General features: G+C 71.9%; 48 protein-coding genes (1 of these 48 running past the window's edge). 33 read left to right on the top strand and 15 right to left on the bottom strand.

What is annotated here, in order from left to right; translation table 11 throughout:
- Together ABZ877_RS06515 and ABZ877_RS06510 are read left to right on the top strand one after the other, a co-directional pair.
- Positions 1-2,849 carry the 3' portion of an AAA family ATPase gene (locus ABZ877_RS06515; RefSeq protein ID WP_361065322.1) on the top strand. Its footprint begins 271 nt before the window's first position, so 2,849 of the gene's 3,120 nt are visible here — the last part of the coding sequence; its start codon lies off the left edge, out of view; the stop codon is at positions 2,847-2,849.
- Between the two features lie 85 nt (positions 2,850-2,934).
- On the top strand, positions 2,935-3,129 hold the full coding sequence (locus ABZ877_RS06510; RefSeq protein WP_361065555.1) for a DUF6191 domain-containing protein: 195 nt from the start codon (positions 2,935-2,937) through the stop codon (positions 3,127-3,129).
- Here ABZ877_RS06510 and ABZ877_RS06505 read toward each other — a convergent pair.
- Entirely contained in the window at positions 3,122-4,279 is a 1,158-nt protein-coding gene (locus ABZ877_RS06505) for a PQQ-dependent sugar dehydrogenase (protein ID WP_361065319.1), read from the bottom strand. The two genes, ABZ877_RS06510 and ABZ877_RS06505, sit on opposite strands and share 8 nt — an antisense overlap.
- Positions 4,280-4,471: 192 nt before the next feature.
- On the bottom strand, positions 4,472-5,491 hold the full coding sequence (locus tag ABZ877_RS06500) for an aldo/keto reductase (protein ID WP_361065316.1): 1,020 nt from the start codon (positions 5,489-5,491) through the stop codon (positions 4,472-4,474).
- 75 nt (positions 5,492-5,566) lie between these two features.
- Between ABZ877_RS06500 and ABZ877_RS06495 the strand changes: the two genes are divergently transcribed.
- From ABZ877_RS06495 to serA, 6 genes are all read left to right on the top strand, one after another.
- A complete protein-coding gene (locus ABZ877_RS06495; protein ID WP_361065312.1) occupies positions 5,567-6,505 on the top strand; it encodes a 2-hydroxyacid dehydrogenase in 939 nt (312 codons plus the stop codon).
- A gap of 449 nt (positions 6,506-6,954) precedes the next feature.
- Positions 6,955-9,825, top strand: coding sequence for an EAL domain-containing protein (locus ABZ877_RS06490; RefSeq protein ID WP_361065309.1), 2,871 nt, complete (start codon positions 6,955-6,957; stop codon positions 9,823-9,825).
- Positions 9,826-10,069: 244 nt separating this feature from the next.
- Positions 10,070-11,917, top strand: a complete 1,848-nt coding sequence (locus ABZ877_RS06485) for an acetolactate synthase large subunit (RefSeq protein WP_361065306.1) — start codon at positions 10,070-10,072, stop codon at positions 11,915-11,917.
- Between the two features lie 27 nt (positions 11,918-11,944).
- Positions 11,945-12,472: an acetolactate synthase small subunit gene (gene ilvN, locus ABZ877_RS06480; protein WP_361065303.1), complete on the top strand. Its 528-nt coding sequence runs from the start codon at positions 11,945-11,947 to the stop codon at positions 12,470-12,472.
- 98 nt (positions 12,473-12,570) lie between these two features.
- Complete coding sequence (gene ilvC / locus ABZ877_RS06475) at positions 12,571-13,569, top strand: ketol-acid reductoisomerase (RefSeq protein ID WP_361065300.1); 999 nt, start codon at positions 12,571-12,573, stop codon at positions 13,567-13,569.
- A 249-nt stretch (positions 13,570-13,818) separates the two neighbouring features.
- Positions 13,819-15,414, top strand: a complete 1,596-nt coding sequence (gene serA / locus ABZ877_RS06470; protein WP_361065297.1) for a phosphoglycerate dehydrogenase — start codon at positions 13,819-13,821, stop codon at positions 15,412-15,414.
- Positions 15,415-15,495: 81 nt separating this feature from the next.
- Here serA and ABZ877_RS06465 read toward each other — a convergent pair whose 3' ends face one another.
- Both ABZ877_RS06465 and ABZ877_RS06460 read right to left on the bottom strand, forming a co-directional pair.
- Positions 15,496-18,462, bottom strand: coding sequence for an AAA family ATPase (locus ABZ877_RS06465; protein ID WP_361065295.1), 2,967 nt, complete (start codon positions 18,460-18,462; stop codon positions 15,496-15,498).
- 61 nt (positions 18,463-18,523) lie between these two features.
- A complete protein-coding gene (locus ABZ877_RS06460) occupies positions 18,524-19,696 on the bottom strand; it encodes a helix-turn-helix domain-containing protein (RefSeq protein ID WP_361065292.1) in 1,173 nt (390 codons plus the stop codon).
- 185 nt (positions 19,697-19,881) lie between these two features.
- Between ABZ877_RS06460 and ABZ877_RS06455 the strand changes: the two genes are divergently transcribed.
- A complete protein-coding gene (locus tag ABZ877_RS06455) occupies positions 19,882-20,808 on the top strand; it encodes a proline dehydrogenase family protein (RefSeq protein ID WP_361065289.1) in 927 nt (308 codons plus the stop codon).
- A gap of 69 nt (positions 20,809-20,877) precedes the next feature.
- On the top strand, positions 20,878-22,509 hold the full coding sequence (gene pruA, locus ABZ877_RS06450; RefSeq protein ID WP_361065552.1) for an L-glutamate gamma-semialdehyde dehydrogenase: 1,632 nt from the start codon (positions 20,878-20,880) through the stop codon (positions 22,507-22,509).
- Between the two features lie 57 nt (positions 22,510-22,566).
- Here the strand turns inward: pruA and ABZ877_RS06445 are convergent, their stop codons facing one another.
- Positions 22,567-23,502 (bottom strand): NADP-dependent oxidoreductase, encoded by a 936-nt coding sequence (locus ABZ877_RS06445; protein WP_361065286.1) that lies wholly within the window; start codon positions 23,500-23,502, stop codon positions 22,567-22,569.
- Between the two features lie 77 nt (positions 23,503-23,579).
- Here ABZ877_RS06445 and ABZ877_RS06440 point away from each other — a divergent pair, with 77 nt between their 5' ends.
- Both ABZ877_RS06440 and ABZ877_RS06435 read left to right on the top strand, forming a co-directional pair.
- A complete protein-coding gene (locus ABZ877_RS06440; RefSeq protein ID WP_361065283.1) occupies positions 23,580-24,158 on the top strand; it encodes a GNAT family N-acetyltransferase in 579 nt (192 codons plus the stop codon).
- Between the two features lie 217 nt (positions 24,159-24,375).
- On the top strand, positions 24,376-24,519 hold the full coding sequence (locus ABZ877_RS06435) for a hypothetical protein (RefSeq protein ID WP_361065280.1): 144 nt from the start codon (positions 24,376-24,378) through the stop codon (positions 24,517-24,519).
- 4 nt (positions 24,520-24,523) lie between these two features.
- Here the strand turns inward: ABZ877_RS06435 and ABZ877_RS06430 are convergent, their stop codons facing one another.
- Positions 24,524-26,083, bottom strand: a complete 1,560-nt coding sequence (locus ABZ877_RS06430) for a metallophosphoesterase family protein (protein ID WP_361065277.1) — start codon at positions 26,081-26,083, stop codon at positions 24,524-24,526.
- A 142-nt stretch (positions 26,084-26,225) separates the two neighbouring features.
- On the opposite strand from ABZ877_RS06430, the gene ABZ877_RS06425 reads away from it, so the two are divergent.
- The 6 genes from ABZ877_RS06425 to ABZ877_RS06400 all read left to right on the top strand — a co-directional run bounded on the left by ABZ877_RS06425 (position 26,226) and on the right by ABZ877_RS06400 (position 32,797).
- The gene (locus ABZ877_RS06425; RefSeq protein WP_361065274.1) at positions 26,226-27,266 is read left to right on the top strand and encodes a 3-isopropylmalate dehydrogenase; all 1,041 of its coding nucleotides are present in this window, start codon (positions 26,226-26,228) and stop codon (positions 27,264-27,266) included.
- Between the two features lie 259 nt (positions 27,267-27,525).
- On the top strand, positions 27,526-28,614 hold the full coding sequence (locus ABZ877_RS06420) for a branched-chain amino acid aminotransferase (protein ID WP_361065271.1): 1,089 nt from the start codon (positions 27,526-27,528) through the stop codon (positions 28,612-28,614).
- 136 nt (positions 28,615-28,750) lie between these two features.
- Complete coding sequence (gene ureA / locus ABZ877_RS06415; protein ID WP_361065268.1) at positions 28,751-29,446, top strand: urease subunit gamma; 696 nt, start codon at positions 28,751-28,753, stop codon at positions 29,444-29,446.
- Entirely contained in the window at positions 29,443-31,155 is a 1,713-nt protein-coding gene (locus ABZ877_RS06410) for an urease subunit alpha (protein WP_361065265.1), read from the top strand. The genes ureA and ABZ877_RS06410 overlap by 4 nt, the downstream gene beginning before the upstream one ends.
- Before the next feature lie 9 nt (positions 31,156-31,164).
- Positions 31,165-32,190 carry an agmatine deiminase family protein gene (locus tag ABZ877_RS06405; protein ID WP_361065262.1) on the top strand — a complete coding sequence of 342 codons (1,026 nt, stop codon included), beginning with the start codon at positions 31,165-31,167 and terminating at the stop codon, positions 32,188-32,190.
- A 61-nt stretch (positions 32,191-32,251) separates the two neighbouring features.
- The gene (locus tag ABZ877_RS06400) at positions 32,252-32,797 is read left to right on the top strand and encodes a TetR/AcrR family transcriptional regulator (RefSeq protein WP_361065549.1); all 546 of its coding nucleotides are present in this window, start codon (positions 32,252-32,254) and stop codon (positions 32,795-32,797) included.
- Positions 32,798-32,805: 8 nt separating this feature from the next.
- On the opposite strand, the gene ABZ877_RS06395 is transcribed toward ABZ877_RS06400, so the two are convergent.
- The 3 genes from ABZ877_RS06395 to ABZ877_RS06385 are packed head-to-tail and all read right to left on the bottom strand — an operon-like array spanning position 32,806 to position 35,140.
- Positions 32,806-33,669: a biotin-dependent carboxyltransferase family protein gene (locus ABZ877_RS06395; RefSeq protein ID WP_361065259.1), complete on the bottom strand. Its 864-nt coding sequence runs from the start codon at positions 33,667-33,669 to the stop codon at positions 32,806-32,808.
- A complete protein-coding gene (locus tag ABZ877_RS06390) occupies positions 33,666-34,388 on the bottom strand; it encodes an allophanate hydrolase subunit 1 (RefSeq protein WP_361065256.1) in 723 nt (240 codons plus the stop codon). Before ABZ877_RS06390 ends, ABZ877_RS06395 begins: the two co-directional genes overlap by 4 nt.
- Positions 34,385-35,140 (bottom strand): 5-oxoprolinase subunit PxpA, encoded by a 756-nt coding sequence (locus tag ABZ877_RS06385; RefSeq protein WP_361065547.1) that lies wholly within the window; start codon positions 35,138-35,140, stop codon positions 34,385-34,387. Before ABZ877_RS06385 ends, ABZ877_RS06390 begins: the two co-directional genes overlap by 4 nt.
- A 213-nt stretch (positions 35,141-35,353) precedes the next feature.
- Here ABZ877_RS06385 and ABZ877_RS06380 point away from each other — a divergent pair, with 213 nt between their 5' ends.
- From ABZ877_RS06380 to cimA, 6 genes are all read left to right on the top strand, one after another.
- Positions 35,354-36,097, top strand: a complete 744-nt coding sequence (locus ABZ877_RS06380) for a DUF969 domain-containing protein (protein ID WP_361065253.1) — start codon at positions 35,354-35,356, stop codon at positions 36,095-36,097.
- Entirely contained in the window at positions 36,094-37,059 is a 966-nt protein-coding gene (locus ABZ877_RS06375; protein WP_361065250.1) for a DUF979 domain-containing protein, read from the top strand. Before ABZ877_RS06380 ends, ABZ877_RS06375 begins: the two co-directional genes overlap by 4 nt.
- Positions 37,060-37,072: 13 nt before the next feature.
- Positions 37,073-37,717, top strand: coding sequence for a pyroglutamyl-peptidase I (gene pcp / locus ABZ877_RS06370; RefSeq protein WP_361065247.1), 645 nt, complete (start codon positions 37,073-37,075; stop codon positions 37,715-37,717).
- A 237-nt stretch (positions 37,718-37,954) separates the two neighbouring features.
- Positions 37,955-38,929 (top strand): DUF2891 domain-containing protein, encoded by a 975-nt coding sequence (locus ABZ877_RS06365; RefSeq protein ID WP_361065244.1) that lies wholly within the window; start codon positions 37,955-37,957, stop codon positions 38,927-38,929.
- Between the two features lie 81 nt (positions 38,930-39,010).
- A complete protein-coding gene (locus ABZ877_RS06360) occupies positions 39,011-40,324 on the top strand; it encodes an MFS transporter (protein WP_361065241.1) in 1,314 nt (437 codons plus the stop codon).
- Between the two features lie 317 nt (positions 40,325-40,641).
- Entirely contained in the window at positions 40,642-42,237 is a 1,596-nt protein-coding gene (gene cimA / locus ABZ877_RS06355; protein ID WP_361065238.1) for a citramalate synthase, read from the top strand.
- An 82-nt stretch (positions 42,238-42,319) separates the two neighbouring features.
- On the opposite strand, the gene ABZ877_RS06350 is transcribed toward cimA, so the two are convergent.
- On the bottom strand, positions 42,320-44,203 hold the full coding sequence (locus ABZ877_RS06350) for a ricin-type beta-trefoil lectin domain protein (protein ID WP_361065235.1): 1,884 nt from the start codon (positions 44,201-44,203) through the stop codon (positions 42,320-42,322).
- A 176-nt stretch (positions 44,204-44,379) separates the two neighbouring features.
- Here ABZ877_RS06350 and ABZ877_RS06345 point away from each other — a divergent pair, with 176 nt between their 5' ends.
- From ABZ877_RS06345 to ABZ877_RS06335, 3 genes are all read left to right on the top strand, one after another.
- On the top strand, positions 44,380-45,738 hold the full coding sequence (locus tag ABZ877_RS06345; RefSeq protein ID WP_361065232.1) for a hypothetical protein: 1,359 nt from the start codon (positions 44,380-44,382) through the stop codon (positions 45,736-45,738).
- Between the two features lie 259 nt (positions 45,739-45,997).
- Positions 45,998-47,557, top strand: a complete 1,560-nt coding sequence (locus ABZ877_RS06340) for a GAF domain-containing SpoIIE family protein phosphatase (protein ID WP_361065229.1) — start codon at positions 45,998-46,000, stop codon at positions 47,555-47,557.
- A gap of 28 nt (positions 47,558-47,585) precedes the next feature.
- Positions 47,586-48,650, top strand: coding sequence for a cobalamin B12-binding domain-containing protein (locus ABZ877_RS06335; RefSeq protein WP_361065226.1), 1,065 nt, complete (start codon positions 47,586-47,588; stop codon positions 48,648-48,650).
- A gap of 21 nt (positions 48,651-48,671) precedes the next feature.
- Here the strand turns inward: ABZ877_RS06335 and ABZ877_RS06330 are convergent, their stop codons facing one another.
- From ABZ877_RS06330 to ABZ877_RS06315, 4 genes are read right to left on the bottom strand one after another with little or no spacing between them, the layout of a single operon-like run.
- Positions 48,672-50,045, bottom strand: coding sequence for an oxidoreductase (locus ABZ877_RS06330; RefSeq protein ID WP_361065223.1), 1,374 nt, complete (start codon positions 50,043-50,045; stop codon positions 48,672-48,674).
- Positions 50,029-50,262 (bottom strand): DUF397 domain-containing protein, encoded by a 234-nt coding sequence (locus ABZ877_RS06325; protein WP_361065220.1) that lies wholly within the window; start codon positions 50,260-50,262, stop codon positions 50,029-50,031. Before ABZ877_RS06325 ends, ABZ877_RS06330 begins: the two co-directional genes overlap by 17 nt.
- A gap of 19 nt (positions 50,263-50,281) precedes the next feature.
- Complete coding sequence (locus ABZ877_RS06320) at positions 50,282-50,563, bottom strand: DUF397 domain-containing protein (RefSeq protein ID WP_361065217.1); 282 nt, start codon at positions 50,561-50,563, stop codon at positions 50,282-50,284.
- Complete coding sequence (locus tag ABZ877_RS06315) at positions 50,560-51,366, bottom strand: helix-turn-helix transcriptional regulator (RefSeq protein WP_361065214.1); 807 nt, start codon at positions 51,364-51,366, stop codon at positions 50,560-50,562. The genes ABZ877_RS06320 and ABZ877_RS06315 overlap by 4 nt, the downstream gene beginning before the upstream one ends.
- Positions 51,367-51,477: 111 nt before the next feature.
- Here ABZ877_RS06315 and ABZ877_RS06310 point away from each other — a divergent pair, with 111 nt between their 5' ends.
- A complete protein-coding gene (locus ABZ877_RS06310) occupies positions 51,478-51,882 on the top strand; it encodes an ATP-binding protein (protein WP_361065211.1) in 405 nt (134 codons plus the stop codon).
- Here ABZ877_RS06310 and ABZ877_RS06305 read toward each other — a convergent pair.
- Positions 51,876-53,450, bottom strand: coding sequence for a cytochrome bc complex cytochrome b subunit (locus tag ABZ877_RS06305; RefSeq protein ID WP_361065208.1), 1,575 nt, complete (start codon positions 53,448-53,450; stop codon positions 51,876-51,878). The two genes, ABZ877_RS06310 and ABZ877_RS06305, sit on opposite strands and share 7 nt — an antisense overlap.
- Positions 53,451-53,704: 254 nt before the next feature.
- Between ABZ877_RS06305 and ABZ877_RS06300 the strand changes: the two genes are divergently transcribed.
- From ABZ877_RS06300 to ABZ877_RS06280, 5 genes are all read left to right on the top strand, one after another.
- A complete protein-coding gene (locus ABZ877_RS06300; protein ID WP_361065204.1) occupies positions 53,705-53,845 on the top strand; it encodes a keywimysin-related RiPP in 141 nt (46 codons plus the stop codon).
- A gap of 39 nt (positions 53,846-53,884) precedes the next feature.
- The gene (locus ABZ877_RS06295) at positions 53,885-55,771 is read left to right on the top strand and encodes an asparagine synthase-related protein (RefSeq protein ID WP_361065201.1); all 1,887 of its coding nucleotides are present in this window, start codon (positions 53,885-53,887) and stop codon (positions 55,769-55,771) included.
- Positions 55,768-56,019 (top strand): lasso peptide biosynthesis PqqD family chaperone, encoded by a 252-nt coding sequence (locus tag ABZ877_RS06290; RefSeq protein WP_361065198.1) that lies wholly within the window; start codon positions 55,768-55,770, stop codon positions 56,017-56,019. The genes ABZ877_RS06295 and ABZ877_RS06290 overlap by 4 nt, the downstream gene beginning before the upstream one ends.
- Complete coding sequence (locus ABZ877_RS06285) at positions 56,016-56,450, top strand: lasso peptide biosynthesis B2 protein (protein ID WP_361065195.1); 435 nt, start codon at positions 56,016-56,018, stop codon at positions 56,448-56,450. The genes ABZ877_RS06290 and ABZ877_RS06285 overlap by 4 nt, the downstream gene beginning before the upstream one ends.
- On the top strand, positions 56,440-57,671 hold a 1,232-nt coding region (locus ABZ877_RS06280), incomplete at its 3' end, for an ABC transporter ATP-binding protein (protein ID WP_361065192.1). The genes ABZ877_RS06285 and ABZ877_RS06280, both read left to right, overlap by 11 nt.

Here is a 57,671-nt window from a genome sequence, read left to right as displayed (position 1 = left end):
CACTGCGCCGCAAACTGCCCGAGGAGTTCGCCGCCGCCGCCGCCGGACGCGAGGACGAACTGGCGCGGCTGCTGCCGGAGTTGAGCGACCCCGGCACCCGCGGCCTGGACGGCCGGGGCGACGAGAGCGCCACCGCCCGCCTCTTCGAACTCACCGCGCGCCTCCTGGAGCGCGTCGCCGCCGAGCACACCGTCGTGGTCGTCCTCGAAGACCTGCACTGGGCCGACGCCTCCACCCGCCACCTCCTGTCGTACCTCTTCCGCACCCTGCGCAGCGGCCGCCTCGCCGTCGTCGCCACCTACCGCGCCGACGACGTCCACCGCCGCCACCCGCTGCGCCCCCTGCTCGCCGAACTCGACCGCCTGCGCACCGTCACCCGCATCGAGCTGGGCCGCCTCGCCCGCGGCGAAGTGGCCCGCCAGATCGCCGGGATCATGGCGGCGGAGCCCGAACCGGCCCTGGTCGACGACATCTTCCGCCGCTCCGACGGCAACGCCTTCTTCGTCGAGGAACTCGCCGTCTCCGCCGCCCAGGGCTGTGCCACCGGGCTCACCGACTCCCTGCGCGACGTCCTCCTCGTCCGCGTGGAATCGCTGCCCGAGTCCGCCCAGCGCGTCTGCCGGATCTGCGCCGAGGGCGGTTCGACCGTCGAGTATCCGCTGCTCGCCGCCGTCGCCCGGCTCGGCGAGGACGAACTCATCGAGGCGCTGCGCGCCGCCGTCGGCGCCAACATCCTGCTCGCCACCGAGGACGGCGACGGCTACCGCTTCCGCCACTCCCTGGTCCGCGAGGCCGTCAGCGACGACCTGCTTCCCGGCGAACGCTCCCGCCTCAACCGCCGCTACGCCGAGGCTTTGGAGGCCGACCCCGCGCTCGTCCCCGCCGACGCCCGCGCCATGCGCCTCGCCACGTACTGGTACCACGCCCACGACCCGGCCAAGGCGCTGCCCGCCGTCCTCGCCGCCAGTGCCGAGGCGCGCCGCCGCCACGCCTACTCCGAACAACTCCGCCTCCTGGAACGGGCGATGGAGCTGTGGGACGGCGCCCCGGAGTCCATCCGCGCCGAGCTCCGCATGGGCGACTACTCCGAGACCTACCCCGCCTGCGACTGCGATCCCGCCACCACCCCGCTCAGCTACCTCGACCTCATGGGTGAAGCCGCCGTCGCCGGCCGCCTGTGCGGCGAACGCGAACGCGCCCTGAAGATCAGCAAGCGCGCCATCCGCCTCCTCGACGAGGCCGCCATGCAGGGCGAGGGCGACCCGCTGCGCGCCGCCTGGTTCTGGATCCAGCGCTCCCGCATCAGCTCCCACACCGGGCGCGGCGACGGCTGGGACGAGATAGCCACCGCCCAGGAGCTGGTCCGCGGCCTGCCACCGTCCGCCGTCCACGCCCAGGTCCTCGCGCACGCCGCCTCCTGGGGGATGCTGCACAGCCCCGGCGCCGAGACCCTCGCCGCCGCCGAACGCGCCGTCGAGTATGCCCACATGGTCGGCGACGAGGAGACCGAACTCCACGCCCGGCTCATCCTCGGCGGCCTCCTCGTGGACGCCGGCGCCATCGAGCAGGGCTTCGCCGAGATGTACACCGTCCGCGCCCGCTCCGGCGACCTCGGTCTCATCGCCCGCATCAACAACGTCAACATCAACCTGCCCTCCTGCCTCGAAGGCGCGGGCCGCTCCGAGGAATCCGTCCGCATCTGCGACGAGGGCATCGACCTGTGCCGCCGCTACGGCCTCACCGACACCAAGGGCTGGGTCCGCGCCAACAAGGCCGAGTCCCTCCTCTCCCTCGGCCGCTGGGACGACGCCGTCAAGGCCGCCGACTGGACCCGCCGCTCCTCCCTCAGCGCCAAGCCCCGCGGCACCTCCTGCGTCCACCTCGCCTTCATCGCGCTCCACCGCGGCGCCTTCCAGGAGGCCGCCGGGCACCTCAAGGCCGCCCACGAGCACTACGGCACCCACGACCCCATGCCGCAGTACGCCCTGCCCCTCGCCCATCTCGCCCTCGCTCTCGCCGCCGCCCAGGGCCGCGTCCTCGACGCCCGCGCCGAACTCGCCCGCGTCACCTCCGCGGGCCTGCCACCCTCCATGCACCGCTACATCTGGCCCCTCCTGCGCACCGCCGCCGCCGCTGAGGCCGACGCCCGCGGGCTGCCCGCCGCCGACCCCGGCCGCGCCGAAGCCCTCGCCCGCATCCGCGACGCCGCCAAACTCCAGGCCACCCCGGTTCCCGTCTGGCACGCCCACGAGCTGTGGGTGCGGGCCGAACTCGCCCGCGCCGAGGGCCGCGACACCCCCGACGACTGGTCCGCCGTCGTCACCGCCCTCGAACCCCTCGGCCGCCCCTACGACCTGGCCCGCGCCCGCCTCCGCCTCGCCGAGTCCCTCCTCCTGTCCACCACCCCTTCCGACCCCGGCGCCGATTCCGACCGTGGTTCCGACCGAGAATCCGACCGTGACCGCGCCACCGAGCTGCTCCGGCTCGTCGGCGCCGTCGCCGACCATCTGGGCGCCCGGCCCCTCGCCGAGTCCGTCGCCCTGCTCGCCCAGCGCGCCCGGCTCAGCCTCACCTCCGCCGCGCCCCGCCGTGACGCCCCGGCCCCCTCACGCGAGGACTTCGGCCTCACCAGCCGCGAACGCGACGTCCTGCGCCTCGTCACCGCCGGCCGCACCAACCGGCAGATCGCCGAGGAACTCTTCATCTCCCCGAAGACCGCCAGCGTCCACGTCTCCAACATCCTCGCCAAGCTGGGCGTCGCGGGCCGGGGAGAGGCGGCCGCCCTCGCCCACCGCCTGCACCTGTTCCCCGAGCAACCTGTCCTGGTGCCGCCCGGCACCGCGACCTGACCGCCTCCGCCACGCCCCGCCGTACGCTGGACGGAGGGCCGGCCGCCGCGCCGTCCGCCCACCACCTGGAGGCGCCGTGTTCAACATGCTCGAACAGCTCTTCGCCCCCGGCCGCAAGCACACCGACGACGAGCGCAAGCGCCTGGAGTTGACCCGCGTCGACCTGAACGACGGCGACCCCGGCCGCGGCCCGATAGACCTGGAGTCCGGAAAGGTGACGGTCCGCCGCCCCCGTACCGGACCGGCGGCCGACGAGGCCCCCGGGGATCCGGCTAGCTGACCTTCAGCTCCAGGATCCGGTCGTCCCCCTTGCTCGGTGTGCCCCGCGAATCCGTCTCGCTCGTCACCAGCCACAGCTTGTCACCGCCCGCCGCGACCACCGTACGCAGCCGCCCGTACTTCCCCTCCAGGAACGCCTGGGGTTCGTGCGCCTCCTTGGCGCCGTCCAGCGGGATGCGCCACAGGCGCTCGCCTCTCAGGCCGGCCATCCAGATCGACCCCTTGGCGTAGGCGATGCCGCTGGGTGAGGCGTCCGCCGTGTGCCACTGCGCGATCGGGTCGTGGTAGCCGGAGCCGCCGCCCTTGCCCTCGGCGTCGGGCCAGCCGTAGTTGTCACCCGCCACGATGTTGTTCAGCTCGTCCCAAGTGTCCTGGCCGAACTCCGAGGCCCACAGCCGCTTGTCCTTGTCCCAGGCCAGGCCCTGCACATTGCGGTGGCCGTAGGAGTAGACGGGGGAATCGCCGAAGGGGTTGCCCGGCGCCGGGTCGCCGTCCGGGGTCAGGCGCAGCACCTTGCCGCCCGGGGACTTCTTGTCCTGGGCCAGCTCCGTCCGGTACGTCTCACCCGTGCCCACGTACAGCAGGTCGTCCGGGCCGAACGCGATCCGGCCACCGTTGTGGTTCGTGCCCTTGGGGATGCCCTTGAAGACCGTGTCCGGCGCGCCCAACTGCTCGCCCGCGGGCTTCTTCTCGTCGTAGATCATCCGCGCGATGCGGTTGTCCGACTCCGTCGTGAAGTACGCGTAGACCATGTGGTCCGAGGCGTAGGAGGGCGAGAGGGCGAGGCCCAGGAGACCGCCCTCGCCGCCCGGGGCGACCCCCGGCACCGAGCCGAGCTCCGTCTTCTCGCCGGTCTCCGTGTCGACGCGGGTGATCGTCCCCTCGTCCCGCGACGAGACCAGCAGGTCCCCCTCGGGGAGCGGGGCCAGGCCCCACGGTGACGTGAGGTCCCTGGCCACCGTGCGCCCGACGGTCACCGAGCCCTTGGCCGGCGGGGTGTCACCGGGCCTCGGCGAGGTCGAGGACGTGCCGGAGCCGCCGGCGCTCGGCGCGGAGGTGCTGTTCTTGTCCGGCCGCCCGTCGTCGCCGGAGGAGCACCCCGCCGTGAACAGGAACGCGGCACAGGCGGCCACGGCCAGTGCGGGCCGCACAGCGTGACGTTGCTGACGTTGCACGATCAAGGTCCCTTCGACGCGACGGTTCTACCGTTCATACACCGCTCGCGCTCCCCGAGTTCCCGATCTTCCCCGTCCGATTCCGCGCCCCCGCCTTCGCAGGACCGCGGCCGCGTCACGAGGGCGCGCACGACCGCACAGCCGCCGACCCGCCCGCCGCCCGCACCCTCAGTCCCACGACCCCTGCGCCGCGGGCAACCCGGCAATCTCCCGCAACTCTGCCTCGGTCAGGGCGAGCCCGACCGCCGCCGCGTTCTCCACCGCCCACCGCTCGTGCTTCGCCCCCGGCACCGGCACCACGTTCGGGCCCTGGGCGAGCACCCACGCGAGAGCGATCTGCGCCGGGGTCACGTGCTCGCCTCGGCGGGCCGCTATGCGGCGCAGACCTGCCACGATCGGCTGGTTCGCCGCCATCATCTCCGCGGTGAAGCGGGGGTGGCGGGCCCGTACGTCGTCCCGCTCGAAGCCCTGGCCCGGGGTCAGCGTCCCGGTCAGGAAGCCGTTGCCGAGCGGCATCGCCGCCAGGAGTCCGACCCCGCGCACCGCGCACCACGGCAGCAGGGACTCCAGCGCCTCCGGCGACCACACCGACAGCTCGGCCATCACCGAGCTGACCGGGAAGACCTGCTGGATCCGCTCCAACTGCTGAATCGTTCCGTCATAGAGTCCGGCCCGGCCACCACGACGCCCGGCCCGCGAACCCACCCCACCGGCCGCACCCACCGCGCACAGCCCGAGCGAGCGCACCTTGCCCGCGCTCACCAGCTCCGCCATCGCGCCCCAGGTCTCCTCGACCGGCACCTCAGGATCGGCCCGGTGCAGTTGGTACAGGTCGATGACGTCCGTCTGCAGACGCCGCAGCGAGGCGTCGCAGGCCCGCCTCACATACCCCGGGCGGCCGTTGGCGACAATGTGCTGCTCCCCGACGAGCAGCCCCACCTTCGTCGACACGAACGCGTCCGCGCGCCGCTCCTTCAGGACCCGGCCGAGCAACAGCTCGTTGGTGAACGGCCCGTACATGTCGGCGGTGTCGAGCAGAGTGCAGCCCCGGTCGAGGGCGGCGTGCACGGTGCGCAGGGACTCCTCGCCGCGCCGGCGCGAGCCGGTGTACGCCCAGTGCATCGGCATGCAGCCGAGCCCGACCGCCCCCACCTCGAGCGCCGCCGCCCCGATCGCCTTGCGCTCCACTTGCCCGTGACCCTCCCTGTCTCGACCCTCAACCTAACCTCTGCACGTCGGCGCGGCTGACATAGCCTCCTGACCATGACTGGAGATGTGTGGCTGCCCATCCGCGCCGACGAGATACCGGGCCTTCCCGAAGGGCTGAACTACCGCTTCTGGAACGGTGAGGCGGACTTCCCCGCGGACCCGGCCGACTGCGCGTACTACGTCGTCCCCTACATGCAGGGCGCGGAGACGGCCGTGCGCCCCCTGCCGGACATGTCGTCACTGCGCGTGGTGCAGACGCTCTCCGCGGGCGTCGACCACGTCCAGGGCGGGCTCAAGTACCTGCGCCCGGGCGTCCAGTTGTGCAACGCGCGCGGGGTGCACGACGCCAGCACCGCCGAGCTCGCGCTGACCCTCATCCTGTCCTCCCTGCGCGGCATCCCGGACTTCGTCCGCGCGCAGGAGCGCGGGGAGTGGCGCTCCGGTTTCCGCCCGGCGCTCGCGGACAAGAATGTGCTCATAGTGGGCTACGGGGCGATCGGCGCGGCCATCGAGGACCGGCTCGTTCCGTTCGAGGTCGCGCGGGTGGCGCGCGTCGCGCGCTCCGCGCGCACGACGGAGCGCGGGCCCGTGCACCAGCTCACCGATCTGCCCGGCCTCCTGCCGGACGCCGATGTCGTCATCGTGGTCACGCCGCTCACCGAGGACACCCGCGGTCTCGTCAACGCGGAGTTCCTCGGACGGATGAAGGACGGGGCACTGCTCGTCAACGTCGGCCGCGGCCCCGTCGTCGACACGAAGGCGCTGCTCACCGAGGTGGAGAGCGGCCGTCTCACCGCCGCCCTGGACGTCACCGACCCCGAACCGCTGCCCCGCGAGCACCCGTTGTGGCAGGCTCCGGGGGTGCTGATCTCCCCGCACGTCGGCGGTCCCACCTCCGCCTTCCTGCCGCGGGCCAAACGGTTGCTCGCCGCCCAGCTCACTCGTTACGCCGCCGGGGAACCGCTCGGCAACGTCGTGCACACCATCGGCTGACACGGGACGCACCGGCCGCACGGGGGAGCACCGGCCCCGCGGACCTCTCCCGTGCGGCTGCCCGTGGCCCGGCGCACACGCTCCGCGCCCGTCCGGCTGCACCGCGTGCCCCCGTCAGCGCTGGCCGTCACGCAGCGTAGAGAGACTATGTCCCTGAGTGACGATCCTGGTGTATCGTCCCGACTGGGGTGGCGCCACTACGGGTAATCGGCGCCGGGGAAGAGTCACGGATTGCGAGGGGGGCGACGGGCGATGCACGGCCTATGGGTGAACGATCCGACGCGGCGGAACCGTCGACGGCGACCCTCGAACGCGTTGATGCGCGGCCGAAGTACGAGCTGCCGCGGGAGCCACACGCCCCGTGGTGGCGCCCGCGGCGGCCGTCGAAGGCATCCGCAGACCGGCCCCGTCGAGCGGGACGCCGGGGCGGCACGGACCGAGGCGGCCCGGTGACCGCCCAGCCGACAGAGACCACCGCGCTCGGAGCCCCCTTGCAGGCCAGGGCCTCCGTACCGGCACGCTCCGGGCCGCGCGGCAGCGGCACGGGCACGGGCACGGGCCCGCAGGTCGTCCTCACGCTGCTGTGCGCGGCCTACGCGACCGGCTCCGCGCTCGGTTGGGGCAGTGAGGAAGTCGCGCTGTTCATGGGCGACTTCGGACTCAGCGTGGCCGCCGCCGTCGCCGCCGTGTCGAACTTCCTGTACGCGCGCTCCCGGCGCAGTCGCTTTCGACCCGCCTGGCTCCTGTTCGCCCTGTCCTCGCTGATGGCGTCGCTGGGGAACGGCGTGTGGGGCTGGTACGAGGTCGTCCTGCAAGCGCCCGTGCCGACACCGAGCCTCGCCGACCTGTTCTTCCTCTGCTTCGCGCCACCCGCGATCATCGGCCTCCTCGTCCTCGCGAAGAGGCCCGTGACGAAGGCCGGCTGGACCTGCCTCGGGCTCGACGCCTGGCTCATCGCCGGATCCCTCGTCACTCTTTCGTGGAGTCTCGCCCTCGCGCACACCGCCGAGTCCGAGGGGCAGAGCGTCACCCGCACCGCGCTCTCGCTCGCGTATCCGCTCCTGGACATCGCGCTGGTCAGCATGGTGCTCGCGCTGCACTTCCGGCGCTCGCCCGGCAACCGCACGGCGGTGAACACCGCGATCGGCGCGCTCGCCCTGACGGTGATGTGCGACGCCCTGTTCACCTCGCCGCTGCTGCACGCCACGTACCGCTCGGGCGAGATCCTCGACGCGGGCTGGTTCGCGGGCTCGCTGCTGCTCGCGTACGCCCCCTGGGTGGGCCCCGTGAGCGACCCGCCGCGCGAGGAGCGGCCCCCCGGCCTCGACCCGCGCTATCAGGTCAGCCACACCCGGCCGATCTCCGGATCGCTGGCCGCGCTGACTCCGTATCTGGCCGCGGCCGTCTGCACGCTGGGAATCCTGTACAACGTGCTGAACGGGCACAGCGTCGACCGGGTCGTGCTCTTCACGGCCTGCACCGTGGTGCTCGCGCTCGTCGTGCGCCAGGGGATCATGCTCCTCGACAACATCACGCTCACCCAGGAGCTGGCGCAGAAGGAGAACCACTTCCGCTCGCTCGTGCAGGGCTCCAGCGACGTCATCATGATCGCCGCTCCGAACGGGATCCTGAGGTACGTCAGCCCGGCCGCCGCAGGCGTCTACGGGCGGGACGCGGAGGAGCTGGTCGGCTCCGAGCTGGCCTCGATCATCCACCCGGAGGACCTGCGGCGCGTCATGCACGAGGTGCGCAGGTTCCTCGCGGCCAGCCCCGTCGAGGAGCCCACCACCCGGATCGAGTGCCGCTTCCGCTCCGGCACCGGAGCCTGGCTGAACGTGGAGTCCACGATCAACCGCCACCACGGCGGCCTGATCCTCAACAGCAGAGACGTCACCGAGCGGGTCCGCCTCCAGGCCCAGTTGCAGCACAACGCGGAGCACGACCCGCTCACCGACCTGCCCAACCGGGCGCTGTTCACCAAGCGGGTGAGCCAGGCCCTGACCGGAAGGCGGGCCTCCGACCGGGGCACCGCCGTGCTCTTCATCGACCTCGACGGCTTCAAGCAGGTCAACGACACGATCGGCCACCAGGCGGGCGACGAACTGCTCGTGCAGGCGGCAAGAAGGCTGGCCGACTCCGTACGTTCCGGAGACACCGCGGCTCGTCTCGGCGGTGACGAGTTCGCGGCGCTCATCGTCGGCGACGGAGGTCGCGACCACACCGCCAGGGAGCAGCAGATATACGAGCTGGCCGACCGGCTCAGAATCGCCCTGTCCCAGCCGTACACGATCGACGGGCACAAGGACGTGCGCGTCGCCGCCTCCATCGGCGTCTCCTTCGCGGAGCCCGACATCACGGCGGGCGAGCTGCTGCGCAACGCGGACCTGGCGATGTACCGCGCCAAGGCCGCCGGCAAGGGCCGCGTCGAGCTGTACGCGCCGCAGATGCAGGCCGACGTCGTACGGAAGGCGGAGCTGGCCACCAGGCTGCGTACGGCGCTGCACGACGGCGAGTTCGCGCTCCTGCACCAGCCGATCGTGTCGCTCGACGACGGCCGGATCACGGCGGTCGCCGCGCAGGCCCGCTGGCGCTCGTCCCAGGGCATCCTGTTCACGCCCGCCGAGTTCCTGCGGGTGGCCGACGACAGCGAGCGCACGGCCGAGCTGGGCCGCTGGACGCTGGAGAAGGCCGTCGAGCAGGCCGCCGACCGCCGCCAGAGCGGGCACGTCACGCCGGTCTGCGTACGGATGAGCGCGCGCAGGCTCCTGGACCGGGCCATGCCGCTCGGCTCCATCGAGGCGCTGCTGACCCGGCACGGGCTGCCGTCCGGCTCGCTCGTCATCGAGCTGGCCGACAGTGACCCGAGAGTGCCGATGGACGAGCTGGAGCGGCGCCTCACCGCGCTGCGCAGACTCGGCGTCCGCATCGCCCTGGACGGTTTCGGCAGCGGCTATGCGGCGATCACCGCGCTGCGTCGCCTGCCCGTGGACGTACTGAAACTGGACAGGTCGCTCGTCGAGAGCGTCGTCGAGTCGGCGCGGCTGCACAAGATCACCAGCGGTCTGCTGCGGATCGCCGGTGACCTCGGGCTCGCCTCGGTGGCCGACGGCGTGGACCTGCCCGAGCAGGTGCTCGCGTTGCGCGAGATGGGGTGCACGCACGGCCAGGGGATGGCGTTCTCCGGGCCGCTCGACGAGTACCGGCTGAGGCGCGCGCTCAGCTCCGGGGAGTACCCGGTGCCGCTCGGGACACCCGAACCGGTGCTCGCGGGGGCGCTCGGTCCGCGCTCACATGGTGAGACGCCCGTCCCACCCACTTGACACGCCATGCGTGCCGGGGGGAGGGTCAGAGCCATGCGCACCCGAATTCTCGTACTTGGAAAGCGCGTCGGCTGAAGCTGGGACCCGACCGGTCCACACCGGAATCCCCAGCAACCGCTCCCGGCGCGCTCCCCTCGCTTGCCTCACGGCACGAGGGGTTTTTTGTTGCACCGGCACAGGACGCAACCCGCAACACTCCTGCACAACCCTCGCAAAAACCCTCAGCATCGAGAAGAGAATGCCGATGACCGAGCAGGCCACCGGGGCCCACCATCCGCAGCCGCGGCCCCGTTCCGGAGGACAGTCCGCCCCCGTCGAGCACATCACGGGAGCGCAGTCCCTCATTCGCTCGCTTGAGGAGGTCGGGGCCGACACCGTATTCGGCATTCCGGGTGGCACGATCCTTCCGGCGTACGACCCGATGATGGACTCCAGCCGGGTGCGCCACGTGCTCGTCCGTCACGAGCAGGGTGCGGGGCACGCGGCCACCGGATACGCGCAGGCCACCGGCAAGGTCGGCGTCTGCATGGCGACGAGCGGCCCCGGCGCCACCAACCTGGTGACGCCGATCGCCGACGCGAACATGGACTCGGTGCCGCTGGTCGCGATCACGGGCCAGGTCGTCTCGGAGGCCATCGGCACGGACGCCTTCCAGGAGGCGGACATCGTCGGCATCACCATGCCGATCACCAAGCACAGCTTCCTGGTCACCAAGGGCGAGGACATCCCCAAGGTGATCGCCGAGGCGTTCCACATCGCCTCCACCGGCCGCCCCGGGCCGGTCCTCGTGGACATCCCGAAGGACATCCTGCAGAAGCAGACCACGTTCTCCTGGCCGCCGCAGACGGACCTGCCCGGCTACCGCCCCGTGACCAAGCCGCACGCCAAGCAGATCCGCGAGGCCGCGAAGCTCATCACCAGCGCGAAGCGGCCGGTCCTGTACGTGGGCGGTGGCGTCCTCAAGGCGCACGCCACCGCCGAGCTGAAGGTCCTCGCCGAGCTCACCGGAGCGCCCGTCACCACCACCCTGATGGCGCTCGGCGCGTTCCCCGACAGCCACCCGCTGCACGTGGGGATGCCGGGCATGCACGGTGCGGTCACCGCCGTCACCGCGCTGCAGAAGGCCGACCTGATCGTCGCCCTCGGCGCCCGCTTCGACGACCGCGTCACCGGCAAGCTGGACAGCTTCGCCCCGTTCGCCAAGGTCGTCCACGCCGACATCGACCCGGCGGAGATCGGCAAGAACCGCGCCGCCGACGTGCCGATCGTCGGCGACGCCCGCGAGGTCATCGCCGATCTGATCCAGGCCGTCCAGAAGGAGCACGCCGACGGCCACACCGGCGACTACAGCGCCTGGTGGCGGGATCTGAACCGCTGGCGCGAGACCTACCCGCTCGGCTACGACCTGCCCGAGGACGGCTCGCTCTCCCCGCAGCAGGTCATCGAGCGCATCGGCCAACTCGCCCCCGAGGGCACGATCTTCGCCGCGGGCGTCGGCCAGCACCAGATGTGGGCCGCGCACTTCATCCAGTACGAGAAGCCCGCCACCTGGCTGAACTCCGGCGGCGCCGGGACCATGGGCTACGCGGTCCCCGCCGCGATGGGCGCCAAGGCCGGCGCGCCCGACCGGCCCGTCTGGGCGATCGACGGCGACGGCTGCTTCCAGATGACCAATCAGGAGCTCACCACCTGCGCCCTGAACAACATCCCGATCAAGGTCGCCATCATCAACAACGGCGCCCTCGGGATGGTCCGCCAGTGGCAGACCCTGTTCTACAACCAGCGCTACTCGAACACCGTGCTGCACGCGGGCCCGGACGGCGAGACCCCGCCCAACAAGGGCACCCGCGTCCCGGACTTCGTGAAGCTGTCCGAGGCGATGGGCTGCTACGCGATCCGCTGCGAGCGCCCCGAGGACCTCGACAAGTGCATCGAGGAGGCCAACGCGATCAACGACCGCCCGGTCGTGATCGACTTCATCGTCCACGAGGACGCCATGGTGTGGCCGATGGTCGCCGCCGGCACCTCCAACGACGAGGTCATGGCCGCCCGCGGCGTCCGCCCCGACTTCGGCGACAACGAAGACGACTGAGAGCTGTAGGGAAGAGGAACGACCGCCATGTCCACCAAGCACACGCTCTCCGTCCTGGTCGAGAACAAGCCGGGCGTGCTCGCCCGCATCACCGCCCTGTTCTCGCGCCGCGGCTTCAACATCGACTCGCTCGCCGTCGGCATCACCGAGCACCCCGACATCTCCCGCATCACCATCGTCGTGAACGTCGAGGGACTCCCGCTCGAACAGGTCACCAAGCAGCTCAACAAGCTGGTCAACGTCCTGAAGATCGTCGAACTGGAGCCGGGCTCCGCCGTCCAGCGCGAGCTCGTGCTCGTCAAGGTCCGCGCGGACAACGAGACGCGCTCGCAGATCGTCGAGATCGTCCAGCTGTTCCGCGCCAAGACCGTCGACGTCTCGCCCGAGGCCGTCACCATCGAGGCCACCGGCTCCAGCGACAAGCTGGAGGCGATGCTCAAGATGCTGGAACCCTTCGGCATCAAGGAGCTCGTCCAGTCCGGGACCATCGCCATCGGCCGCGGCTCGCGCTCCATCACCGACCGGAGCCTGCGGGCGCTTGAGCGCAGCGCGTAACCACCCCGCGCGCCCTCTCGCATGGCGAGACCTGAAAACTTTCCTTCCGCCCCCCGCCGTACGGTGGGACGCAACACCGCACACCAAGGAGAACCCCAGTGGCCGAGCTGTTCTACGACGACGACGCCGACCTGTCCATCATCCAGAACCGCAAGGTCGCGGTGATCGGCTACGGCAGCCAGGGCCACGCCCACGCGCTGTCGCTCCGTGACTCGGGTGTCGACGTCCGCGTCGGTCTGCACGAGGGCTCCAAGTCCAAGGCCAAGGCCGAGGAGCAGGGCCTGCGCGTGGTGACGCCGTCGGAGGCCGCCGCCGAGGCCGACGTCATCATGATCCTGGTGCCGGACCCGATCCAGGCGAAGGTCTACGAGGAGAACATCAAGGACAACCTGAAGGACGGCGACGCGCTGTTCTTCGGGCACGGCCTGAACATCCGCTACGACTTCATCAAGCCCCCGGCCGGCGTCGACGTCTGCATGGTCGCCCCCAAGGGCCCGGGCCACCTGGTGCGTCGTCAGTACGAGGAGGGCCGCGGCGTCCCGTGCATCGCGGCCGTCGAGCAGGACGCCACCGGCAAGGCCTTCGACCTGGCGCTGTCCTACGCCAAGGGCATCGGCGGCACCCGCGCGGGCGTCATCAAGACGACGTTCACCGAGGAGACCGAGACCGACCTCTTCGGCGAGCAGGCCGTGCTCTGCGGCGGCACCGCCGCGCTGGTCAAGGCGGGCTTCGAGACGCTGACCGAGGCCGGCTACCAGCCGGAGATCGCCTACTTCGAGTGCCTGCACGAGCTGAAGCTCATCGTGGACCTCATGTACGAGGGCGGCCTGGAGAAGATGCGCTGGTCGATCTCCGAGACCGCCGAGTGGGGCGACTACGTCACCGGCCCGCGCATCATCACGGACGCCACCAAGGCCGAGATGAAGCAGGTCCTCGCCGAGATCCAGGACGGCACCTTCGCCCGTAACTGGATGGACGAGTACCACGGCGGCCTGAAGAAGTACAACGAGTACAAGAAGCAGGACTCCGAGCACCTGCTCGAGACCACCGGCAAGGAGCTGCGCAAGCTCATGAGCTGGGTGGACGAGGAGGCGTAAGCCTTGAGCGACGGGGCCGCGGCGGACGCCGCGGCCCCGTTCGCCTTGGCCGCGTTGTCCACGGCGTCCAGCCACGGACGAGTGATCCTTCCAGGGAGGCGCAAGCCGCTTCCCCGCGCGCCACTACACTGCTGAACTATTCGCGTCGGGCCCACAGCGTCGTGCGTCTTCCACGCGGCCATGCACCCACCCCTCCACCGCCTGCGGCCGTCGGGACGGCCGTCCGCATTGGGACTTGTGAGGACTCACGTGAGCACTGCTGCCAAACCCGTCGTACTCATCGCTGAAGAGCTGTCGCCCGCCACCGTCGACGCGCTGGGCCCGGACTTCGAGATCCGCCACTGCAACGGGGCGGACCGCGCCGAGCTGCTGCCCGCCATCGCCGACGTCGACGCGATCCTGATCCGCTCGGCCACCAAGGTCGACGCCGAGGCGATCGCCGCCGCGAAGAAGCTGAAGGTCGTCGCACGAGCCGGCGTCGGCCTGGACAACGTGGACGTCTCCGCCGCCACTAAGGCCGGCGTCATGGTGGTCAACGCCCCGACGTCGAACATCGTGACCGCCGCCGAGCTGGCCTGCGGCCTCCTCATCGCCACCGCCCGCAACATCCCGCAGGGCAGCCAGGCCCTCAAGGGCGGCGAGTGGAAGCGCAGCAAGTACACGGGTGTGGAGCTGGCCGAGAAGACCCTCGGCGTCGTCGGCCTCGGCCGCATCGGCGCGCTCGTCGCCCAGCGCATGTCCGCGTTCGGCATGAAGGTCGTCGCCTACGACCCGTACGTGCAGCCCGCGCGCGCGGCGCAGATGGGCGTCAAGGTCCTCTCGCTCGACGAGCTGCTGGAGGTCTCCGACTTCATCACCGTCCACCTGCCGAAGACGCCCGAGACGCTCGGCCTGATCGGCGACGAGGCGCTGCACAAGGTCAAGCCGTCGGTGCGCATCGTCAACGCCGCGCGCGGCGGGATCGTCGACGAGGAGGCGCTGTACTCGGCGCTCAAGGAGGGCCGCGTCGCGGGCGCCGGTCTGGACGTGTACGCGAAGGAGCCCTGCACGGACTCCCCGCTGTTCCAGTTCGACCAGGTCGTCTGCACCCCGCACCTCGGCGCCTCGACCGACGAGGCGCAGGAGAAGGCCGGTATCGCCGTCGCCAAGTCGGTGCGGCTCGCGCTCGCCGGTGAGCTGGTCCCGGACGCGGTGAACGTGCAGGGCGGTGTCATCGCCGAGGACGTCAAGCCGGGCCTGCCGCTCGCCGAGCGCCTCGGCCGGATCTTCACCGCGCTCGCGGGCGAGGTCGCGGTCCGCCTCGACGTCGAGGTGTACGGCGAGATCACCCAGCACGACGTGAAGGTGCTCGAACTCTCCGCGCTGAAGGGCGTGTTCGAGGACGTCGTCGCCGAGACGGTCTCCTACGTCAACGCGCCGCTGTTCGCGCAGGAGCGCGGCGTCGAGGTCCGCCTCACCACCAGCTCCGAGTCGCCCGACCACCGCAATGTCGTGACGGTGCGCGGCACCCTCGGTGACGGCCAGGAGGTCTCGGTCTCCGGCACGCTCGCCGGGCCGAAGCACCTCCAGAAGATCGTCGCCGTCGGCGAGTACGACGTGGACCTGGCGCTCGCCGACCACATGGTCGTCCTGCGCTACGAGGACCGTCCCGGCGTCGTCGGCACGGTCGGCCGCGTCCTCGGCGAGGCGGGCATCAACATCGGTGGCATGCAGGTGGCCCGCGCCGATGTCGGCGGCGAGGCGCTCGCCGTGCTGACCGTCGACGACTCGGTGCCGCAGGCCGTGCTCAACGAGGTGGCGGCGGAGATCGGCGCCACGTCGGCACGCTCGGTCAACCTGGTCTGACGCACCCCACGCACACAGGGCCGGGTCACCCACGGGTGGCCCGGCCCTCGCGCGTCACGAAGGGCCTCACGACGAAGGGCCTCACGACGGGGCGCGCTCGATCAGGCCCTCCCGGTAGGCGATGCCCACCGCTTCCGTACGGCTCGTCGCGCCCAGCTTCGCGAGGATGTTCGAGACGTGGACGCTGGCGGTCTTGCCGCTGATGAACAGCTCCTCGCCGATCTGCCGGTTGGTGCGGCCCCGGCCCAGCAGCCGCAGCACGTCGCTCTCGCGGGCGGTCAGCGCGGCGATCCGCTCCCGCGCGCCCGGCGCCTCGGCGAAGCCGCCCCGCCGGGCGAGCGCGTCCAGGGCCTCGCGCAGCGGCACCGCGCCCAGCTCCTCCGCGACCGCGCGGGCCGCGCGGACCTGCTCGGCGGCCTCCTCGCGGCGGTCGGCGGTGAGCAGCGCCTCGGCGAACCTGCGGCGGCAGCGGGCCAGCTCGTACGGTTCGCCGAAGCCGAACGCGGTGACCGCCCGCTCCCACGCCTCGACGGACGGGCCGCTCACGGCGCGGACCTCCTCGGCCTCGGCGCGCGCCAGCCAGGCCATGCCCTCGGGCCCCTGCCCGGTGCCGTCCTCGCCCCGGGCCGCCGTGGTGCGCGCCAGGTCCGCGAGGCCGGCCGCGGTCCGCGCCCAGCGGTCGGCGCCGTCCGTGTCGCCGGAGAGGCGGGCCTCCTCCGCCGCGTCGGCGACCGCCGCGAGGGTCAGCGCGGCGAGCCGCACGAAGGCGTCGGGCCGCTCCGAGCCCGCGCCCTCCACGAGCCGCTCGGTCGCCGCCTCCATCCGGCGTACGCACTCCTCGGCGTCACCGCGCAGGGCCGCCTCGTCGATGAGGACGACACTCGCGACGAGCGCCGCCATCCAGTCGGCGGAGGGGCCGAGCAGCGCGCGGGCCCCGGCGGCGGCCTGGTCGAGGTCGCCGCGCGCGAGCGTGACGTACAGGGCGGGCGCGGTCGTGAAGGCGCCCGCGGCCGGGAGGAGTTCGGCGTCGGCGTCGGCGGCGCGGACGCACTCGTCCCAGCGGCCGAGCGTGTAGAGGAGCACGGACTGGAGGTAGCGCAGTTCGAGGGCGTACGGGGAGGTGAGGAGACCGGCGCGGCGGGCGCGGTCGAGGCCGTCGGCGAGCCAGGCAAGGCTCGCGTCCAGGTCACCGGACTCGTAGCAGCCGAGGCCGAGGTTGTAGAGGGCGCGCATCTCGACCGCGACGTTGCCTGCGCGTACGGCCAGCGCGCGGTCGTGCACGAGGCGCTCGCGGCCCTGTGCCGTGCGCCGGTTGTTCGCTTCGAGGCCGATCAGGGAGATGTCCAGGTCGGCCTGGGCGTCGATGAGCCCGAGCCGTTCGGCGACGTCGAGGGCCTGGCGAGCGACGCGCTCGGCGTCCGCGTCGCGCCCCACGTACCGGGCGGCCATGACGTGGGTCGCGGCGGCCCACACCCAGGTGGGGGAGGGCGGCTCGGCGGGGATGAGGGCGAGCGCCTCGCTGCTGTAGGTGAACGCCGCCTCCAGGTTGTCGATCCGCATCAGGTTGCCCGCGAGGGTGTAGCGGACGCGGGCGGCGAGCTCGGAGTCGGCGTGCGAACCGGCGCGGGCCAGCGCGGAGCGGGTGAGCTGGACGGCGCGGTGCGGTTCGCCCGCGCGGACGGCGGCGGCGGAGGCGCGCAGGGTGAGGGTGACCGGGTCGCCGCTGGCGGGGCGGGCGGCGGCGTCGACCACGGACCACAGTTCGAGCGCGGTCTCCAGATGGCGCAGCTCCTCGGCGGGGGCGCGGACGCGCTGGGCGTGGTCGGCGGCTTCGAGCGAGGCGGTCAGCGCGTCGGGCAGGTCGTGGCTCTCACGGGAGTGGTGGGCGCGTTCGGCGGCGCTCGCGGGGGAGTGGCCCTCGGCGGCGAGGAGGCGGGCGAAGACGCGGTGCAGACGGACGCGTTCGCCGGGCAGCAGGTCGGCGTAGACGGCCTCGCGGGTGAGGGCGTGGCGGAAGGAGTACGTGGCGTCGTCGCCCGGCACCAGCAGTTGCCGCCCGACGGCCTCGCGCAGCGCCGACTCCAACTGCTCCTCGGGGAGTCCGACGGCGCCGCGCAACAGCTCATGGCTGACCTTGCGGCCCGCGACCGCCGCCGTGCGGAGCACCTGCTGGGCGGTCTCGGTGAGCTGCTCGATGCGGATGAGCAGGACGTCCGCGAGGCCGCCGAGGCTGTCCGGCTCGCCGGGGGAGCCGGGCCCGGGGAGCGCGGCGAGCAGTTCCTCGGCGTAGAAGGCGTTGCCCTCCGCGCGGTCGACGATGCGGCGCACCGTGCTGTCCGGGACGGGTCCGGTGCGCTGGGCGCGGACGAGGCGGGCCATGTCCGCGTCGGCCATCGGGCGCAGGTCGAGGCGTTCGACGGCGGGCAGCCGGACGAGTTCGGCGAGGAGGGGGCGCAGGGGGTGGCGGCGGTGCAGGTCGTCGGCGCGGTACGAGGCGAAGACGGCGAGGCGGTGCGGGGGCCCGGCCGGGGTGGGGCGTTGCAGGATGCCCCGGCTGAGCAGGAAGCGGAGCAGGTCGCGGGAGGACTGGTCGGCCCAGTGCAGGTCCTCGATGACGAGGAGGAGCGGGGTCAGCGCGGTCAGTTCGGCGAGGAGGCCCGCGACGCCCTCGAAGAGCTGGAAGCGGCTGCCCGGGTCGGTCGCGGCGCCGTTGCCCGAGGCGGCGCCGAGCAGTTGGTCGACCGCCGGGTACCCCGCGAAGGCCGGGGCGAGGCGTGCGTCGGCGGCCGCCGCGCCCAGGATCTCCGTGAACGGCAGGTACGGCAGCCCGACGTCGCCGAGGTCCACGCAGTGCCCGGTCAGCACGGTCATCCCGGCCCGCGCGGCGTGCCCCGCGGCCTCCGTCAGCGTACGGGTCTTGCCGACCCCGGCGTCCCCCGCCAGCAGAACAGCCCGAGGCTCCCCGGCGACGGCCCGCTCGAGCACCCCGGTGAGCCGCCCGAGCTCCCCGGCCCGGCCGATGAACGGCGTATCGAATATCTGTCCCACGGGCCCATCCTGGCACGGGGCAGGGGCGGATCCGGGGTGATGGGCGACGGGCTCCCGGCCCTCACAGCCGCGCCGCCTTCAACCCCATGTGCAGCAACAGCCGGTCCTCCCCCTCGTCCAGATCGAGCCCCGTGAGCTGCTCGACGCGGGAGAGGCGGTAGTAGAGGGTCTGGCGGTGGATGCCCAGGGCGGCCGCGGCCCGGCCCGCCTGGCCCGCGCAGTCCAGGAACGTTTCCGCGGTGTGGGCCAACTGGTGGTGCGCGGGGGCCAGGAGCGGGGCGACCACCGGGTCGTGGGCCGCCTCGGCGGGCAGCGCCGTCAGCAGGCGGTACGGGCCGATCGCCGACCACTGCGTGTCGGGGCCGAGGCGCGGGTTGGCCAGGGCGGTGCGGGCCGCCGCCGTCGCCTCTTGCCAGGCCGCGGCCAGTTCGGCGAGGTCGGTGCGCGGGGCGCCGATGCCCGCCGCGACCGCGTCGCTGCCCGCCCGCGCCCGCAGCTTCGCCGCCGCCGTCAGCGCGGGGGAGAGGACCTCCGCCGAGCGCAGGCGGACCAGGAGCGCCAGACACTGGCCCGTCGCGCCCCACGGAACCGTGCACAGCGCGTCCGCCGCCGGGATCGAGCGCACCGAGGGCGCGTCGTCGGGGTCGGCCGAGGGCCAGGGGGCGACGCACACCACCGTGTGCAGGCCCTCCGCGCGGCTGCCGAGCGCCGTGCGCAGCGCGGCCACCGCCATGTCCCGCTGCCACCCGCGCTCGGCGGTCAGCACGGAGTGGAACTCGCGGGTCAGGTCCGCGCCCGCCTGTGCCTCGTCCGCGAGCTGCGCCCCGATCCGGCCCGCGACCTCCATCGCCGCGTTCAGTTGCTCCCGCGTCGGCCCCGGGTCGTCGTCGATCAGCCAGACGTAGCCGAGGACGATGCCCCGGTGGCGTACGGGGAGGCAGATGCGGCCCCGGTAGACCCCGGCCTCCGGGGTGGCGGGGATGCGGACCGGTTCCGTCGCGCGCGTGATGCCGAACCCCTCGAACCAGGCGCGGACCGCCGCCGTGGAGCTCCGGGTCAGGATCGAGCGCGTACGGACCGGGTCCAGCGTCGACGCGTCGAACTCGGTGTCGGCGTCCGCGTCGCTGAGCTGCGCCCCGAACGCGATCAGCCGGAAATCGCGGTTCTCCAGGGTCGCGGGGGCGCCGAGCAGCGCCGAGATCTCGTCCACGAGTTCCTGATAGTCGCCCTTCACCTCTCCAGTCTCTCGCACCACACCCGCCTCTTCATACAGATGTCTGAGGTGGCGAACAGAGATGCGTGACGTCTGTCGATGGCACAGGATCGGCGGGATCCTTAGATTTCACGGTGGTTCCCCGTGCCGTTCCCCTTTTGTAGGGGTTCGGCCACCCTTCAACTCTTGCTCCGTGGAGGTGCCCCGTGCTGGCTCCCCTGATCCTCGCCGCGTCGCGCAGCGACAAGATGCGTTCGTTCGTGTCGGCGGCGCCGGGCACCAAGCAGGTCGTCGCCCGCTTCATCGCGGGTGAGAACGTCGACCAGGTCGTGCCGGTCATCGAGGACGCCGCCGCCAAGGGGCTCGAAGTGACCCTCGACGTCGTCGGTGAGGACATCACCACCGTCGAGCAGTCGTACGCCGCGCGCGACGCCTACCTGGAGCTGATCGGCCGCCTGAAGGAGCTGGACCTCGGCGAGAAGGCCGAGATGTCCGTGAAGCTGTCGATGTTCGGCCAGGCGCTCGAGAACGGCCACGAGCTGGCGCTCGCCAACGTCCGGCCCGTCGTCGAGGCCGCCGCCGCCATCGGCACCACGGTCACCCTGGACGCCGAGGACCACACCACCCTCGACTCGATGTTCGCCATCCACGAGGAGCTGCGGAAGGACTTCCCGCAGACCGGCTGCGTCATCCAGGCCTACCTCTTCCGCACCGAGGACGACGCCCGCCGCCTCGCCGCCGCCGGCAGCCGCGTCCGCATCGTCAAGGGCGCCTACAAGGAGCCCGCCGAGGTCGCGTACCAGGACAAGGCCGAGATCGACAAGGCGTACGTGCGGATCATGCGCATCCTCATGGAGGGCTCCGGCTACCCCATGATCGGCTCGCACGACCCGCGGCTGATCTCCATCGCGCAGGAGCTGGCCCGGACGGCCGGACGCAAGCTGGACGAGTACGAGTTCCAGATGCTGTACGGCATCCGCAGCGAGGAGCACCTGCGGCTCGCCGCGGAGGGCCACCGGATGCGCGTCTACACCGCGTACGGCACCGACTGGTACGGCTACTTCATGCGCCGCCTCGCGGAGAAGCCCGCCAACCTGCTCTTCTTCGCCCGCTCGATCCTCACCAAGGACTGAGCCGCCCCACGAGGGCCACAGACTTCCCGACAACTCCCCGACCCCCCGAAGGAGATACGGACCATGACGCTGGACGCCGTGACCCGAGTCCCCGCCCCGGTCAACGAGCCGGTGCACGGCTACGCCCCCGGTTCCCCGGAGCGCGCCCGCCTGGAGGCCAAGCTCAAGGAGCTGGCCGAGAACCCGATCGACCTGCCCTGCACCATCGGCGGCGTCCGTCGGATGGGCGGCGGCGAGCGCTTCGACGTCGTGCAGCCGCACAACCACAAGGCCGTCATCGGTACGTACGCCAACGCCACCGAGCAGGACGCCAAGGACGCGGTCGACGCCGCCCTGGCCGCCGCCCCCGCGTGGCGCGCGATGTCCTTCGACGACCGCGCCGCGATCATCCTGCGCGCCGCCGAGCTGCTCTCGGGCCCGTGGCGCGAGACGCTGGCCGCGTCCACGATGCTCGGCCAGTCGAAGACCGCCCAGCAGGCCGAGATCGACACCCCGTGCGAGCTCGTCGACTTCTGGCGCTTCAACGTCCACTACGCCCGCAACCTGCTCGCCGAGCAGCCGCCGGCCAACTCGCCGGGCGTGTGGAACCGCATGGACCACCGTCCGCTCGAGGGCTTCGTCTACGCGATCACGCCGTTCAACTTCACGGCCATCGCCGCCAACCTGCCCACTGCCCCGGCCCTCATGGGCAACGTGGTGGTCTGGAAGCCGTCCCCGACGCAGACGCACGCCGCCGTCCTGATGATGCAGCTCCTGGAGGAGGCCGGTCTTCCCAAGGGCGTCATCAACCTGGTCACCGGTGACGGCCTCGCCGTCTCCGAGGTTGCCCTGAACCACCGCGACCTGGCCGGTATCCACTTCACCGGTTCGACCAAGACCTTCCAGCACCTGTGGAAGACGGTCGGCAACAACATCGAGAAGTACCGCACCTACCCGCGTCTCGTCGGTGAGACGGGCGGCAAGGACTTCGTCGTCGCCCACCCGAGCGCCGACCGCGCCGTCCTCAAGACGGCCCTGACCCGCGGCTCCTTCGAGTACCAGGGCCAGAAGTGCTCGGCGTCCTCGCGCGCGTACATCCCCGCGTCGATCTGGAACGACGGCTTCAAGGAGGAGTTCGCGGCCGAGGTCGACTCCATCGCCATGGGTGACGTCACCGACCTGTCGAACTTCATCGGCGCCGTCATCGACGAGCGTTCGTTCGCCAAGAACAAGGCCGCGATCGACCGCGCGAAGGCCGACGACTCCTGCACGATCGTCGCGGGCGGCACCTACGACGACTCGGTGGGCTTCTTCGTGCGCCCGACCGTCATCGAGTGCACCGACCCGGCCAACGAGGTCTTCACGACCGAGTACTTCGGCCCGATCCTCGCCGTGTACGTCTACGAGGACGACCAGTACGACGCCATGCTGGAGCAGATGGAGTCGGCGTCGGACTACGCGCTGACCGGCTCGGTCATCGCCAACGACCGCGCGGCCGCCGCGTACACGATGGAGAAGCTGCGCTACGCCGCGGGCAACTTCTACATCAACGACAAGTCGACCGGCGCCGTCGTCGGCCAGCAGCCCTTCGGCGGCGGCCGTGCCTCCGGCACCAACGACAAGGCCGGTGCCCCGCAGAACCTGATGCGCTGGACGCTGACCCGCGCCATCAAGGAGACGCTGGTCCCGCCGACCGACTACACCTACCCGCACATGGGCTGACATCCGCCCCTCGAACCCCGCCCCCGGCCACGGGCCCCACCCCGGCCGGGGGCGGCGTCATGTCCACACCGGTTGCACCGTGAGCACGATCCGGCCCTGCGTCGGGCCCGCCGCCGCGATCTCGTGCGCCTTGCCCGCCTCCTCCAGGGGCAGCACCGCCGAGACGTGCGGACGCAGCCGGCCCGCCGCCATCAGCGCCGCCGCCTTGCCCAGCGTGGTGCCCGACGGGCGTACGACGACGGGCCGCAGCCGCGCCGCGCGGGCCGCCGCCTCCTCCGGTGTGACGCCGAGCCCGGTGAGCACCGCCGGGACGAGCAGTCCGCCGGGGCGCAGGGTGGCGAGGGAGCGCGGCCCGTAGTCGCCGCCGACCAGGTCGAGGGCGATGTCCACGTGGCGCACGGTCAGCGCGAAGTCGGTCCTCGTGTGGTCGAGCGGTTCGTCCACGCCCAGGTCGCGCAGGAAGCCGTGCAGCTCGGTGCGGGCGGTGGCGATCACGTACGCGCCCTGGACCTTCGCGAGCTGTACGGCGATGTGCCCGACGCCGCCCGCCGCCGCGTGGATCAGCACCCGGTGCCCCGGCCCGACCCGGCCGAGGCCGACGAGCGCCTGCCACGCGGTGAGGCACGCCCGGGGCGCGGCGGCCGCGTGGACGTGGTCGACGCTGGCGGGCTTCGGCGCGAGCGCGTCGGCGCGCACGGTGACGTACTCGGCGTAGCCGCCGCCGGGGACCATGGCGAAGACCTCGTCGCCGGGGCGGTAGAGGGTGACGTCCGCGCCGGTCTCCGCCACCACCCCGGAGACGTCGAGACCGAGCGTGAACGGCGGGTCGCCGAAGACCGGGGCCTCGCCGCAGCGGGCGAGCCGGTCCGCCGGGTTCACCCCCGCCGCGTGCACCCGCACCAGGACCTCGCCCGCGCCCGGCACGGGCCGCGCCGCCTCCATCACCTCGAGCACCTCGGGTCCGCCGAAGCGGCGCTGGCTGATCACGCGCATGAGGGGCACCTCCCAGGGGCCCGCCGGGCCACCACGGCCCGGCCGGTGCTGACCTCCATCGTGCCCGAGATATCCGGATGCCCGGGGCCGGTGCGCCTGAGTACTTTGTGCCGGTGAACACGCTGCGCACCGCCCACACGGCCGATCTGACCGCTTCCGAACTCGCCGCTGTCCGTGCCCTGTTGGACGACGCCTTCGACGGCGACTTCTCCGACGCCGACTGGGCCCACACCGTCGGCGGCGTGCACGCCCTCGTGCACGACGGTTCCGGCGCGCTCCTCGCGCACGGCAGCGTCACCCAGCGCCGCGCCGTGCACGACGGGCGCACGCTGCGCGTCGGCTACGTGGAGGCGGTCGCCGTCCGCGCCGACGTGCGCCGCACCGGGCTCGGCGGGCAGGTGATGGGCGCCCTGGAGCGGGTGATCACGGCCGCGTACGACCTCGGTGCCCTCTCGGCGTCCTCCGACGGGGCGCCGCTGTACACGGCGCGCGGCTGGACGGAGTGGAGCGGTCCCTTCGCGGCGTACGGCCCCGCCGGAACGATCGCGCTGCCTGCCGACGAGGACCCGCCGTACCTCTTCCCCGCCCTGGTCGCACGGGGTCTGGACGCCACGCGGACGCTGCTCTTCGACTGGCGCGACGGCGACCTGCTGTGAGGCTCTGGGGTGAGGTCCGTCTCAGATAGTAGGAAGTCCGAGTAATTGTGGAGACAGAAGCGGAGTCCTGTCCTAGCTTTGTAGAAGCCGAACGAATCGCTTACCTGGCGAACGGCGGCCGCGAGCCGGAGCACCTGGCAGGCAACCCCTGCAGCCCCGCGTCTCCCCGCCCCTTCCGGCCCTCGAAATCCCCGTGATCTCAAGGAGTCGATCCGTCATGGCCACTGCGACGCCCGCCCGCCGCCGAGTCCGTCACGTCTCCCCGTCGAGCGAAGCCGACCGCCAGACCGCCAAGATCGCCGCGGCCGCGCTCCAGCGCGCCCTGGACCGCCGTGACAACGGCGGCGAGACCGGTCACTGACCCCTCAGGACCCCCGCCGCACCTCGAAGTGGTCGACGCGCCGCCCGTCCTGGGCGAGCGCCGACACCTTCAGGCGCGGCCGCGCACCGCTCGCACCGCTCTCGGCCTCCACCGTGAGCAGGGAGAAGCCGCGGTAGCGCACCCGTGACCAGGCGACGGTCTCGGCCGCCGCCCGCCGCCCCTTCCGCCACACGAGGCTGTCGACGGGCTCGTGGGGCCGCTCGCGCCCCTCGTAGCTCTCGGCGCTGCCCGGCTGGAAGCCGTAGAGATCGCGTCCGCCGCCGCCCGCGGTGACGTACACGATCCCGTCGCGCGTCGGGTCCGTCGCGCCGCCGACCGGCACCTCGCGGCCGACCGTGCCGTCCTTCACGGCGTCGGTCCGCTCGTAGACGTGGTTGTGCCCGTTGATCACCAGGTCCACTTGGTGGCGGGCGAACAGCGGCAGCCACGCCGTCCGCACCCCGCCGTCCGAACCGTGCGTGGACGTGGAGTAGGCGCAGTGGTGGAAGAAGACGACCACGAAGTCCACGCCGCGCTCGGCGCGCAGCGCGCCGAGCGTCCGGTCCAGCCACGCCGTCTGCCGGCCGTCGCTGTGGCCGAGGTTGGCGGGGATCTCGTACGAGACGTCGTTCGCGTCCAGGGCCACCACGCCGACGTTGCCGTAGCGGAAGGAGTACGCGCCCGGCGTCGTCCGCGGCGCGAACCCGTTGTCCGGCAGCGCCCAGCGCGCGAGCTGGCCGCCGTAGCCGTCGGGGGAGTACCAGGCCTCCATGTCGTGGTTGCCGGTGGTCACCATCCATGGGACGGTGCGCGCGACCTGCTCGTTCTGCTTGAGGAAGAAGTCCCAGGCGCCGGGGTCGTAGCCGTCCGTCGTCTTCCCGTGCCCCGTGCCGTCCGCGTAGCAGAGATCGCCCGCGTGCAGATGGAAGGCGGGGTCCTGGCGCAGCACCAGACGGTCGCTCGCCGCCGCCGCGCTGCCGACGCCCTGGTCGCCGAAGGCGGTGAAGGTGAAGGAGGCCGGGTTCGCCGCGGGCGCCGTGCGGAACGCCGAGACGGTCGCGCGGTGTTCGGGGGCCGCCGGGTCGAAGCCGTCGTGGCCGACGCCGTAGTAGTACGTCGTGCCGGGGCGCAGGCCGTCCAGGGCGGCGTGCGCGTAGAACTGGTCGAGCGCGAGGCGCACGCCGTCGACGCCGGGCGTGTGCAGCGCGCGGACCTCGGCGTCGATCTTGCGGCCCAGGTCACCGGGGGCGGTGCCGACACGGACGTACGGTCCGCGGACCGCGAGCGGTGTCTGCCAGGAGATCCGCATCCGGGTGCGCGGGTCGGACCCGAAGGCGAGGTGGCGTCCGAAGGGCGGGACGGCGGAGCCGGTGGTGCCGCTCACCGAGGCGGCCGGGCGCGTGGCGGATCCGGTCGAGCAGCCGGTGAGCGCGCCGCTCGCCACCGCGCCCGCCGTCACGAGGACGCGCCGCCGCGTCATGCGCGCGCGCAGGTACGCGTACTGCTCGGCCATGCTCATCCGGCGGGCGAGCGGTGCCGGTATGCCGAAGTCGGGAAGGTCCATGACGGCGTGGTGCCCGCCGCGCACCAACGTCCACCGTACGTACGGGTGAACGCGAACCGACGGCTTGTCACCTCTTGGGGAGCGCTGTCCGGATTCTGGACACCACGTGTCATCCCATGGGACAGCGAGTACGGTGCGGAACATGTCTCGCAGCATCAGTCTCGCAGTGATCCCCGGTGACGGTATCGGCCAGGAGGTCGTGGCCCAGGGTCTCAAGGTCCTCTCCGCCGTCCTCCCGCAGGACGTGAAGCTGGAGACCGAGGAGTTCGACTTCGGCGCCAAGCGCTACCACGCGACCGGTGAGACGCTCACCGACGCCGACCTCGACGCCCTCAAGCAGCACGACGCCATCCTGCTCGGCGCCATCGGCGACCCGAGCGTGCCCTCCGGCGTCCTGGAGCGCGGCTTCCTGCTCAAGCTCCGCTTCGCCTTCGACCACCACGTGAACCTGCGCCCGAGCCGGCTCCTGCCGGGCGTCGCGACACCGCTCGCCGGCCAGCCGGAGATCGACTTCATCGTCATCCGCGAGGGCACCGAGGGCCCCTACACGGGCAACGGCGGCACCATCCGCCAGGGCACCGAGCACGAGGTCGCCACCGAGGTCTCCGTCAACACCGCCTACGGGGTCGAGCGCGTCGTCCGCGACGCCTTCGCCCGCGCCCAGGCCCGCCCCCGCAAGAAGCTGACGCTGGTCCACAAGAACAACGTGCTGACCTTCGCGGGCCACCTCTGGACCAACATCTTCAACAAGGTGGCCAAGGAGTTCCCCGAGGTCACCACCGACTACCTGCACGTCGACGCCGCGACGATCTTCCTCGTCACCGACCCGGCCCGGTTCGACGTGATCGTCACCGACAACCTCTTCGGCGACATCATCACCGACCTCGCCGCGGCCGTCTCCGGCGGCATCGGCGTCGCGGCCTCCGGGAACATCAACCCGAGCCGCGAGTTCCCCTCGATGTTCGAGCCGGTGCACGGCTCGGCCCCGGACATCGCGGGCCAGGGCAAGGCCGACCCCACGGCCACCGTCCTGTCCGTCGCGCTGCTCCTGCGCCACCTCGGCTACGAGCCCGAGGCCGAGCGCATCGAGACGGCCGTCTCCGCCGACCTCGGCGAGCGCGGCACGACGCCCCGCACCACGGAAGAGATCGGCGACGCCCTCGCCGCCCGAGTAGCCGGCTGACCCGGCGCTCACCTTCGCAGCAAACAGAAGCCGCCGGGTCGCACAAAGCGCCCGGCGGCTTCTGCATGAGCGGCTCCGGGTGCCACTATCCCCTTGGGCCGCACCACACCTCACCCTCTGGGCCCGTTCCGAGCACTCCACCCCAGGAGCGATAATCGAACGTGGGGCCGCGATGTACGGAAAAAGCTCGGACGTCCTAGTACAGGGAGTGCAGGCGTGAACGCGGTCCGTCACAACCAACGGTGAAGGACACGCAACCATGACGACGCCCACGATCGAGCTCAAGCCCACCGCCACGCCGCTGTCCGCCGCGGAGCGCGAGGCGATCCTGGCCAACCCGGGATTCGGCCGCCACTTCACCGATCACATGGTGACGGTCCGCTGGACCGAGGGCCGCGGCTGGCACGACGGCCAGTTGGTGCCCTACGGCCCGCTCTCCCTGGACCCGGCCACGAACGTCCTGCACTACGCGCAGGAGATCTTCGAGGGGCTGAAGGCGTACCGCCAGCCCGACGGCGCGGTCGCCACGTTCCGCCCCGACATGAACGCCAAGCGCTTCCAGCACTCGGCCTGGCGCCTCGGCATGCCCGAGCTGCCCGTCGAGACGTTCATCGAGGCGTGCGACGCGCTCGTGAAGCAGGACCGCGACTGGGTGCCCGCGCACGGCGGCGAGGAATCCCTCTACCTGCGCCCCTTCATGATCGCCACCGAGGTCGGCCTCGGCGTGAAGCCCGCGAACGAATACCTCTTCATCGTCATCGCCTCCCCGGCCGGCGCCTACTTCCCCGGCGGCGTGAAGCCCGTCTCCATCTGGCTCTCCGAGGACCGCGTCCGCGCCGTCCCCGGCGGCGTCGGCGACGCCAAGACCGGCGGCAACTACGCGGCCTCCCTGCTCGCCCAGGCCGAGGCCGCCGCCAAGGGCTGCGACCAGGTCGCCTACCTCGACGCCATCGAGCACAAGTGGGTCGAGGAGCTGGGCGGCATGAACCTGTACTTCGTCTACGGGGACCGCATCGTCACGCCGTCCCTCACCGGGTCGCTGCTCGCGGGCGTCACCCGTGACTCGCTCCTCGCCGTCGCCGAGGACCTCGGCTACAAGTCCGAGGAGGGCCGCGTCTCCGTCGAGCAGTGGCAGGCCGACTCCGCCTCCGGTGAGCTGACCGAGGTCTTCGCCTGCGGCACGGCCGCCGTCATCACGCCCGTCGGCACGGTCAAGCGGGCGGGCGCCGAGTGGCAGCAGTCCGGCGGCGAGGCGGGCGAGGTCACGATGAAGCTGCGCGAAGCGCTCCTGGACATCCAGCGCGGCAAGACCGACGACAAGCACGGCTGGATGCACAAGCTGGGCTGACATCTTCTCCGAGCGCCCGCCTGCACGCAGGCGGGCGCTCCGTCATGTCGCGGTAGCCACCGTGCGGGCGGCAGGTTTAGAGTGGCGTTCAAATTGATTAGAACGGCGTTCAAAACCTGATGAGGAGGTGTGCGGCGTGCGACTCACCCCCACCGAGCGCGACCGGCTGCTGCTGTTCGGCGCGGCCGAACTGGCCAGGGCCCGCAAGGCGCGCGGGCTGCGGCTCAACGTGCCCGAGGCGACGGCCCTGATAGCGGACACCGTCTGTGAGGCGGCCCGCGACGGGCGGCGGCTCGCGGAGGCCGTCGAGGCGGCGCGCTCCGTCCTCGGCCCCGACGACGTGCTGCCCGGCGTCGCGGACGTGGTCACCGAGGTGCACGTGGAGGCGGTCTTCGACGACGGCTCGCGCCTCGCCGTGGTCAGCGACCCGATCGGCGGCGGCCTCGGTGACGAAGCTCCCGGCGCCCTGCTTCCCGCTCCCGAACACGCCGACCCAGCCCCGCACGTGACGCTGACGGTCACCAACACCGCGACCGTCCCCGTCTCCGTCACCTCCCACTTCCACTTCTTCGAGGCCAACCCGCGCCTCGACTTCCCGCGCGCCGAGGCGTACGGGATGCGGCTCGCCGTGCCCGCCGGTTCGTCCGTGCGGTTCGGGCCGGGGGAGAGCCACGACGTGGGGCTCGTACCGATCGGCGGCGCCCGGGTCGCGATCGGTTTCGCCGGGCTCGTCGACGGCCCGCTCGATGCGCCCGGCGCCCGCGAGGAGGCGCTGCGACGCGCCGCCGCCTGCGGATATCTCGGAGTCGACAGCAAGGAGGCAGACCGATGAGCCGCCCCGGAGGCCACCCCGCCGAGGCCCGACGCCTCACCCCGCACGAGTACGCGAGCACCCACGGCCCCCGCGCCGGAGACCGGCTCCGCCTCGGCGACTCCGGGCTCACGATCCAGGTGGAGTCCGACTCCCAGGCGTACGGGGACGAGTTCCTCGCCGGGTTCGGCAAGACCGCCCGCGACGGGCTGCACCTGAAGGCGGCGGCGGTCCGCGAGACCTGCGACATCGTCATCAGCAACGTCGTCGTCATCGACGCCGCGCTCGGCATCCGCAAGGTGTCCATCGGCATCCGCGAGGGCCGCATCCACGCGATCGGCCGCGCCGGGAACCCCGACACCCTCGACGGCGTGGACGTCGTGGTCGGCACGGGCACGACCATCGTCTCCGGCGAAGGGCTGATCGCCACCGCCGGAGCCGTCGACACCCACGTCCATCTGCTGTCCCCGCGCATCATGGAGGCGTCGCTCGCCTCCGGGGTCACCACGATCATCGGGCAGGAGTTCGGCCCGGTCTGGGGCGTCGGCGTCAACTCGCCCTGGGCGCTGAAGCACGCCTTCTCCGCCTTCGACGCCTGGCCCGTCAATATCGGCTTCCTGGGCCGGGGCTCCTCCTCGCACGAAGCACCGCTGGTGGAGGCGCTCGCCGAGGGCGGGGCCTGCGGGTTCAAGGTGCACGAGGACATGGGCGCGCACACCCGCGCCCTGGACACGGCGCTGCGCGTGGCGGAGGAGCACGACGTCCAGGTCGCGCTGCACAGCGACGGCCTGAACGAGTGCCTGTCGGTCGAGGACACGTTGAGGGTGCTCGAAGGCCGGACCATCCACGCCTTCCACATCGAGGGGTGCGGCGGCGGTCACGTACCGAACGTGCTGAAGATGGCCGGTGTCCCGAACGTCATCGGCTCCTCCACCAACCCCACCCTGCCCTTCGGCCGCGACGCCGTCGCCGAGCACTACGGGATGATCGTCTCCGTCCACGACCTCAAGACCGACCTGCCCGGCGACGCGGCCATGGCCCGCGACCGCATCCGCGCCGGGACGATGGGCGCCGAGGACGTCCTGCACGACCTGGGCGCCATCGGCATCACCTCCTCCGACGCGCAGGGCATGGGCCGCGCGGGCGAGACCGTCCGCCGTACGTTCGCGATGGCCGGGAAGATGAAGGCCGAGCTGGGCGACCCGGGCGTCGGCCACGACAACGCACGCGTCCTGCGCTACATCGCCAAGCTCACCCTCAACCCCGCCATCGCCCACGGCCTCTCCCACGAGATCGGCTCGATCGAGGTCGGCAAGATGGCGGACATCGTGCTGTGGCACCCCGAGTACTTCGGCGCGAAGCCGCAGCTCGTCCTCAAGTCGGGCTTTCCCGCTTACGGGGTCGTGGGCGACCCGAACGCGGCCACCGACACCTGCGAGCCGCTCGTGCTCGGCCCCCAGTTCGGCGCGTTCGGGGCGACGGCCGCCGAGCTGTCCGTCGCCTTCGTCGCCCAGGCCGCCGTCGACCAGGGCCATGACGGGATGCCGACGCGCAGGCGCCGCGTCGGCGTACGCGGCACGCGGGGGATCGGCCCGGCGGACCTGCGGTTCAACACCCGTACGGGCGCGGTCGACGTGGACCAGCGCACCGGCCTGGTCACCCTCGACGGCGAACCGCTGCGCTCCGAGCCGGCCGAGTCCGTCTCCCTCAACCGTCTCTACTTCCTCTGAGGACCCGCCATGACCTATGTGATGCCGCCCGAATGGGTCCCGCACGCGCGCACCTGGATGGCCTGGCCCGGCCCCAACCCCACCTTCACGGACGAGCGGGAACTGGCCGGGGCGCGCACCGCCTGGGCCGCCGTCGCCCACGCCGTACGCCGCCACGAACCGCTGACGATGATCGTCGGCACGGGGCAGCTCGACTCGGCCCGCACGCTCCTCTCCGCCGACATCGACCTGGTCGAGCGCGACCTGGACGACGCCTGGATGCGCGACATCGGCCCGACCTTCGTCAAGGACCGGGCGAGCGGCGAACTGGCCGCCGTGGACTGGGTGTTCAACGGCTGGGGCGCCCAGGACTGGGCCCGCTGGGAGCACGACTCCAAGATCGCCCGCCACATCGCCGACCTCACCGGCGTGCCCGTCCACTCCTCACCGCTCGTCAACGAGGGCGGCGGCATCCACGTGGACGGCGAGGGCACGGTCCTGCTGACCGAGACCGTCCAGCTCGACCCCGACCGCAACCAGGGGTGGACCAAGGAGCAGGTCGAGGCCGAGGTCCACGCCCGGATCGGCACGACGAAGGCGATCTGGCTGCCGCGCGGACTCACCGCCGACTACGGCGAGTACGGCACGCGCGGGCACGTCGACATCGTCGCCGCGTTCGCCGCGCCGGGCACCGTCCTCGTGCACTCCCAGCGCGACCCGGCCCACCCCGACTTCGAGGTCAGCCGCGAGATCATCGGCACCCTCACCGGACGCACCGACGCGCAGGGGCGCCCCCTGGAGATCGTGGAGGTCCCGGCCCCGACGGTCCTCGCGGACGACAACGGCTGGGTCGATCACTCCTACATCAACCACTACCTCTGCAACGACGGCGTCGTCCTGTGCGCCTTCGACGACCCGCGCGACGAGGAGGCCGCAGCGCTCTTCCGCCGCCTCTTCCCGACCCGTACGGTCACGCTGGTCGACGCCCGCACGATCTTCGCGGCGGGCGGCGGCATCCACTGCATCACCCAGCAGCAGCCCGTGGCAGGCTGGTGACGTGACCCGCCGCAACCGCCACACCCCGGCCCCGCCCCTGGACACCGTGCTCGCCACGACCATGCGGATGATCGCCGAGAGCGGTCTGGAACGGCTCACGATGGCGGCGCTCGGCCGCGAGGTCGGCATGAGCAGCGGGCACCTCGCCTACCACTTCGGCTCCAAGGACGAACTCCTGCTGCGGACCCTGGAGTGGAGCGAGGGCCGGCTCGGCGAGGAGCGGAAGCGGATCCTCGAAGGCCCCGGCAGCGCGCGGGAACGGCTCGACGCGTACGTGGACCTGTACGTGCCCAGTGGCCCCCGCGACCCGCACTGGACGCTCTGGCTGGAGGTGTGGAACCGCTCGCAGAACGCGGCGGTCGGCGCGTCGGCCCGCCCCCGCCAGTCCGCCATCGAACGCGCCTGGCACGACGACCTCGTGGCACTGCTCATCGAGGGCGTCGCGCGCGGCGAACTCCGCGCCGTCGACCCCGACCGGTGCGCGGCGCGGCTGCGGGCGCTGCTCGACGGGTTCTCCATCCATGTGGCGATCGGCCTTCCGGGGGCGGAGCGGGCCCAAGCCCTCGCCCACGTACGGGAGTTCGTGGAGGAGGGGCTGGCCGCTTAGCCGTCCCTTCAGCAGGGCGCGAAGCGGACCGGCGTGCCCGGCACCGCCTGCGCCGCTGCCGCCAGGGCCTCCTCCGCGACCACGGCGATCACCGGGTAGCCGCCGGTCGTCGGGTGGTCGTGCAGGAAGACCACCGGGCGGCCGTCCGGCGGCACCTGCACCGCGCCGAGCACCATGCCCTCGCTGGGCAGCTCACCCTCCGTCGCGCGTTCGAGGGCCGGGCCCTCGGTGCGCAGGCCGATGCGGTTGCTGTGCACCGAGACCGTGTAGGTGGCGGTCAGGAAGGTGCGCAGGGCCGCCTCCGTGAACCAGTCCGCGCGGGGGCCGAACCGGGCCGGGAGGACCAGTTCGGCGGGGGGCGCGGGCCAGGGCGGGGCGACGGGGAGCGCGGGCGGTGCGGTGCGGGTGGCTCGGCCTACGGGGATGAGGTCGCCCTGCGCCAGGGGGGCCGGGCCCAGCCCCGAGAGGAGGTCGGTGGAGCGGCTGCCGAGTACGGGGTCTGCCGCGATGCCGCCCGCGATCGCCACGTAGGAGCGGATGCCGGCCGTTGCGGGGCCGGCGTCGAGAGTGGCTCCGGCCGGGACGTGGATCGGGGTGCCCCAGGGGGCGGGTCTTCCATTGACGGTGACCGGGCAGGGGGCGCCGCCGATCACTGCCGTGATGTCTGTGTCCGGGCGTACGGCGCAGCCCGTGAGGGTCGTCTCCAGGACGGGGGTGCCCTGTGGGTTGCCGACCAGTCTGTTGGCCAGGTTCATCGAAGGGGCGTCCAGGGCGCCTGACCTCGGTACGCCCAGGTGGGCGTGGCCCGGTCGTCCCGCGTCCTGGATCGTGGTCAGGGCGCCGGGGCGCGTCACCGTCAGTTTTGTTGTCATCGTTCGCTCGGGTTCGGCTGGTCGCCGTGGCGCTGATCGTTGGACGCCGACTGATCGTTGTTCGTGGCTGGTCGCGCAGTTCCCCGCGCCCCTGGGGCGCTGAACCTGACCCGGGTTCCAGGGGTCAGGAGGGCCGCCTGTTCTCGCTCGGTGTTCCACAAGCGGGACGGGTCCTTCATCGTGCCGATGATTTGCCAGCCGCCCGGGGTCGCCCTCGGGTACACCGCCGAGTACGGGCCCGCCAGGGCAACCGCTCCCGCCGGGACCCTTGTGCGCGGGGTCGCGCGGCGCGGGACGTGGAGGGGTTCGGGGAGGCCCGTCAGGTAGCCGAAGCCGGGGGCGAAGCCGCAGAACGCCACGCGGTAGGTGTACGAGGCGTGCCGGGCGCCCACCTCGTCCTCGGGGACGCCCCACAGCGCGGCGACCTCCGCGAGGTCCGGGCCGTCGTACTCGACCGGGATCGTCACCACGTCGCCGTCGGCCGGGGGAGCGGCGGGGACGGACCATTCGGTGAGGCGGCGGGTGAGCGCGGCCGGGTCGGGGACGCCGTCGAGCAGGACCGTGCGCGCGCCGGGGACGATCTCGGCGACCGGCGGCAGCGTGCCGTCCGCCCTGCGGCGCAGCAGCTCCGCGTGGAAGGCGCCGGTGCGCTCGGCGTCGGGGAGTTCGACGAGGAGCGCGTGGCGCCCCGCCGGACGGACCACCAGGTCCGCGCTCATGTGAACGCACCCACCGTGACACCGGCCTCTTCGAGGGCGGCGCGCACCCGTGCGGCGATCCGGGCGGCGCCCGGGGTGTCGCCGTGCACGCACAGCGAGCGGGCGGCGACCGCGACGCGCGTACCGTCGACCGCCTCGACCGAGCCGTCCACGGCGAAACCGACGGACCGGCGCACCACGGCGTCGGCGTCCTCGACCACGGCGCCCGGTTCGCGGCGCGACACGAGGGTGCCTTCGGGGGTGTAGGCGCGGTCGGCGAAGGCTTCCCGTACGGGGGTGAGGCCCGCTTCCTCGGCGGCGGTGAGGAGTTTCGAGCCGGGCAGGCCCAGGACCGGCAGATCGCCGCCCGCGAGCCGGACCCCGGCGACCACGGCGTGGGCTTGCGCGTCGTCGTGGACCGTGCGGTTGTAGAGCGCGCCGTGCGGTTTGACGTACGTCACCTCGGCCCCGGCCGCCTGTGCGAACACCCGCAACGCCCCGATCTGGTACGCCACTTCGGCGGCCAGCTCGTCCGGCGGTACGTCCATGGCGCGGCGGCCGAACCCGGCGAGGTCCCGGTAGGAGACCTGCGCGCCGATCCGCACTCCGCGCTCGGCGGCCAGGTCGCAGACCCGGCGCATGACGGCGGGGTCGCCCGCGTGGAAGCCGCAGGCGACGTTGGCGCTGGTCACCACGGTGAGGAGGGCCTCGTCGTCGGTGAGCGTCCAGCGGCCGAAGCCTTCGCCGAGGTCGGCGTTGAGGTCGATCTGCATCACCCGCTCAACGTAAGCGATCGTTCAACAATCCGACAAGAGGTGGATTTGATGGCTGATGCGCCACAACCTCAACTTGCCTCTTGTTCGATCGTTCAACGATCACCTAGGGTCCGTGCATCCCCCATGGAAGGAGAGGTCCGTGAAGAGGACCCTCCGCTCCCATGCCGCCCTGTGCTCTCCCGTGCCCTCGTCGGCAAAGAAGGCAGCCGCATGATCGTGCTACTCGGCGTGCTCGTGGTGATCCTCGGATTCGTCACGCGCCGCAATCCCGTCCTGGTGGTCGGCGTCGCCGGCATCGCCACCGGACTGCTCGGCAAGATGAACCCGCAGGAGATCCTCGCGGCCTTCGGCCACGCGTTCGCCGACAGCCGCTCCGTCACGGTCTTCGCCATCGTGCTCCCGGTGATCGGACTCCTCGAGCGCTACGGGCTCCGCGAGCAGGCCCGCACCCTGATCGGAAAGCTCGGCAAGCTCAGCGCCGGCCGCTTCCTCACCGTCTACCTCCTGGTCCGCCAGGTCACGGCCGCTTTCGGCCTGAACAACCTCGGCGGCCCCGCGCAGACCGTGCGCCCGCTCGTAGCCCCGATGGCGGAGGCCGCCGCCGAACGCACCGCCGGGGCGGCCCTCCCCGACAAGCTGCGTGAGAAGGTCCGCTCCTACTCCTCCTCCGCCGACACCGTCGGTCTCTTCTTCGGCGAGGACTGCTTCATCGCGATCGGCTCCATCCTGCTGATCACCGGTTTCGTCAACTCCACGTACCACCAGGAGCTGGAGCCCACCCAACTCGCCCTGTGGGCCATCCCGCTGGCCGTCTGCGCCTTCGTCATCCACGGTGCGCGGCTGCTCCTGCTCGACAAGCAGCTGGAGCGCGAGATGGCGCTGGCCGCCGCCGAGAACGATCTGCCGCTGCCGCCCAAGACGCCCGGTCAGAGCCGTGAGGAGTCCGCCAAGTGATCAAGGTCGAATGGCTCTACTGGCTCATCGGTCTCGTCTTCGTCGTCATGGCCCTCCAGATGGCGCGGGACGCGAGCAACCCCAAGCGGTGGACGTCCGCCGCGTTCTGGGGGCTCCTCGGACTGACCTTCCCCTACGGCACCGGGGTCGTCGACGGCGGCGCGAGCTGGAGCCTGCCCGCGGAACCGCTCGGCGTCGCCGTCCTCGCGCTGATCGTCCTCGCCGGATTCAACTTCATCGGCAAGGGCGAGCCGGTCACGACGACACAGGAGCAGCGCGAGGCGTCGGCGGCCCGGCTCGGCAACAAGCTGTTCATCCCCGCCGTCACCATCCCCATCGTCGCCATCGTCTGCGCGTCCTTCCTGGACGAGTCGGGCCTGTTCGAGACCGGAAAGGCGACGCTGATCGGGCTCGGCCTCGGCTGCATCGTGGCGTTGATCGTCGGCATGCTGGTGACGGGCGAGCGCAAGGTCTCCGTCCCCATCCACTCCGGCCGCTCCATGCTGGAGGCGATGGGCTCCGCGCTGCTCCTGCCCCAGCTCCTGTCGGTGCTCGGCTCGATCTTCGCGGTCGCGGGTGTCGGCACGCAGGTAGGCAAGATCGTCAACGACGTCCTGCCCGACAACTCCAAGTACTTCGCGGTGATCGCCTACTGCGTCGGCATGTTCCTGTTCACCGTGATCATGGGCAACGCGTTCGCCGCGTTCCCCGTCATGACCGCGGCCATCGGCTGGCCCGTCCTCATCCAGCAGATGCACGGCAACGAGGCCGCCGTCCTCGCCATCGGCATGCTCGCCGGGTTCTCCGGCACGCTCTGCACGCCGATGGCCGCCAACTTCAACATCGTCCCCGCGTCGTTGCTCGAACTGAAGGATCAGTACGGGCCGATCAAGGCGCAGCTCCCGACGGGCCTCGCGCTCCTCGTCTGCAACATCGTGATCATGGCCGTTTTCGCGGTCTAGGAAGGACGCAGCTATGACCCGGGTCTTGCTCACGGGGTTCGAACCGTTCGGCGGGGAGGAAGTGAACCCGTCCTGGCAGGCGGCGGAGCTTGTCGCCGCCGCGCCACCGGAGGGGCTGGAGGTGAGGGCGGTGCAGCTCCCCTGCGTCTTCGGGGAGTCGCTGAAGGAGCTGCGGTCCGCCGTGGAGCGGGTCCGGCCCGAACTGGTCGTCGCCCTCGGCCAGGCGGGAGGCCGTCCCGGCGTCACCGTCGAACGCGTCGCCATCAACGTCGACGACGCGCGCATCCCCGACAACGCGGGCGCCCAGCCGATCGACGAGCCGGTGATCCCCGGCGCCCCGGCGGCCTACTTCTCCACGCTGCCGGTGAAGGCGTGCGTGGCGGCGATGCGGGAGGCCGGGGTGCCGGCCGCGCTCTCCAACACGGCGGGCACGTTCGTCTGCAACCACGTGGCGTTCGGCCTCGCGCATCTGCTGGCGACCGAGTTCCCGGACGTCCGGGGCGGCTTCGTCCACGTCCCCTGGGCCCCGGCCCAGGTCCCGGACGGCACGGCACCGTCGCTCCCGCCCGGGGTGGTGGCCACAGGGATCACGGCGCTGCTTCGGGCTGCCGCCTCGACCCGAGCGGACCTGAGAGCAACAGAGGGCACGACCCACTGAGCGCCTGCCCCTTTCGCGCCGTTCTTGGCTGAAGCTCGCGTCGTGGTTGCTCGCGCAGTTCCCCGCGCCCCTGAGATGCGCACTGCGTGCGCGATCTCATCGAGGGAGGCGCGGCGAAGCCGCATGCCTCCAGGGGCGCGGGGAACTGCGCGACCAGCCACAACGCAACCCGCACCCGGCAACGCAACCCCACCCCGCAGACGCCACCCCGCACCCTCAACCCCGAGAGGCCCCCCCATGCTCACCCCGGAGGACACCGCTGAGCTGGCAGCAGCCAACGTCACCCGCGAGTTCCCCAACTTCCCCGCCCACCTGATCTCCAGCCACACAGAGAACACCCGCCCCCGAACCCTCCACCCCGCGTTCTACGGCGCCTACGACTGGCACTCCTCCGTGCACATGCACTGGCTGCTCGTGCGGACCCTCCCGGATCTCCCCGCCGCGACCCGGGCGACGTACACCGAGATCCTGGACCGCCACCTCACCACCCCGAACCTGACCACGGAGGCCGCCTACCTCCTGGACAGGCCCGGTTTCGAGCGCCCGTACGGCTGGGCCTGGCTGACCGCGCTGGCGGCGGAGTGCCGGGACACGCCGTACGCAGAAGCCTTCGCCCCGGCGGTCGACGCGGTGGAACGCCTGCTGACCGCCTGGCTGCCGAAGGCCACGTACCCGGTCCGCCACGGCGTCCACAGCAACAGCGCGTTCGCGCTCGGCCTGATCCTGGACACGGGCGCGGCGGCGGGGCTGACGACCGCGACGCTCGACGACGTCAGGAACCGCCTGCGCACCTGGTTCGCCGACGACCATGACGCCCCCGCCCACTGGGAGCCCTCGGGCCAGGACTTCCTGTCGCCCGCGCTGAGCGAGGCGGACGCGATGCGCAGGGTCCTGGGCGCGGCGGAGTTCGAGGTGTGGCTGGACCGCTTCCTGCCCGCGCTGCGCACCGGCGCCCCCTGCCCCGTACTGGAGGTACCGGTCGTCTCGGACCACGCGGACCCGCAGATCGGCCACCTGCTCGGGCTGACCCTGTCCCGGGCGGCGGCGTTGCGCCACATCGCGGCCGCGCTGCCGGAGGACAGCCCCGTACGACCGCGGCTCACCGAAGCGGCGGACGCGCACCTCGCCGCGGGTCTCCCGGCGGTGGACAGCGGCGACTTCACGACGGACCACTGGCTGGCGACGTTCGCGGAGCTGGCGCGCATCGCGTGAACGCAATGAACGCAAGTACGCGCGATCGTTGCCTGTGACACCCTTGTCACGTCCAGCGACGACCCCTCATCGTGGCCCCTCATGGGACGAGAGCAATGGAAGAAGGTCCTGGTCGGCTCGGCCGGGAACATGGTCGAGTGGTTCGACTGGTTCGTCTACGCGAGCTTCGCGACGTACTTCGCGGGCTCGTTCTTCCCCGACGGCAACCCCACCGCCCAGCTCATGAACACGGCCGGGATCTTCGCGGTCGGCTTCTTCATGCGTCCGGTCGGCGGCTGGCTGCTCGGCCGGGTCGGTGACCGCAAGGGCCGCAAGGCGGCGCTGACCCTGACCGTGACGCTGATGTCGGCGTCGGCCGTGCTGATCGCGGTCGCGCCGACGTACGCGGTCGCCGGGTACGGCGGCGCCGTCGTCCTCCTGGTCGCCCGGCTCCTCCAGGGCCTGTCGGTCGGCGGCGAGTACGCGGCCAGCGCCACCTATCTCACCGAGGCGTCCGACCCGAAGCGGCGCGGCTTCGCCTCCAGTTTCCAGTACGTGTCGATGACGGCGGGCCAGATCGTCGGCCTCGGGCTGCTGATCATCCTCCAGCGCACCCTGTCCGACGACGCCCTGCACGGCTGGGGCTGGCGCATCCCGTTCATCGTGGGCGCGCTCGGCGCGGCGATCATCTTCTATCTGCGCCGCAACATGCTGGAGACGGAGGTCTACGAGGAGTCGGCCGACGCGGAGGCGGGCGTCGGCGGCGACGGCAAGGGCACGATGAAGGCCCTGTGGGCGCACAAGCGCGAGGCGTTCCTCGTCGTCGCGCTGACCATGGGCGGCACGGTGGCGTACTACACGTACACCACCTACCTCACCAAGTACCTGTCGAACTCGGCCGGGCTCAGCAAGCAGACGGCGACCCTGGTCTCGTTCTGCGCGCTGATCGTCTTCGCCTGTCTCCAGCCGCTCGCGGGCGCGCTCTCGGACCGGATCGGGCGCCGCCCGCTGCTGATCACGTTCGCCGTCGGCTCGACGTTCCTGACGGTGCCGATCATGACGCTGCTGCGGCACGCGGGCTCGTTCTGGCCGGCGCTCGGTCTGGCGCTGCTCGCGCTGGTCGTCGTCACCGGCTACACGTCGATCAACGCGTGCGTGAAGGCCGAACTCTTCCCGACCGGCATCCGCGCCCTCGGCGTCGCGCTCCCGTACGCCGTCGCCAACGCCCTGTTCGGCGGCACCGCGGAGTACGTCGCCCTGTGGTTCAAGGACGCCGGCGCCGAATCCGGCTTCTACTGGTACGTGGCCGGCTGCGCGGCCGTGTCGCTGATCGTCTACCTCACCATGCGCGAGACCCGCGACATCGACCTCAACCGGGTGAAGCCGGCGGACACGGCCATGGAGCCCGTGGCGTAGGCGCCGCCCCGCGAGCGGGGCCGCCCGCATCGTGAGACCACGGTCCGGACCTTGTCCGGGCTGTGGCAGACTGCGGGCGTGCTCTCGTTCGCCATGATTATTGGCAGCAGGCGCGCCGGTCCGCAGTGACCGTCTCGTACGACCACGTACGGGCGGACACCGTCGTCCTCGACCCGCGCGCAGACCTCTCGCACCCGCGAGAGGTTTTTCTCGTTTCTGGCCCACCCCTGCCAGGCGGAGAGCGCGCGGGATCATAGTCGGACGGTGGAACCGGTCATTCCGGTAGACCGAGATCCCAAATCAGGAGCCAGATCAGCATGAACGAACTCGACGATTCCTTCCACGTCTTCGACACGACGCTGCGCGACGGCGCGCAGCGCGAGGGCATCAACCTCACCGTCGCGGACAAGCTGACCATCGCACGGCACCTGGACGACTTCGGCGTGGGCTTCATCGAGGGCGGCTGGCCCGGCGCCAACCCCCGTGACACGGAGTTCTTCGCCCGCGCGCAGAAAGAGATCGACTTCCAGAACGCCCAGCTCGTGGCGTTCGGCGCGACCCGCCGCGCGGGCGCCAAGGCGTCGGAGGACCCGCAGGTCAAGGCCCTCCTCGACGCCGGCGCCCCGGTGATCTGCCTGGTCGCGAAGTCGCACGACCGGCACGTCGAACTGGCACTGCGCACCACCCTCGACGAGAACCTGGAGATGGTCCGCGACACCGTCTCGTACCTGGTCGCGCAGGGCCGCCGCGTCTTCGTCGACTGCGAGCACTTCTTCGACGGCTACCGCGCCAACCCGGCCTACGCGAAGTCCGTCGTACGCACCGCCCACGAGGCGGGCGCCTCCGTCGTCGTCCTCTGCGACACCAACGGCGGCATGCTCCCCGCCCAGGTGCAGGCGATCGTGCACACCGTCCTCGACGACACCGGCGCCCGGCTCGGCATCCACGCCCAGGACGACACGGGCTGCGCCGTCGCCAACACCCTCGCCGCCGTCGACGCGGGCGCCACCCACGTGCAGTGCACCGCCAACGGCTACGGCGAGCGCGTCGGCAACTCCAACCTCTTCCCGGTCGTCGCCGCCCTGGAGCTCAAGTACGGCAAGAAGGTCCTTCCCGAGGGCGCGCTCAGCGAGATGACCCGCATCTCGCACGCGATCGCCGAGGTCGTGAACCTGACCCCGTCCACGCACCAGCCCTATGTCGGTGTCTCCGCCTTCGCCCACAAGGCGGGCCTGCACGCCTCCGCCATCAAGGTCGACCCGGACCTCTACCAGCACATCGACCCCGAACTCGTCGGCAACCGCATCCGCATGCTCGTCTCCGACATGGCGGGCCGCGCCTCCATCGAGCTCAAGGGCAAGGAGCTGGGCGTCGACATCTCCGGCGACCGCGAGCTGGTCGGCCGTGTCGTCGAGCGCGTCAAGGACCGCGAGCTGAAGGGCTACACCTACGAGGCCGCCGACGCCTCCTTCGAACTCCTCCTGCGCGAGGAGGCCGAGGGCCGCGCCCGCCGCTACTTCCGCGTGGAGTCCTGGCGCGCCATCGTCGAGGACCGCCCCGACGGCACCCACGCCAACGAGGCGACCGTGAAGCTCTGGGCCAAGGGCGAGCGCATCGTCGCCACCGCCGAGGGCAACGGCCCGGTCAACGCCCTCGACCGGGCCCTGCGCGTCGGCCTCGAACGCATCTACCCCCAGCTCGCCAAGATGGAGCTGGTCGACTACAAGGTCCGCATCCTGGAGGGCAAGCACGGCACGTCCTCCACGACCCGCGTCCTGATCTCCACGACGGACGGCGCGGGGGAGTGGTCGACGGTGGGCGTCGCGGAGAACGTGATCGCGGCGTCGTGGGGAGCGCTGGAGGACGCGTACACGTACGGGCTTCTGAGGGCGGGCGTCGAGCCGGTCGAGTAGCCCGCATTGCCGGAGGGGCTTGAAATCAAGCCCCTCCGGCGCTTGAGGAGCGGGGTCCGGGGCAGAGCCCCGTGACGGCCACCTACGACAGGGCCCACTTCTGATTCGCCGCACCGGTGCACGACCAGACCTGCGTAGCAGTCCCGTCCGCGCTCGAATTCCCGGTCACATCAAGGCACTTGTCGGACGCGGAGTTCACCAGATCCCCGGACCCGGCCTCGTACCGCCACTGCTGCGCGCCGCTCCCGTTGCAGTCGTACAACTGCACCTTGGCCCCGTCGGCGGTGGACCCCCCGCTCACGTCGAGGCACTTGCCCAGCGCCCGCACGGTGCCGTCCGCCTTGACCGTCCAGGTCTGGTTCTGCGACCCGGAGACGCAGGACCAGATCTGCGCGACGGCCCCGTTGGCCGTGGACCCGTCCCGCACGTCGAGGCACTTGCCCCCGAGCCCGTGGAAGGCTCCCACCCGGTCGGCCCCGCCGGCCTGCGTCCCGCTCCAGGTGAAGGTCGCCGACGTCTTCCCCGGCAGGGAGTACGTGAGGTGCTGCCCGCCCCAGTTGAGGGTGACGTTCTGCGCGCTCGACGCGTCGTTGTAGGCGATGACCGCCTTCGAGCCGTCGGTGTTGCGCCAGGCGACGTTCGGCACGGCGCTGGAACCGGTCGAGGCGATCCTGGAAGCTCCCGGCCGGACGAACTTCGTCAGGTGCCCCATCGTGTAGTACTCGATGTTGTAGTCGACCTGCCCGCTGCGCGCGTCACCGTTGTGGACGGTGATGAGCCCGTCGCACGTACCGCAGCCGCCGTTGTGCGGCCCCCGGTTCTGGTCGACGGCGAGGGACCACTTGGTCACCGACTTCGCCCAGTTGCGGGTGTAGTCGATGATGTTCATCATGTCCTCGCGCTGCTGGTTGGCGATCCAGGTGCCGCCCGAGTGCTCGGTCTGGAAGGCGTCGAGCTGCGGGTACTTGTTGTGCACCTCGGTCTGCTTGGCGATGTCGCCGCCGTAGCCGTGCCAGGCGACGCCGCCGAAGTTCGGGTGGGCGCGCACGGCGGCGTCGTCCACGGTCGGGGCGGCGTAGGCGTCGTAGGTGTCCCAGTTCCAGTCGTGCGCGAGCACCTTGGTCCTGAGCCCCGCGCCCGCGAGCTTGGGCAGCAGCTCGCTCTTGGTGAAGTAGGCGAGCCCTGAGCCGTTCCAGCTCATGGAGGGGTAGCCCGAACAGCAGGTCGGCTCGTTCTGCGCGGTGACGTAGTCGATGGGGACGCCGGCGGCCTGGTACCCCTGGATGTACTTCACGAAGTAGTTGGCGTAGGTGCCGTAGTTCTCGGCCTTGAGCCAGCCTCCGTTGAGCTGCCCGCTGTCCTTCATCCAGGCGGGCGCGGTCCACGGCGACGCCATGACGGTGGCGGCGGGGTTGAGCTGCTTGGCCTGCTTGGTGAGGGGGAGGACGTCGGCCTGGTCGTGCGCGAGGGAGAACTTGGCGAGCGAGGGGTCGGTCTGCCCGGCCGGCACGTCGTCATACGTATAACCGAAGCGGGCGAGGTCCGAGCCGCCCATGGGGTTGCGGATGAAGGAGAGCCCGATGCCCTCGGTGGGGGAGAACAGCTTCCTCATCGTGGCGTCGCGGGTGGCCGACGACAGGGCGCCGCTGCTGTTCATGAGCCAGGCGGCGGTGTCCGTGAAGGAGGCGCCGCCGCCGGTGAACGTCTGGTAGCGGGTGTTCTCGTCGACGGTGATGTTGGTGCCGCTGCCGCCCGTGCCCGCCTGGAAGGCGACCGGGGCCTGCTGCTGCAGCCCGCGGGTGACGTGGCGGCCGCCGCTGTCGTCGGTGGTGGTGAGGTAGGCGGTGACCTGTTCACCGGCCGCGTGGGCCGGGCCGGCCGCGGCTCCGAGTCCGACGCCGGTGAGCCCGGCGGTGGTGAGTGCCCCGGCCAGCAACAGCCGGAGCAGGGGTGTGGGGGTGCGCACGAAATGCCTCCTGTGTCCCAGAAGTCCAAGAGCAGGACGGCCGAAGCGGTCCAACGGTGCACTCTCATGGCTTTATTCAAGTCGTGAGTAAAAGGGCCTTCCATGCTCACGTCAAGACTTCACGTCGCGAACACCCCGACCCGCCATTCACACCCCGCCTGGGTTAGCGTCGGGGTATGAGGCCCATCCTCGCGGCCGTCGCCGCCCCCCTGCTCGCCCTGGCGGCGACGTTCGCCGCCGTGCCCAACGCCTCCGCCGCCTCGGACGTCGCCACGGTGGCCGACGCCCTGGAGAAGAGCCCCGTCTACGTCGACCCGGCGGTCTCCGACGAGCTGACCCGGGCGGACGTCGACGCGCTCGAACGAAAGATCAAGAACGCGGACAAGCCGGTGATGGTGGCCGTGCTCCCCGCCGACTTCCCGAAGCGGGCCCTGTTCACCGACCTCCGTACGAAGACGGGCGTCGTCGGCGTCTACGGGGTGCGGCTCGGGGACGCCTTCGAGGCGCGCGCCGACCACCAGGTCATGTCGAACGCGGCCGTTCAGAACCTGACGACGAGCGTGCGCGGCGAACCGCTGCGCGAGCAGCTCGACGACTTCGTCTCCACGGCGGTCCGCACGGCCCGGGGTTCCGCGCCCTCATCCTGGAGCGGGGTGGACGACGGGAGCGACGGCGTCTCGGCCGGACCGCTGATCGGCGTCGGCGCGGTCGTCGTGCTCGGCGGCGCGGGCGTGTACGCCCTGTCCCGCCGCAACCGGCGCCGCAAGGAGCAGGAACAGCGCGAGGCCCTCGAAAAGCTGCGGGTCGTCGTCGACGAGGACATCACCGCGTTCGGCGAGGAACTGGACCGGCTCGACTTCCACCCGGCGGAGGCGGGCGCCGACGACGCGATGCGCGCCGACTACGAACGGGCGCTCGACGCGTACGAGAAGGCCAAGCAGTACATGGCCGCCGCCCAGCGCCCCGAGGACGTGCGCGCGGTGACCCAGGCCCTGGAGGACGGCCGCTTCTCCCTCGCCCTCCTCGCCGCCCGCCGCGAGGGCCGCCCGCTGCCCGAACGCCGCGCCCCCTGCTTCTTCGACCCCCGCCACGGCCCCTCCGTCGAGGACGCCGAATGGACCCCGCCCGGCGGCGCGCCCCGCCAGGTCCCCGTCTGCGCCGCCGACGCCACCCGCCTGCGCGACGGGGCCGAGCCCATGATCCGCACGGTCGACGCGGGCGCGGGCGAACGCCGCCCCTACTACGACGCCGGGCCCATGTACGGCCCCTGGGCAGGCGGCTACTTCGGCGGCGGCATGCTCCCCGGCCTCCTCGTCGGCACGATGCTCGGCTCGATGATGTCGGGCCCGGCCTACGCGGCCGACTACGGCTCCGGGTACGGCGACTTCGGCGGCGACACCTTCGGCGGCGGCGACTACTCCGGCGCCGACTTCGACACGTCGGACTTCGGTGACTTCGGCGGCGGGGGCGACTTCGGCGGAGGCGGCGACTTCGGAGGCGGGGGCGGCGACTTCGGGGGCGGCGGCAACTTCTGACCGGCCGTTTCGACCGCCTCTGGACGGCGGCCCGCCCGTGCGGGGCCGATTGTGCACCAGACGGCCCACAATTGTCAGAAGAATGACGAACCACCACCGATAGTCATATGCCCCCGGTAACGTGGCGCTCTCTGCCGTCGAGCGGATGGGGTGGTGGGAATCCGCGCCAGTGGGTTCCGAGTCGATGGTCTCCTTGCCGGAGCAGAACAATCTTCGTGGCGTAAGAACCGCAGCGCAGCAAGCGGACCCGTATCCAACGGTGACAGTGGACGCGGACGGCATCGTGCTGTCCCACAACGAGCAGGCCAGTGTGGCGCTGCCCGGGGTAGCCGTCGGTCTTCCGCTGGCAGCGGCGGCGCCCGCGTGGCTGGTCGAGGCCCACCTGCGGCACACCGGTGACGGGGGCTCCCCGTCGGTGTGGGCGGGCGGCCGCCTCGGCGGACGCCGGGTGAACGCGCTCGCGGGGCCGGGTTCGAACGGCACGGTGACGTGGTGGCTGGTCGGTGACCACGCTCCGGCCGCCGTCGCGCGGGAGCTGGCGCGCGAACGGGCGCGGGCCGGTCTGCTGCAAGAGCTCTCCTCCGAACTGCTCGCCTCGATGAACGTCGAACGCTGCATGAGGGCGACCGTGCGACGAGCGGCGCGGAACCTGGCGGACGCGGCGGTGATCGTCGGTCCGGGCGACGACACCGGCCACCCCGTGACCCGGTGCACCGCCGACGGTCCGGTGGTGCAGGAGCACATCGCCCTGGACCCGGAGCAACTCCCGGGCCTGGCCGAGGCGTTGTCGGGGCTGCCCACGGTGTCCTCCCGCTGGATCGATCCCCGGCAGCTCCCGCCCTGGGCGGTGCCGGACGAGTTCGTGGACGCCGCCGACGGGATCGGGTCTGTGGCCGTGGTCCCGCTGCCGGGGCACGGCGCGCCGGTCGGATGCCTCGTCCTGCTGCGCCGCCGCAGGGCGGCGACGTTCACCCCCGGCGAGGAGTCCTTCGCGCAGCTCTTCGCCGCACGCGCCGGCGCCGCCCTGTCCATCGCCCGCGGCCACGCCCGCCAGGCGCACCTCACCGATGTGCTCATGCGCGACCTGCTGCCGCCCGAACTCGGCCGGGTGCACGGCATCGGCTTCTCCGCCCGCTACCGCGCCTCGGTCGCGGGTGAACGCGTCGGCGGCGACTTCTACGATCTGTACCCCGCCGACACCCCGGAGACCGAGACCGTCGTGGTGCTGGGCGACGTGTGCGGCAAGGGACTGGAAGCGGCGGTCACCGCGCGCGGGACCCGCAGCGCGCTCCGGGCACTGGTGCCGTTCGCCGCCGACCACACCCGCCTGCTCACCCTCCTCAACAGCGCACTGCTCGCCTCCGAGCAGCCTGCCTTCGTGACCCTGGCCCTGGCCACCGTCGTTCGCGAGGACGCGCACGTCCGGTTGCGGCTGTCGAGCGCCGGGCACCCGGCCCCGCTCATCGTGCGCACCACCGGCCGCATCGAGACGGTCCGGGCCCCGGGCACGCTGCTCGGCGCGTTCCCCGACACCGAGTTCGACACCGCCGAGGTGACCCTGCGGCCGGGGGAGACCTGCCTGCTGTTCACCGACGGGATCACCGAGGCGCGCGGCGGGCCGCTGGGAACCGTGATGTTCGGTGAGAACAGACTGCGCACCGTGCTGTCCCAGTGCGCGGGGATGCCACCCGAGGTGGTCACTGAACGTGTGCAGATGGTCGTCGCCCAGTGGGTGGGGGACAGACGCCACGACGACATGGCCGTCCTGGCGATCGGCGCGCCCCACGACAAGCGACCGGCAACCGACCGGCAACCGTGAATCAGCAGCCCCGGAGAAGGTGAACGGTGTGAATGCCCGAAGCGACACCGACATGCTCGACGAGGAGCGCGAGCACCTGTGGCACGCGCTCGGTGAAGGTGACGAGATGCGCGCCGTCGCCGTCGTGCGCCGCGCGCTGGCGGCAGCGGGACCGGCGGAGAGCGCGGGTGAGCGGGTCCTGCTCGGACTCGTCGCGCCGGTGCAGGAGCGGGTGGGCCTGGCCTGGGCGGCCGACGACATCACGGTGGCGCAGGAGCACGCGGCCACGGCGATCAGTGAGCGGTGCGTCGCGGCGGTGGCCGACGCCTGCGTGGCCGTTCCGCCCGGCGGACACCTCGGCAGGGCCCTGGTGGCGTGCGTCGACGGCGAGTGGCACGCGCTGCCCGCACGTCTGGTCAGCGAAGTGCTGCGGCTGAGGGGCTGGCGGGTCGACCACCTGGGGGCGCATGTTCCCACCGAGCACCTGGTCACGTACGCGCGCCGCACCGGTGCGCAGGCGGTGCTGCTCTCCTCGTCCATCCCGACCTTGCTGCCCGGCGCCCACAACGCCATCGCCGCGTGCCGGAGCATCGGCGTCCCGGTACTCGCCGGAGGAGCCGCGTTCGGTCCGGGGGGCCGCTACGCACGGTCGATGCGGGCCGAGTGGGCCGAGGACGCGTCCGGCGTCGCCGACCTGCTCGGCCGGGACCGGACCGGGGTCCGCGCGCAGGCGGCCGGGCCACCCGAGATGGACCTGCCGCACCTGGCCGACCAGGAATACACCATGGTCCGCCGGACCGGCCCGCGATTGATCGAGCGGACCCTCGCCGACGTCGAGCGGGGCTTTCCCGAGACGCGACGGTACAGCGAGTACCAGCGGGAACGCACCGTCGAGGACATCGAACACATCGTCAACCACCTCGCCACCGCCGTCTACGTCGACGACGCCCGCCTGTTCACCGACTTCATCCTGTGGACCGCCGGCGTCCTGGCCGCCCGCGACGTCCCGCCGCGGTGCCTGTTCCCCGCTCTCGACTCGCTCCTCGACCAGCTCAAGGACTTCCCGCGCACGGTCGCCGCCCTCACCGCGGCCCATGACCGCCTGACCCCGTGACAGCCGCGGGCGCGGTGCCGCCTACGGGCGGCTGAGCGCCCGCGTCACACCGGCGAGGACCGTCGTCGTCAGGACCCAGCCGAGAGCGATCAACGCGTAGGCGAGCCCTTGCACGCCGGCCTCCGCCCAGTGCCAGCCGTCACGCTGGCCGAGCCCGCCGACCGGGATGAGCAGGTCGAGGGTGTACGCGACGGGATTGAACGGCGCGCCCTCGCCCGGCTTGTTGGGGAGGGGCGTGTGCGTGTGGAACACGACGGAGCCGATGAGTGTCAGCGCGACCAGCCAGATCCCGGCGATCCAGGGCCGGTAGCCATATCCGACCGTCGCTTCGAGGAGCAGCCCCCACACCCGGCCGAGGGGGCGCTGGGTGGCCCGCCGCCGCCGTTCCCGTATGAGCAGGACCCGGCGGGCCTCCTCCTCGTGGCCCAGCTTCCGGTAGTACGCGGCCAGCTGCTCGTACGGCTGCGGGGTGAACGCACGCTGCAGCCTCAGCCACGCCAGCCGGTTCGTCGTGTCCTCACGCTGGGTGGGCCTGGTCAGCTCCATCCAGTCGTACGTCAGCCCGTCCAGGCCCAGCGGCGCGCGCCACGTGGTCGGCCGGTCCTGGAGGCGGGTCGCCCGCGCGTTGCGTAGGTCCACGCCGCCCGCGGGCGGCCGTGCGAACCGCAGGTCGAGGGCTTCGACCTGCGCCCCGACCATCATCAACGACCCGCCCGTGCCCATGAGTTCGGCCTCATGGAACGACAGCAGGTCATCGATCCGCGCCCCGCGCAACCGCACCCGCCCCTCGGCCCGGAAACCCTGGTGCAGCCGGACCGTCGAAGCCCGCAACGCGTCCCCGTTGAAGGCGACCTCCTCCGGAGCGACGCCGGTGATGCGCGCGCCGTCCATCCACAGCCCGCCGGGCAGCTCGGCCCCGGGGAACAACACCTGTCCCTCCGCCACGAATCCGTTCTTGCAGAACACGCCGCCCTGCATGATCAGGCCGCCCGCGTGCAGGGCGATGCCATCGGTGGCCACGAGGTGGGCGTGGTCGAGGATCAGCCCGCCCGCTATGTGCGTGAGCGTGACGTTCACGGCGCCGCGCCGCCCACCCGTGATCCTCGAACCCCGCAGGTCGAGCCGCCCGCCGATCTGCGCGGTCGGCGCGACGAAGCCGGGCAGCTCGCAGTCCGTCACCGAGAAGGCGAGTGTGCTCGCGCCCTCCAACGTCATCGCCCCGTCGAACCGACACCCCTCGAACCGCACGAGCCGCCTGATCTCGGCCCCGTCCAGGGCGAGTGCGCCGCGTACATGGGTGTCCCGAAGTATGTACGGCTCGGACTGCGCGTCCGGGTCGAGAATCCGCTCCCTGACGCGCGCGGCGTCGATACGTCTCTCAGGGCTGGGTGACATGTGTGCGGAGGAAGTGGGTCCAGGTGTCGGGGCGGATGGTGAGGGTGGCTCCGGTGGCGGGGTCGTTCTTGGAGTCGCGGATGTGGATGGCGGATGCGTGTGTGGCGACCTCGACGCAGTTGCCGCCCTCGTTGTTGCTGTAAGTCGACTTCCGCCAGTCCCAAGCGGCTTCGAGGCAGTTGCCACCCGGGTCGCGGACGGATCCGGCGGTGCTCACGATGCTCCTAGCCGTTTTCTCAGGGCCGGGTGACATGTGTGCGGAGGAAGTGGGTCCAGGTGTCGGGGCTGACGGTGAGGATGGCGCCGGTGCCTGGGTCGTTCTTGGAGTCGCGAACGTGGACCGCGGATGCATGTGTGGCAACTTCGACGCAGTTGCCGCCTTCGTCGCCGCTGTACGTCGACTTTCGCCAGTCGTAGGCGGCCTCCAAGCAGTTGCCCCCTTGGTCGCCGCTGTAGCTGGACTTGAACCAGGCCAGTTCCGTGAACTCGTGGCCGCGCGGTCGTGCTGAGGTGTTCATGTGGCTCCTAGCAGTCCGTCCAGCAGGCGAGCGCTCTCGTCGGGAGACAGCGCCTGAGACTGCAGCATTCCATACTTCGTGTGCAGGTTACTTACGTCTTCGGGGGCGTCCAGAACCGTGCTGACCCGGTGCCCCTCGATGAACGCTACGAAGTCGTGGTCGGGGCTCTCCAGCAACACCATCGGGCCTTGAATCCCGGCGTGCGGCCACCTCGTCATCGGCATGATCTGCACCCCCATGCAGTGGAGCTGCCCCAACTCCAGGACGCGGCGGTACTGCTCACGCATCACCTCGGCGCCGCCGACCGGCCTGTGAAGTGCGGACTCCTCGATGATGAAGTGGGCCCAAGGCGGATGTTCGCGCTCCCAGATGCGCTGGCGCTCAACACGGCCGTTGATCCAGTCCTCGGCGTTCTCGCTGCCGACAGGCGGGTAGCTGGCCTTGAACATCGCCCGCATGTAGTCCGGGGTCTGCAGCAACCCCGGCACGGCCTGTTGCTCGTACGTCAGAATCGTCAGCGCTGCCTCCTCGAACTCCACCAGGTCCGCAACGATCAGCGGATACTTCTCCTTCTTCGGCACCTTGGCGACGGCGATCGCCAGCACCCCCTTGGTGTCCAGGCCGTCGTCGATCCGGCCCGCCAGACACTGATCAAGCGGGCGCCGCCCTTGCTCGATCGAGGCCATCTTGTCGTGGCTGATGTTCAGCGAATCCGCCAACCCCGTCTGCGTGATCCCTGCGTACTTACGAAGGTGCGCGATCTGCGCCCCGATCGCGTGCCACGAAGTGACCTGTTTCTTCATACGCGCACCCTGCCCATCCTCACCCCGCCCCGAGCGGAGCGAACCCGTACAAACGCAGATGTACGACCTGACGCGCTGCCCCACGAGGCGCACCCGTACGAAGGTCACCGCATGGAACAACTGCCGTACCAGCGCGAGGCGTTCTACCGCCGCGAACGCAAATCGATTCCCGCGGCCCGCGCGTTCACAGCCTGGGCGTTGCGGGATTGGCGTGCAACCGAACGTCTTGACGACGCACTTTTGTGCGTGAGCGAGTTGGCGACGAACGCGCTGCTGCACGGCGTGCCACCGGGCCGGGGTTTCCGGTTGCACATCGGGATGTGTGCGGAGGACGGGGTGATCAGGATCGAGGTGGAGGACAGCGGCGACGGAAGGGTCGCCGTGAACGAACCGCGCCCCGAGGCCGAGAGCGGCCGGGGCCTGCTTCTCGTAGCCGCGCTGGCGGACAAGTGGGGCACGGGGGCGCGGGACCCGGGCAAGAGCGTGTGGTGCGAGTTCGAGCGCGGGGCTCAGTGATGTGAGGAGGAGCCGGACCCCAGTTCCTCGGGACGGGGCTTCGGGACCCGGGCCCCGGCCCCGTACATCCACCGGGACAAAGCCACCCGCACCCGCGGCCGCACCCCGCGCTGATCCCCCGTAGCGGGCGCCAGAGCCACCGGCTCCTCGTGCTGCGTCAGCCGGAACAGCTCCTCCCGGGGCAGGGGCTCATGTACCTCCACGTACTCCCCGTGAGGGAGGCGCTTGATGAGCCCGGTCTCGCGGCCGTGCAGCACCTTGTCCCGGTCGCGGCGCTGAAGGCCCAGGCACACCCGCTTGGTCAGCACGAACGCCAGTACCGGCCCCGCGAACAGCGCCACCCGCGCGAACCACGTGATGGCGTTCACGGAGAGGTGGAAGTGGGTGGCCCAGAGATCGTTCGCGCCCGCCGCCATGGCCACGAGGAAGCCGGTGATCCAGGCGACTCCGAGACCTGTCCGTACGGGGCGGTTCCGGGGGCGGTCCAGGAGATGGTGTTCTCGGCGGTCGCCCGTGACCCACGCCTCGATGAACGGCCACACCCCGATGAGGACGAGCCAGAGCGGGAACGCGAGGAACGGGACGAGGATGCCGAGGTTGAGGGTGTGGCCCCAGAGTGCGATCTCCCAGCCGGGCATCACGCGGACCAGGCCCTCCGCGAAGCCCAGGTACCAGTCCGGTTGGGCGCCCGTGGAGACCTGGTCGGGGCGGTAGGGGCCGTAGACCCAGACCGGATTGATCGACGCGATGGCCGCGATCGCCGCCACCACCCCGAAGACGAGGAAGAAGAAGCCGCCTGCCTTGGCCACGTAGACCGGGAAGAAGGGCTGGCCCACCACGTTCTTCTCGGTTTTTCCGGCGCCCGGGAACTGCGTGTGCTTGTGGTAGAAGACCAGGATCAGGTGGGTGACCACGAGCGCCGCCATGATGCCGGGCAGCAGCAGGATGTGGAGCGAGTAGAAACGGGCCACGATGTCCGTGCCCGGGAACTCGCCGCCGAAGAGGAAGAACGACAGGTACGTCCCGACGACCGGGACGGACAGCGTCATGCCCTCGATGAGCCGCATGCCCGCGCCGGAGAGCAGGTCGTCGGGGAGCGAGTAGCCGAGCAGGCCCTCGAACAGGGCGATGAACAGCAGGAGCCAGCCGAACAGCCAGTTCATCTCGCGCGGCTTGCGGAACGAGCCGGTGAAGAAGTGCCGCATCATGTGCACGAACATCGCCGCGACGAAGATCAGCGCCGCCCAGTGGTGGATCTGCCGGATGAGCAGTCCGCCGCGTACGTCGAAGCTGATGTCGAGCGTCGAGGAGTACGCCTCGGACATCCGGATGCCCTTCAGCGGGACGTAACTGCCTTGATACGTCACCTCGTTCATCGACGGGTGGAAGAAGAGCGTGAGGTAGACGCCGGTCAGGATCAGGATGATGAACGTGTAGAGGCAGACCTCGCCCAGCAGGAACGACCAGTGGTCGGGGAAGACCTTGCGCAGGTACTTGCGGCCCAGGCCGTAGATCCCCAGCCGGCCGTCGGCCCAGTCGGCGACGCGCTCGCCCGTGCTGTCGGACATGACTGCCTCCCGTCGGTGCTCACTGTCGTGACAGCGGGGGAGGGCGCGAATGTGACATGGGCGCTCGTTTTGTGAGCCACGTCACCCTGACCGTAACGCTGTGCTTACCGCCGGTAACGAACCACTTCAGGTCAAAGAGCAGAAGCGGTCGCTCTGCGCGCATGTCCGTTCACGAACTGGCTATGAATCGCCATGGCGTTCACACGCTGCACACCAGTCACATCCGTTACGCACAGCACAGCGAGAGGACGGTCATGCAGAAGCAGACGCAGCAGCGGAAGACCAAGAAGGCGTACGCGAAGCCCGCGATGTTCAAGCAGGGCGACTTCACGAAGACGACCGCCGGCTACTTCTACGGCGCCTACTCGGAGTGGATCACCCGCCGCTTCACCTGAGCCCAGCCCGACCGACCCAGCGATCCAGGAACGGTGAAGATGCCCGGCCGCCACCAGCACGACTGCTTCGTCGTCCTGCCCGACACCGACGCGGGCCGTGCGGCGGCCGGGCCTCTTCTCCCCAGCGGCGCCCCCGACGACGGCACCCGCGTTCTCCGGTACCCGTCCGGCCGCCCCTGGCTCGTCGCCCGCACACCGCTGCGCCGCCTCAGCAGCGCCGGCGGCGCGGCGGACGACACCGCCGTCGTCGTCATCGGCCCCGACGCGCCGCCCGCCTCCGAACTCGCCGCCGACCTGCGCGCCGCGCGCGGCGACGCCGCCCTCCACGGCCGCCTGGCCCGCCGACTGCCCGGCGTCCACCACGTCATCTCCCGTACGGGCTCCGAGACGTGGGTGCGCGGCACCGCCTCCGGACTGCGCCGCGTCTACGTCACCGACGGCCCCGGGCCCCGCCTCGTCTCCGACCGGCCCGCCGTCCTCGCCGGGCTCACCGGCGCCGCGCTCGACGAGACCGCGCTCGCCCTGCGCCTCCTCGACTTCCTGCCGTACCCGCTCAGCGGGCGACCGGTGTGGCGGGGCGTCAGCGAGACCGATCCGGCGTACGCGCTCGTCCTGCGGCCCGACGGGACCACCGCCACCCGGCGCTGGTGGCACGCCCCCGACGCCGAGCTGCCCCTGGGCGACGGCGGCGCACGCCTCGCCGACGCCCTCGACCGCTCCGTCCGCGCCCATCTCTCCGGCCGCGCCCGCGTCAGCGCCGAACTCTCCGGCGGCCTCGACTCCACGTCCCTCGCCTTCCTCGCCCGCCGCACCGCCCCCGAGCAGCTCACCCTGGTGACCGTGGCGTCCCGGGAGGCCCACGCGGAGGACGAGACGTGGGCGCGGCGCGCCGTCGAACTCGCCCGCGCCACCCAGGGGGCGCTCACCCACCACGTCGTCCCCGCCGACGAAGCGCCCCTCTTCTACGCGGGCGTCGGCGACCCGCCCGGCCCCGGCGGGGACGGACTCACCGACGAACCCCTGCCCGTCGCCCCCGCCCGGGCCCGCGCCCGCATGCTGCTCGCCCGCGCCGCGGCCGCCGGGTCCGAGTGCCACCTCACCGGGTACGGCGGCGACGAACTGTTCATGGGGCTGCCCGCCGCCTCCGGCGACCTGTTCCCCCGCCACCCGCTGGCCGCCTGGAACCGGGTCGGCGCCGTCCGCCACCAACTCGGCTGGCCGCTCGCCGCGACGACCCGCGCCCTGCTCACCCGGCCCTCCTTCCCGCGCTGGCTGGCCGGGGCCGTCACCGACGAGGCCGCCCCGACCGCCCGCACCCCGCAACTGTCCTGGGGCGTCCGCCAGACCCTGCCGCCCTGGCTGACCCCGGACGCCCGCGCCCTCGTGCACGACGCGTTCCGCACCGCCGCGGCCGGCGCGGAACCGCTCGCCCCGCGCCCCGGCCGCCACCTCGACCTCGACACGATCCGCATCGGCGCCCGCCACTTCCAGGCCATGGAGGAGTACGGGCTCGCCCTCGGCCTGCCGGTGGCCGCGCCCATGTACGCCGACCACGTCATCGAGGCGACGCTCGCCGTACGCCTCGCGGACCGCATCGACCCCGGACGCTACAAGCCGCTCCTCGCCGAGGCCGTCCGCGACGTCGTCCCCGCGCCGCTGCTCGCCCGCACCACCAAGGACCACATGAACGGCGACCACACGCAGGGGCTCGTCCACCACGCCGACGAACTGCGGCGGCTGTGGGCGCCGGACGCCTCCCGGCTCGCCGCCCTCGGCCTCGTCGACGTCGGCCGGCTCGACGCCCTCGCCGCCGACCCGTACTCCCCGCTCCACACCCGCCACTCCATCGACGCGACGGTCGCCTGCGAGATGTGGCTCCGCGCCGTCGCCCCCGCAGACGCACACAGGAAGGTCCCGACCCCGTGAGACTCAGAGACGGCATCGCGGTCACCGGCACCGACTTCGGCGGCGTACTCCTCGACCAACGCGCCGGAACCTACTGGCAGTTGAACGAGACCGGCACCGTCGTCCTCACCGCCCTCGCCGACGGCCACGGACCCGACGTCGCCGTCGAACGGCTCCTCGACGCCTTCGACATCGACCGCGACCGGGCCGAGGCCGACGTCGCCGCACTCACCCGGCAGCTCATCGACGCCAAGATGGCCACGCCATGAGCACCGAGATGACCATGCCGGGCCGCGACGCCCGGCGCGGCCCGCGCATACGCCTCGCCGTCGGCGCCGCCCTCCTCATCGCCCGGCTCCGCCCCGACCGGCTGCGCCGCCTGCTCGGACTCATCGGCCGGGGCGCCCGCCCCGCCACCTACGCGGAGGCGCTGGCCGCGTACGAGTCCGTCGTCACCGCCAGCCGGCGCTGCGCGGGCTGGTACGGCTGCCTGCCCCGCTCCGTCGCCATCGCCTTGCTGTGCCGCGCCTCCGGCACCTGGCCGGACTGGCACGCCGGGGTGCGCGCCGCGCCGCCGTTCGCCCCGCACGCCTGGGTCACCGCCGAGGGCAGGCTCGTGGGGGAGCGGGCGGCGGCCTCGGAGTACCGCCCGCTGATGACCGTCCCCGCCGTACCGAAGACACCGCTCGATGGCCGCTGAACTGCGCCTGCTCCTCGCCCACGCCCGGCCGCACGCCCGCCCCCTCGTCCTCGGGGGCGTGCTCGCGCTCGCCGGATCGGGCGCCGGGCTGGCCATGCCGGTGATGGCGAAGTACGCGGTGACGGCCTTCGCCGAGGACCGCTCACCCGCCCCGGCGCTGCTCCTGCTGACCCTCGTCGTCCTCGCCGGGGCGGCGCTCACGGCGGGCGGCAGCTATCTGATGGCGCGGACCGGCGAAGCGGTCGTGCTCGGCGCCCGCGACCGGCTCGTTGCCCGCATGCTCCACCTCGACGTGGCCGCCGTCGACCGCCTCACGCCCGGCGCGCTCCTCACCCGCGCCACCAGCGACACCACACTCCTGCGCACGGTCCTGTCGCACAGCCTCGTCGAGTCGGCGAGCGGCGCGCTGACCCTGCTCGGCGCCATCGTGCTCATGGGCGTCATGGACCTGATCCTGCTCGGCGTGACGCTCCTCGTCCTGGCGGTGGTCGCGGGCGCGCTCGCCCTGCTCATGCCGCACATCCGACGCGCCCAGACCCAGGCGCAGGACGCGGTCGGCGCGATGGGCTCGGCCCTCGACCGGGCGCTGCAGTCCTTCCGCACGGTCAAGGCGAGCGGCGCCGAGTCCCGCGAACACACCGCGATCACGGCCGCCGCCCGCCGCGCCCACGACCGGGGCCTGACCGTGGCCCGCTGGACCGCCGCCTCCGACGTCTCGATGCTGGTCTCGGTCCAGGTGGCGTTCCTGTGCGTCCTGGGCGTGGGCGGCGCGCGAGTCGCCTCCGGCGCGCTCGACATCGCGTCCCTGATCGCGTTCCTGCTGTACCTCTTCTACCTGGTGGCACCGCTGGGACAGTTGACGGAGGGCTGGGTGGGCCTCAACAGCGGAATGGCGGCGGTCGCCCGCATCACGGAGATCGAGGAACTGGCGCCGATCCGGAACCCGGCGAAGACCGAGGACCCGGCGAAGACCGAGGACCCGGCGTCGATCCGGGACATGGCGAAGACCAGGGACGCGGCGAAGACCGAGGACGCTGCGACGATCCGGGACCTGGCCACGATCCGGAACCCGGCGGCGATCCGGGACCTGGCGAAGTCCGAGGACGCTGCGATGATCCGGGACCCGGCGAAGACCAGGGACGCGGCGAAGACCGAGGACGCTGCGACGATCCGGGACCTGGCCACGATCCGGAACCCGGCGGCGATCCGGGACCTGGCGAG

The sequence above is a fragment of the Streptomyces sp. NPDC046939 genome (assembly GCF_040644575.1).
Classification (GTDB): domain Bacteria; phylum Actinomycetota; class Actinomycetes; order Streptomycetales; family Streptomycetaceae; genus Streptomyces.
This window is presented reverse-complemented; position numbering and strand designations above follow the sequence as displayed.

Coding starts and splice junctions, on each gene's coding strand:
- ABZ877_RS06380 (WP_361065253.1), top strand. CDS start 35,354: ATGATCGTGCTACTCGGCGTGCTCGTGGTGATCCTCGGATTCGTCACG.
- ABZ877_RS06405 (WP_361065262.1), top strand. CDS start 31,165: ATGACCTATGTGATGCCGCCCGAATGGGTCCCGCACGCGCGCACCTGG.
- ABZ877_RS06385 (WP_361065547.1), bottom strand. CDS start 35,140: ATGCAGATCGACCTCAACGCCGACCTCGGCGAAGGCTTCGGCCGCTGG.
- ABZ877_RS06510 (WP_361065555.1), top strand. CDS start 2,935: ATGCTCGAACAGCTCTTCGCCCCCGGCCGCAAGCACACCGACGACGAG.
- ABZ877_RS06390 (WP_361065256.1), bottom strand. CDS start 34,388: ATGAGCGCGGACCTGGTGGTCCGTCCGGCGGGGCGCCACGCGCTCCTC.
- ABZ877_RS06400 (WP_361065549.1), top strand. CDS start 32,252: ATGCGGATGATCGCCGAGAGCGGTCTGGAACGGCTCACGATGGCGGCG.
- ABZ877_RS06330 (WP_361065223.1), bottom strand. CDS start 50,045: ATGTCACCCAGCCCTGAGAGACGTATCGACGCCGCGCGCGTCAGGGAG.
- ABZ877_RS06285 (WP_361065195.1), top strand. CDS start 56,016: ATGAGCACCGAGATGACCATGCCGGGCCGCGACGCCCGGCGCGGCCCG.
- ABZ877_RS06295 (WP_361065201.1), top strand. CDS start 53,885: ATGCCCGGCCGCCACCAGCACGACTGCTTCGTCGTCCTGCCCGACACC.
- ABZ877_RS06305 (WP_361065208.1), bottom strand. CDS start 53,450: ATGTCCGACAGCACGGGCGAGCGCGTCGCCGACTGGGCCGACGGCCGG.
- ABZ877_RS06440 (WP_361065283.1), top strand. CDS start 23,580: ATGCCCGGGGCCGGTGCGCCTGAGTACTTTGTGCCGGTGAACACGCTG.
- ABZ877_RS06365 (WP_361065244.1), top strand. CDS start 37,955: ATGCTCACCCCGGAGGACACCGCTGAGCTGGCAGCAGCCAACGTCACC.
- ABZ877_RS06395 (WP_361065259.1), bottom strand. CDS start 33,669: ATGACAACAAAACTGACGGTGACGCGCCCCGGCGCCCTGACCACGATC.
- ABZ877_RS06310 (WP_361065211.1), top strand. CDS start 51,478: ATGGAACAACTGCCGTACCAGCGCGAGGCGTTCTACCGCCGCGAACGC.
- ABZ877_RS06445 (WP_361065286.1), bottom strand. CDS start 23,502: ATGCGCGTGATCAGCCAGCGCCGCTTCGGCGGACCCGAGGTGCTCGAG.
- ABZ877_RS06300 (WP_361065204.1), top strand. CDS start 53,705: ATGCAGAAGCAGACGCAGCAGCGGAAGACCAAGAAGGCGTACGCGAAG.
- cimA (WP_361065238.1), top strand. CDS start 40,642: ATGAACGAACTCGACGATTCCTTCCACGTCTTCGACACGACGCTGCGC.
- ABZ877_RS06430 (WP_361065277.1), bottom strand. CDS start 26,083: ATGGACCTTCCCGACTTCGGCATACCGGCACCGCTCGCCCGCCGGATG.
- ABZ877_RS06485 (WP_361065306.1), top strand. CDS start 10,070: ATGACCGAGCAGGCCACCGGGGCCCACCATCCGCAGCCGCGGCCCCGT.
- ABZ877_RS06320 (WP_361065217.1), bottom strand. CDS start 50,563: ATGAACACCTCAGCACGACCGCGCGGCCACGAGTTCACGGAACTGGCC.
- ABZ877_RS06495 (WP_361065312.1), top strand. CDS start 5,567: ATGACTGGAGATGTGTGGCTGCCCATCCGCGCCGACGAGATACCGGGC.
- ABZ877_RS06435 (WP_361065280.1), top strand. CDS start 24,376: ATGGCCACTGCGACGCCCGCCCGCCGCCGAGTCCGTCACGTCTCCCCG.
- ABZ877_RS06315 (WP_361065214.1), bottom strand. CDS start 51,366: ATGAAGAAACAGGTCACTTCGTGGCACGCGATCGGGGCGCAGATCGCG.
- ilvN (WP_361065303.1), top strand. CDS start 11,945: ATGTCCACCAAGCACACGCTCTCCGTCCTGGTCGAGAACAAGCCGGGC.
- ABZ877_RS06345 (WP_361065232.1), top strand. CDS start 44,380: ATGAGGCCCATCCTCGCGGCCGTCGCCGCCCCCCTGCTCGCCCTGGCG.
- pcp (WP_361065247.1), top strand. CDS start 37,073: ATGACCCGGGTCTTGCTCACGGGGTTCGAACCGTTCGGCGGGGAGGAA.
- ABZ877_RS06420 (WP_361065271.1), top strand. CDS start 27,526: ATGACGACGCCCACGATCGAGCTCAAGCCCACCGCCACGCCGCTGTCC.
- ABZ877_RS06360 (WP_361065241.1), top strand. CDS start 39,011: ATGGGACGAGAGCAATGGAAGAAGGTCCTGGTCGGCTCGGCCGGGAAC.
- ABZ877_RS06410 (WP_361065265.1), top strand. CDS start 29,443: ATGAGCCGCCCCGGAGGCCACCCCGCCGAGGCCCGACGCCTCACCCCG.
- ABZ877_RS06425 (WP_361065274.1), top strand. CDS start 26,226: ATGTCTCGCAGCATCAGTCTCGCAGTGATCCCCGGTGACGGTATCGGC.